The following is a 43,726-nucleotide window of genomic DNA, read 5'->3' as shown; positions in this document are numbered from 1 at the left end:
CCTCCGTCCGGTGAAGATTCGACACCTCCACCACACACGGGGGCCTTCGCCACGATCAAGACCGCGCCGCGTTAACAACGCTCGTGATCAATACACCTAGCACCCGCCTCTGACAATTCGGCCTGTCGAAGAGCTTCTTTCGGGCGTCCCGCCGTTCACCACATCTGAGGGTGCCCGGGCGTCGCATGGGACCGAGCGGGCCCCACCCCCTCTCGCACGGCATGTGAGCTTTCAAGGAATTGGCCGGAAAACGTGGCTGGTGTCCTCTTCCGGACACACTGATGAGCACGATTCCCGGCAGGCACGCACAGGCATGCCGGTTCAGCGAGGGGGGAACGGCCATCACACCGATGAGGGACAGCGGATCAGGGGCGGGGTTCGGGGACGCGATCACCGCCCTGACACGCCGGCGGATCGAGATTTTCGACGGAGCGGGAGAAGACTGGCGCTTCGCCGAGAGCCTGAAGTCCGTCAGCGAGGACACAGCCCAGGAGTACGAGGGCCGCACGATCCTGGAGCTCATCCAGAACGGACACGATGCCCTGGCCGCGGGGGGCACCGGCAGGATCGCAGTGCTGGCAACGCGCCACGAGGACGGCGGCGGTGTCCTGTACGTCGCCAACGAAGGCACCGGATTCACCGTGGAGAACTTCAAGGCCATCACCGAACTGGCCCTCTCCAGCAAGGAAGCCGGTGAGGGCATCGGTAACAAGGGGCTCGGCTTCCGCAGTGTGCTCCAGCTGACCGACTGGCCGGAGATCTACTCCAAGGCGTCGCCCGCCTCCGACTCGTTCGACGGCTACTGCTTCCGTTTCGCCCGACCGGACGACATCCACGCCGTCGTTGACGACCCGGCCCTCGCCGCCCGGGTGATCAAGGACGTCTCCCCGCTGGCACTGCCGGTGCCCGCCGAGGCCGCTGACCCCGTGCTCAAGGAACTCGCCGCGGACGGCTACGCGACCGTCGTACGACTGCCGCTGCGCAACGACCACGCCTGGAGCCTCGTCGTGGCGCAGGCCGAGAACGTGGTGGACGACGAGGCGCCCCTGCTGCTCTTCCTCGACCGCGTACGGGAACTGGTCGTGGAGATCCGCGACGGGGCCGAGGACGGCACACGACATGTGCTGTCACGTGCCCAACGCCCCTGCGACCTGGTCGCGTCCCGGACCGCGGACTGGATCAGCGAGGTCGACCTCGGTGACGCCGGGCGGTATCTGCTGGCACGGCGGACCCTGGACGCCGAGGCGCTGCGCGTGGCGATCGAGCGCAGCGTCGACGTCCATGGGATCGACGCGAAATGGCTGGACTGGCAGGGCGAGGCGTGGGTAGGTGTTGCGCTCCGACTGGACCGGCCGCTGTCGCGGAACGGCCGGACGTACACCTTCATCCCGATGTCGGAGGCGTCCTCCGCGCCGTTCCCGGGCCACGCCCACGCGCCGTTCTTCACCAAGCTCGCCCGGCTCGACATCAGCGAGGCGGTGGCCCTCAACGATCTGCTGCTCGACCAACTGGCAGTTCTCTGCGTGGAATCGGCCAGACGCCTGCGTACCGAGACCCCGCACGCCCGTGCCGGGGACCTCGTCCTCGACCTCATGTGCTGGGACGCCCCGGCCCGCCTCGGCAAGGCGGTGGACGGGCGGCTCGCCGTCGAGCCGTTCCTCCCTCTGGAGGGCAGGGAGTCCTGGGGCACCCTGCGGGACACCTACGCCTGGCCGGACGGCCGACGCCCCTGGCGCGTCCTCACCGCCGGGGCGCTCGCCCGGGCCGGAGCCCATCTGCTGGCCGCCTCCGCAGGCCAGGTCCGGCACGCCCGTGCCGACCGGCTGGCCAAGGCGGTCGTCTCCCGGGCCCTCCGTCCTCCGCTGGTCAGGACCGCTGACTGGGCCGAGGCGGTGGCCGAGGAGATCCGGGCAGAAGGTAGCGAGACGCCGAGCCCGCGCTGGGCGGACTTTTACAACGACCTGGCCCAGGCCTTCACCGGCCAGCACACCGCGCTGCGGGGGCGGCGGATCGTCCTCGACCAGGACGGCGGCCTGCGGCCTGCGCTCGGCGGTGCGGCGGAGCAGGGAAAGAAGGGGCAGAAGGAAGGCACCGTCTTCTTCCACCCCGGGGACGAGCACGACGACGTCGGCACCCGCGTCCCCGGCGACCTCAAGGCGCTGCGCCGCCGTATCGCCTTCACCCACCCCGACATCACCTGGGAGAGCCCCGGACGGGACTTCCTGCTGCGGGGCGGGCTGGTCCGCTCCTACCAGCTGGACCAGGTCCTCGACGCGCTGCACGACCTGCTCGGGGCACGGCCCTCGGAGGCCCTCAGCCGCGACGCCCTCACCTTCGCCCTGCGGCAGTTCCCGGCGCTCACGCCGGGGCAGCGCGACCGGCTGTCGCGGATCGCCTTCCGGGTGCCGCTCGCCGACGGCGGCTGGGCGAGGGCGGCACGCTGCTCCTACTCACCGGGCTGGGGCACCGAAGGCGCGCAGCGGCTGGAGAGATTCCTCAAAGCGGGCGGTTCCCGGATCCCCGAGCTGGCGGACCAGCGGCGCCACTGGATCAGCGGCCCCGACGACTGGCCCGCGCCGGTCCGGGACCGGCAGGCGTACCTCGAATTCCTCACGGCCATCGGCGTGGTCGACGGACTGCGACTGTCCGTTGTCGGGGACCGCCTGGGAGCCCAGCAGGGGAACGATCTGGCACCCCGTGGCCTGGCCCAGCGGTTCGGCCTCGGCGACGCCCTGGGGCCTGTATGGACGGCGGATGTACGGTCCCGGTGGACCAAGTTCGCCCACCCGTGGACGCCCTACGCGTTCCAGCGGCCACTGGCCCATCTCCCGGGAGCGACCGAGGTGGCGGACCTCGGCCCCACCACACGGCGGGAGTTCGCCGAGCTACTCATCCTGGGGTTCCGCACCTGGGGCGACGAGGTCTTCGACGTCACCGTGTACAGGCCCGAGCACCCGCACAAGAGGGACGAGCATTCCTGGCCCACACCGTTCGCGTCCTTCCTCCGCAGCACGCCCTGGCTTCCGGTGGAGGACGCCGAGTCGGACGGCCCGGCTTTCGTCACCCCCGGCGAGGCGTGGTTTAGCACCGACGGGGAACTGCCCGGCTTCGTCCCCTCTTTGCCGCTGCAGACCCGGCGGCTGCTCGCCGACAAGGCCGCGGCCGCGAGGCTCCGCGGGTGCGGGCTGCGGAGCTGGGAGGACCCTCGGCACGCCGGAGCGGCCGTCAAGCACCTCGCCGAGATCCTCCACCGGGGAGACGTGCCGACGCACCTCAGCGTCCCCTTCAAGAAGCACTACGGGCGGGCGTGGTCGCACCTCGCGCAGAACACGCGCTGGCCGTGGCTCACCGGCGAGGAGGTACGGCTCGTGGTCAGTCGCGGCAACATCCTCGGGACCTTCGTTCCGACGGCCGAGGACGCGCTCGTGCACGTCTGCGACGAGCAGGCGCCGCTGAAGGAGGCACTCGTCGAACTGGCGGGCCATCCCGTCCTGGTCGCCGGACCGGAGAGCGGGGACGCCATCGTGGAGATGGCCGACGCGCACGGCATCCGCACCCTGCGCACGTCGGCGACCGATGTGCAGGTCCGCGACCGCGACGGCGGACCGATCACTCCGACCGGACACGCCGACACCCTCATCGACGGCAGGGAATGGCTCGTCACTGTGGTGGCTTTGGCCGTGGAACTGAAGTCCGGGTCGTTCCTGCGCCGCAGCGAGCGCGGTGTGCGGGCCCTGCTGGAGCGGCTGCGCACCGTGCGCGTCGTCCGGGCCGACGCTGTGGAGGTCGTCATCTCGGGCGTGCTCACCGAACCACCGCCCACCACCCGCGCGCTGCCGCTGCCGGACGCCAACCATCCCACGGTCGTCGTCTGGCGCAGCGAGGAGGGCTGGGACGAACTGCAGGCGTGCACGTCCGCGCTCGCCCAACTGCTGGGCAGGCCGGGGCTGCAGGACGCGCTGGAGCTGGTCCTGGTCAAGCTGGAACGGCAGCTCGACACCCATGATCCTGAAAGGATCGACGACCGCACCCTGGCGATGGCACTGGACACGACCGAGGCCAAGGTCGCCGAGATCAGACGCAATCTCACAGGAGACGTGCACGACACGGTACGGCTGCTGCGCCCGGCCCTGTGCTGTCTCCTCGGCCCCGCATGGGACGAGGAGAGCGCGCGGGCGCTCGACCGCGCGGCAGGCGAGGACGAACTCGTCCAGATCGTCGGCCGGTACACCGTCTCGCTGCCCGTGCCGGCCGCCGAACTCGTCGCCCTCGCCCGCTCCTGCACCACACCGGCCGAACTCCGCAACGAACTGGGCTTGGACTTCCAGCGGTTCAACGAGGCGCTCAACACGCTCGGCCCCGGCTACGCCCCCTACTCCCACCCCGATCTCCACGAGCAGGCCTTCGGCGACTTCGTACGCGGCCACGCCGGCACCCTGGTGGACCGGCTGCGGGAACGGTACGTGGTGGCGGCCCGCGACGGCGCGGACCTCTCCGCGTACGCCGGGGCCCGTCGACTCCACGACCTGCTGCCGGACCCCGACTGGCTGCCCCGGTTCGTCACCCCGCCCGAGAATGAGATGCGGGTCAGAGCACAGGCCTGGCTGCGCTCGCACGGCGCCGACGACGATCTCGGCCGAACCACCGATCTCCCGCCCGTCGACCGGCTCCGCGAACTCAACACCGCCGCACTGGACCCCCTGGTTCCGGCGCTGGCCCGGCTCGTGTCCGCCTGGTGCCGCCGACACGGAGCGCCCGTGCCGGCCGGCTGGCAGGGCGCGCCCCTGCTGGAGGCGCGGACCTTCCTCGACGGCTCCGGCCTGAGCGATCTCATCGAGCTGAGCGAGGAACAACTGCTCGACGTGGTGCGGCGCGGTGTGGGCTGGCCGACCGGCATGCCGCTCACCACCGACGCGGGGCTCCTCGGCCTCACCCCCGCCGACCTGGCGCCCCGGACCGGACCGGCGCAGGGCACCGCCGGATCACGCGGGGCGCGCCTGGCCACGATCATGATCGGCGAGAAGGAGGTCGCCGTCGGACGAGACCACTTCTCCGCCATCGCGGACCTAGCCTCCAGAACCGTCGACGAGGCCTTCCTCGCCCAGTCCGGCAAGGTACGCCTGGACACGGTCGCGCCGGTGCCCCAGCCCAGGCGGGGCGGGAGTTCCGGCACGTCGCGGGTGGTCGTGGCCCGTCTGCACCAGGTGAGTGAGGACCAGCGGTCGGCCATCGGTCTGGTAGGGGAGGTCGTGGCACGGGCCTGGCTCCAGCGCCATTACCCCGAGGTGCGCTGGCGGTCGGGGTACGCCGCCGTCATCAACGGCGACCGGGAGGCATCGGACAGCCTGGGGTACGACTTCGAGGTCGCGTGGCGTGACACCACACGGCTGTACGAGGTGAAGGCGCTGAGCGAACCTGTGGGCAGTCGAGTGGAGTTCGAGCTCGGGCCGTCCGAGGTGGATGCCGCGCGCACCCACGCGCGTGGCGGTCGGTACCGGATCCTGCTGATCACCGCTGCTCTGGACCCGGAGCACCGTAAGGTGTTCGAGCTGCCCAACCCGTTCTCGGCGGCCGGTCGCGAGCGGTTCCGGATCGTGGGCAAGGGGCTGCGCTATCAGTGCTCGCCGCTGCGGAACAGCCGACGGCCGTGAGCTGAAGCGCACGATGTCCCGAGTGCCGGGGAGCGGCCGGTCCCGCGGCGGGTTGTTGTGGCGTCAGCCCAAGCAGGGCGGGACGAGCCCGGTACGGAGGATCACTCCGGAAACCTACGGCACCGCTGGGCCCCTCGTCGCGGGCCCACTTTATTCGGTTGCCGCTCCCCGTGTCCGCCCTCACCATGGGCGAGACACCGGGAGCTGCCCGGTGCTTCACGAGAGGAGGCACGACCGTGACTACGACTGTCCTCGGCCTGCCCGCAGACCGACTCCCTCTCGCCTCATGGAGCACCTCCACCGATGTCTCGCGACGATCTCTCGCAGCACCCTCAGCACCCGGCATTTCCTGACGACTTCATCACCGACCCCTACCGCTACGTCCCGCAGCCGGACGACCTGGGCGACGTCGACGACCGGTTCGTCTTCGACTTCCGTTCCTACGACGACCTCGAGGACGGCCAGCGCTGGTCGACCTGGCTCAGCGTCGAACCCCTCTGCCGAGGCCCCGAGCCGCTACCGGACTGGGTGGTGACCTCGCAGGGCGCGATCGACACCGAGCTCGGCGTCCTCAAGACCGGCAAGGAGGCCGACGTCCACCTCGTCGAGCGCGCCGACCCGCTTGACCCCGCCGCCGGCGTGGTCATGGCGGCCAAGCGGTACCGCTCTCCCGAGCACCGGACCTTCCACCGCTCCGCGTCCTACACCGAGGGCCGCTCGATGAAGCGCTCACGTGACGAGCGGGCCCTCAAGCGGAAGAGCACCTTCGGCCGGCAGGTCGCGGCCGGCGAGTGGGCAGTGTCCGAGTGGGATGCGCTGGTGCGGCTCTGGAACCTCGGGCTGCCAGTTCCCTACCCCGTCCAGATCGACGGCACCGAGATCCTGATGGAGTGGATCACCGTCGTCGACGAGGACGGCGCCGACGCGACCGCGCCCCGGCTCGCCCAGACTCGGCCCTCCCCCGACCTGCTGGCGGCGTACTTCGAGCAGCTCACCGATGCGCTCGCGACGATGGTGCAGAGCGGCCTCGTGCACGGCGACCTCTCGGCGTACAACATCCCGGCGGCGGGCGAGCGGCTGGTCATCATCGACCTGCCACAGATCGTCGACCTGGTCGGCAACCTCAACGGGATGACCTTCCTCCAGCGGGACTGCGCCAACATCTGCGGCTGGTTCCGCTCGCGGGGCCTCGAGGTCGACGAGCACACGCTGTTCGCGGAGCTGATGGCGCACGCCTTCTGAACCGGGCGGGCTAGTGCTTTTGACCGATTAGGTTCACCGGCTTGGTCAGGCTGCGGCAGCGGAGAGGGCGTCCACCCCAACGGATGCCCTTCTCGCTCACGCCACGTTGCGTTGCAGGGGGCACCATTTCGCGCCCCTCCAGTGGCCGCCCGTGGGGGATACGCGAACCCGCCCGGCCGGTGTTTGCGCAGGTCAGCGAGTGCCCCTCCGAAAGCTCAAGATCTTCGGGGGAATTCGGGCGGGGAGAGAGCACCAACCACAGGGGTGTGGCGGTGCGTGAGGTGGCGATGCTGATTCGTTTGCCCGAAATATGTCGGGACCCAGCCCTACAATCGGCCGGGGTGTCGAGTCCGGTCGAGGGGGCTGCACGAAGTGTCGCTGAGCGATGAGTCCGAAGAGATCGTCGTCTGTGTGGCGGAGGATAGAGCCGTCGTGATCGGTGCCCCCTCTGAGACGAAGCGTTCACCTTGGGGGCGCTGGGTTGCTGACCTCACCTCCGGCGAATGGGCGGCTCTCGTGCGGACACTGGACCCTGGTGTCCGGTCCTTCATTGAGTCTCAGCGTCTGACCGCCCGTCTGGTCGAACTCGACCAGACCTCTCGCGAGGTGATGAGGGCCGGCAAGGTGATCACCGAGGGAGGGGGCTGGATCCAGAGCGCTATCCGTAACGACCGAGGCCGAGTGACGCGTCTGATGCGTATCCGTCCCGCCACGGGTGTCGCCGCCATGTCGGGTGGGGCCGCCGTTCTGGGTGCGATCGCGACTCAAGCTCAGACGGCCGAGATGGCCCGGGATATCAAGGCCATCCGGCAGGGGCTGGACGAGATCCACGAGCACTTGCGGACCGACCAGACCGGTGCTGTCGAGAATGTCGTCGAGCAGGTGGAGGATCTGGTCGCGCGGCTGCGTGCTCACGGCGAGCGTGGCGTCGAGGCGAGCGATTTCTCGGTCACGAGGAACAGCCTGGGTGATGCGAGGCACAAGTGCCTGCGCCATCTTCAGGATGCGGTCACGAGGTTGGAGAACGCCGAGCAGAAGTCCCCACGTAAGGCGGAGAAGAGCCTGAGTAAGGAGGCGGTGGAAGAGGCGATCCTGTACCTCGACCTGATGGCGAAGTGCTACGCGGCTACGGTCCAGTTCGGACTCGCCGAGATCGCCTTCGAATTTCATAAGAAGAAGCCCGATGTTGCCAGGACCCTGGCCGAGCGCATCACTCAGTCCACCGCCGAGCTCCGTGCTGAGGTCGAAGACGTCCATGGCCGGCTCGGCCAGCTTGACGAGAGCATCCGTGCCCAGTTCCGGCCCGCGTCGAAGAACGTGAGCTTGCCGTCTTCGGCGGTAGACACAGTAATCGCGGCAACTGCTTCGGCCACCGCGAAAGCGCTGGCAGGAAAGTCCGTGACCCTAGGTCGACTTCGTGGAACCTCGATCTCGCTCCCCGCGACTTCTATCGCCGTTGCTGCTGGCGCACTGCTCCTCGGCGACGCCGTGGCTCAGTCCCGTGCTGTGAAGAAGCTGGACGAACGCCTGGGACAGCTCGCGGAAGCCAGTGGCAGAAGCTCCCAAACCCTCCACCAGGCGGCACCGAGCCTTGAGGTGCTCCGAACCCTGACCGAAGAGCTTGCCGGACCCGACAGGTGAGTTCACTGGACTAGGCGGCTTCGGCCTGCAGCAAGAGGCGGAAGCACGGGCCTGTTCCACGGCTGCGCAACTCCGCGGTCCGCCTAATGCGGTTCGTGACGCGGCCTTGTAACTTCCGTACGTACTACAGGCAGTGCTAGCCCACTCAGGACAAGAAGGCACTCGGCGGTCCGAGACAGTACTGCGATGTCCCAACGCCACCAGGGCTGCCCCAGCCCTGGGGCAGCCCTCGGAAGCTCGCGGCGCACGGATCGTCAGCGGGTCGCCAGGCGGTTGGCGAGGTGCAGCGCGTCGGTGGCGACGGACAGCGCGGTGTGAAGCCCAATGACTTCGTGAAGGGTGGGGTGTACGACGGCGGTCCAGTCGCCGTGGAGGTCCGGCCAGCTGGCGAGGAGGACCTCCGCCGAGGCTAGACGGAGGTGAGCGGTCACATCCATTCCGTCTCCGAGGCTGGGCTCCCAGCTGAGCAGGATGGAGCCGGGATGGAGACGCTCGGGCCCCACGTCCTTTATCCACACCGTGCGGATCGGCTGGGTGGGATGAGGAGGCACGCAGCGCAGGAGTGCGCCGCGCACCGACGGCGGCATGGGGTGATGGACCAGGTCACTGAGGAGCAGGTGCTGCGAGGAGTCGGAGGGGTTGATCGGCGGAGCAGCGGGACGTGTACGCGAGCGGCACGTCATACGTCGGCCCAGTCCAGCTGGTTGCGGACGGCGGGAGGCAGTACGCCCTCCTGGCCGTTTTCAGCGATGTATACGGCTCCGTTCGATCCGGTGATCTCCACGATGCGGCCGATGCGGTGGGCGTAGGGCCAGTCGGGGTTGATGGCGAGGCACACGGGCAGGTCGGGGTCGAAGGTCTGGAGCTGATGAACCAGTTGGCCGACGGTGATCTCGTAGGGCAAGACAGTCTCCTGGGCGATGAGAGTGCGGAGCGGGTGTCACACGCAGGTGCAGTAACGGGTGGGGAGGGCGATCAGAGCGGCGAGGAATCCGGCGACGGCTTGTGCCGGGGTATCCGGTCCGAAGGTCTGGCGCCAGGCCCCAATGCCGTCGCTGTCCGTGACGTGGATGTGCCACAGCTCACCGCGTGCTGCCTCCCGGCTTTCGGGGAGGAAACCCACGTACACGCGTCGGTCGGGGCTGGAGCAGTGGACGTTGCAGTCCAGGTCGGTGACGACGTCCCATCCCTGGTCCTTGAGAAGGTCGGTCACGGGTCGGGCGCAGTGGCATTCGAGAAGCCACTCACGCTCGCCGAGGGCGGGCGGAGGAGGTTCTGCGAGAGGCCGGAGCGTGGTTGTGGCGGTGAGCGTCACGGACAGAGAACCCTTCGTTGACCTGGGGTTTTTCCGGGCTCCCGTACGTTGACATGGTCTTGGGCGGTGTCTCCAGTCGTCGCCCGCGGTGTGCGTCTGCCGTGGGCGAACTGGGCGCGGATGCGACGGGTGATGTCCGACTAGGGCGGAATGAATCGGCCATTCCGGCAGCTGTTGCAGGGGCGGCCGTTCGCCAGGCCGGGGCGGAAGCAAGGGAGGGCTGGCTTGGGCAGCGAGGAAGCTCACATGCGTGATGAGGCCGCCGACGATGTCGAGGCGGCGGCGTTGGGCCGATCCCGGATGGCTGACGGGCGGCGGATCGTGCTCAGCGTCGAGGAGTTGGCGCGGCTGGTGGACGCCGAGGCTGACGTATCGGTGTGAGGGGGTGGGTACGCGTGGCCTCTCGAGGAAGGGGCCGACGTCAGGGTGAGCCGCGGCCGCTGGACCGAAGCCTTATCGACTCCTCAATGCACGTTCCCACCGCCTCATCCGTGGTGTCGCGGCATGCTGCACAGTTATGGAACAGGTGGTCACGATGGCAGCGGCAGTTCTTGCAGCTGCAACTAGCGTGTACACAGCGGCCCTTCAACGGCGCTCCCTTCGTGAGAGTGTCGCCGCACAGTCCGAGGCCGCACGGCGCGAGAGAGCTCGCGAGATACGGCATGCGGCCTACGAGACATTCCTTCACGCAGTGGACGAGGTGGATGATGCGGCGGAGCACCTCTACGAGGAGGACGACGGGCAGGCCTTTCGCTCTGCCGTGCTCAAACTCAAGAAGGTGTCGGCGAGCATTGAGTTGGCCGGCCCTCCGGAAATGGTCCGCTATGCCGACGAGGTGAATGAGTCCTGCGGTGGCACATACGGAATGAGCGCTGCTGATGCTCCTCAGTAACGGGCCTGGCGACGCCTTCGCGAACTCCGCAACAGTGAGACGCACTTGGTAAACGGCTCGTCAGGCCATGCGACAACTGCTGAGGCCGCTCTTGTCGCCCTCATCCAGGCAGCAGAAGGTGACGACGACACCGTCACGCTCAACGCACGAACCAATGCAGCCGCCGCCCTCAACGAGTTGGATGGGTTGACCTTCGAGGACAAGGAGGAGTTGCTTCTCGATGCGATGAATCCCGATCGCCGGAACTTGATCCAAGACCGGGAACAACTGCGTGCGCGGCTTGCAATAGCTCGGTCCCGCTTCTACGAAGCCGCACGACCTTACCTCGGCACTCACGACGGCTGACGTCATACCGGAAGGAGAGCGTTAGCGCTGCCGTCGGGACCTGGTGCGTGCGGGGAGTGCATTCGGTGCGGCCGGGCCTGGTGGTACGGACATCGCCAGGCTGTTCGCGCTGCGGGCGAGTGCCGCTGTGGCCCGCGGGCAGGGATCGGCCGTCTCCACGCGGATAACTGAGACGAGTGAGCGGTGGCGGTCGGGGATGTGGTCCAGGGCGCGCGGTACGGGGGCGGGGTCCGTGAACGCGGCGGTGGAGGCCGCAATGAGGTGCTGCGGGGTGTATCGGCTGAAGAACGCCTGCCAGCTCGGTGAGTACACGGGGTCGGTGCCGGCGGACATGCGCCACGTCGACTTCTCGGGCGTGAGCAGCTCGTCGTACTCGTGGAGCCAGCCGACGCGCATCTGGTAGGCGGCGTGGCCGTCGGGGGAGATCGTGCGGAACGGTCGGGAGCCGTGCACCGGCTCCCATCGGTGCCGCGCGGTCAAGGAGGCGGGGCTGATGCCCGTGTAGTGCCGGCCGCCGCTGAGGTAGTCGGCGAAGTTGTTGTGCAGTCCGTCGACGAGGGTCTTGGTGAACGCGGCCACGATCTCGTGGGGCGTGTTGCGGTCGAACGTGGTGATCCAGTCGGGGACGCCGAGTGGGTCCTCGGCGTAGGAGATGGTCCACCCGCCGTAGAAGCTCTCCACGGCGTTGGCGACGCGAACGCGCTGGCACGGACTGGTGTAGTAGGTGTCGGTACCGAAGGCGATGGCCTTGGTCCAACCGGACGCGAGGTCGAGGATGTTGAAGATGCTGCGGCTGTCGCCAGGACCGGCGAGGTAGCCGGGGCTGACCAGGACATCCGAAATCGGGTCGGGGGCGAGGCGGTCGGGACTGGGCATGAGACGACCTTCGGGCGGCGGGGCACGGGCGGCTGAGCGGCTCGTGTTGGGGCATCTGGATGCGGGCACTTGAGTCACCTGGTTCGGGACGGGTGGGAGAGTGCGGTGACATACGCCGGGACGCGCGGCTGGGGGGCGGAGACGTGCGAGAACAGCTCGGAAGAAGCCGCAGAACTGCGGCGTACGGCCGCGCTCGCCCGTGCGGCCTGCTGAGCTGTCGCACCGTGCTGGTCCGGGTGAGCTGCTGCTGGGAGTGCCTTGCGGGCGAACTCGGCGAGTTCGGCGTACACGGGTGTGAGCCCGCGGGCTGCGGACGTCAGGGTGTACTCGGAGCCTCGGCCGGAGAAGGGGCTCGTGCGGGTGATGAGCCGGTCGGTCTGGAGCTGCGTGATGCGGTAGTGGAACGAGCCGGTGGCGAGCGTGGCTTCGTTTCGCAGTGCGCCGTTGGGAAGGGGGCCGTACTGCGCGAGGGCATGGAGGAGGGGGATCGCGCCTTTCCCACGCAACCGGCCGAGTGCGTCTTCTACGCGTTCCGCCTCCGCGAGCGACGCCGCGTCGTCAGCGAGGTGGGTACGGTGCCAGGCCGAGAGCGCACGGTGGACGGACCGCGCATCGTGACCGAGCGGTGTGAGGTCGTACACCCCGAACTGAGGCCGGTCCAGGAGACCGCTCGTCTGCATGCGGCGCACGATCTGGGCCATGGCATGGACACCTATCCACGGGAGCGCGGAGTTGATGTCGGCAAGGCGCATGGGGCCGTGGTGCTGGATGGTCTGCAGGGTCCAGGTGGTCCAACGGGGTGAGAGGCGGGCGACGGCCTGGTCGACGAGTTCGGTGTGACGGGTGGGTGAGGGGGAGAGGCTGGGCACGGTGGGGTTCTCCGAAGGGTGGTAGCGCCGTCAGCGGGACCGCGCGGTGCGTTCCGACGTGGTGCGGTTCGTGGCAGTGGGCGTTGCCGCGGGCTGCTGGGTACCGGTGACCGATCGCCCGCTGCGGTGGCCAGGAGAGCGGGCCGTAGCGGCTTGGGCGCGCCGGTCGTGCAGGGACGCGATCGTGGCCGCCCGCTCGTGCTCCAGCCGAAGGGCCGCGGCGCGGTAGGCGGCATGATCCTGGCGCTCACCGACCGCGAGCAGGTAGATCTCCCGTTTGTGCTGGGAGGAGGCGGGAGCGTCCCGGTACTGGATGACCAGGCGCCAGCGGGTTTCCGGGTCGACGTAGACCTTGTGGCAGCCGGCCAGTTCCCGCTGGAGGGCGGCGCCGCGTTCGTTGTCGTGGACCAGGTGCTGCAGTTCGAGCAGGGCCAGATCGCGGATGTTCTCCGGGACGGCGCGCAGATCGGCCAGAGCCTCGGGATGGGCGGCGAAGGCGTACCGTGCCCGGCTCATCGCGTGCTCCTGCGGGAGCGCGTCGGAGCAGGTTCCACTGATCGCGGTGGGGAGACGGGCGCAGGAGCCACGGCGAGGCCCTTGCCGCCGATCGTGGAGCGAGCGCGGGTGGCTGCCGCCCGGCGGTCGAAGGCGCCCGGTGAGGCAGATGCCAGGGGGAGCGGTGAGTCCCGCTCCACGACCCACGTGTCCGCTTCCTCGGCGCTGGCGAAGACACCCTCCCGCACGGTGTAGGTGTGCATGTCTTTGGTCGTCTCTTCGAGGAAGAGCCGATACGGCGCATCCGCCGAGTCGGGGTGGCTGTCGTAGACGAGGGTGCGGACCTCGACGCCGACGTCGAAGGAGCACGGGTTATCGGTGTAGTGGTCGAGGACCTCGTACCGGTTGCCGGGGTTGGTCCGGAGCAGGTCCTCAAGCCGGGCCGTGACCGCGTCGGCCGGGCGGGGCCCGTGGTGGGGGGATCCCTCGGCGGCTTCCTGCGGGCAGCCCCGGCCGATCAGCCAGTGCTGCGCCAGCGGAACGACGGGGTGGCGCTCGGACGCGAAGTCGAATGTGCGCTGCTCGATGTCGCGGGTGATGTGCAGGGTGACGTACTCCGCCGTCCCGGGGATGTCCCAGATCGCGGACCGGTCATATAGCAGCAGGAAGCTGTCGCGGCCGTCGGCGCTGTGGTGTTCGGAGAAGGAGACGAACAGGTCGTCCGAGAGCGTGACGGAGGAGAAGTCGTCCTCGATCTGCGCGGTTGCGGCTTGGAAGCCGTCGAGTCGGTAGTCCGGCGCAGGGGGTCCGTACTCGTGGGCCATCTCAGACTCCGGCGGGCTCGGGCGAGGCCAGCAGCCGGTGGTGGGGGCGGGCCGCACTGGTGGTGCAGGCGCCGAATGGGCCGTCTGGCGTGCGGAGTTGGAGCACGGCCGGGTCGAGGTGGTCGCGGTGCCAGGTGGAGGGACCGGTGAGGCCGGCCTGGACGTCGGTGAGTTGCTGCCAGGCGAGCCAGAGGGCGTGCAGCCGGGCCACGGCCTCGGGGTGCTCCTGCCACTGCCGGCACCACGGGCGGCCGGTGGTGATCTCCCGTCCGTAGACCGGCAGGAGCAGGTTGTGCACCCAGTTGGTCAGCGCGGCCAGTTCTTCGGCGTACGCCTTGGCGCCGAGCGCCAGGATGAAGACGGAGGCCGGACCGTCGTCGGCATTGCCTTCGGCCGGTGCGGAGGCCGATGCCAGGCTTTCAGGGTGAACGGGATCGGCCGGTTCGCTGTCGTCCTGGGACGGCTGGTCGTCGGTGAGCCGGGCGAGCGTCTCGCCCTGCTTGCGGCTCTCGGCGACGAGCCGGGTGACCGTGGCGACGAGGTCGTCCAGGTCGTGGTCCGGTATGCGCACCGGCTCGCTCTCGTGGGCGGATTCGGACATGGCTACCCCTGGTGCAGGTTCTGGTGGGTGGGGTGTCGAGGTTCCGGAGAAACGGGGGTTTGGCCCGGCCGGGAAACGGGTGTAGAAGGCGCAGGTCAGCGCGGCGCGCGATGGCGGCATACGGTCCTGGGCGGGGCCAGGATCTGCAGGGCGCGGGCGGCCTGCTGGGGAACAACTCCGTTGCCCAGAGCGGTCAGTTGGGCGGGACGCCCCAGTCCGGGTGTGCCGGTCACCCAGCCGGGAGGGAGGCCTTGCATCCACTCCACGAACCGCGCACTGAGGCGGCCGGCGTCGTCGGTTGGCCGCGGTGCGGGACGGGTGGCGCGTTCCCAGCGGGTGATCGCGGCGGCGTACGGCCCCCAGATCTCGGACCGTCCAGCTGGTGCGCCGGATCCCCGAACAGCGGCGTTGCGTGCGTGCGCGGGGTACTGCTCGCAGCGCCCTTCCGCTGCCCTGTCGTTCGTGTGGGCGTGGCATCCGGGGTGGGACGCATGCGTGCTGCTGCCGAGGGAAGGGTCAAGTCCCCGTTGCCGTGACGCCGGTTGGGTGAGCCCTTGATGCCGTCCGAGGCCTTCGGGGTGGGCAGGAGCCACTCGACCTCGTCCGCCAGGTTCGGGCCGTGGCCGCCCTGCTTGCGTTTCGCCGGGTGCTGGCTGCCCCCGTTGGCGCCCAGGTTGCTGGTCGGGGTCTTGAGCAGCGGTGATCCGTCCGGAGGGCCAGGCGACGGTGTTATCTGGACGGTTCCCTCTTCTCGGTGACTGTGCGTATGGGTAGTTGGGCATATGGTTCCGGCCGTGCGTGTCGTGAATGTGGTGGATTCGGGACCTGGCAAGCCGCAGGTACGTCTGGTCGACGCGTCCGGCGAGCCGGTCCGTGAGGTTGATGAGTTCCTGCGGCTGCTGGCTGTTCGTGCGTACTCGCCGCACACGGTGCGGGCCTACGCCTATGACCTGCAGAAGCTGTTCCTGTTCTTGAGCGAAGTGGGGCTGAATGCACAGGAGTTCACGCCGGCCCGGGCGATGGACTTCCTGCAGTGGCTGCGGCTGGTCTCCTCCGCGCGGCGGGCTCAGCGCCTGGAGCTGGGCGTCGCCAATGCCGAGGGCCGGGTGCTGTCGGCGAAGACGTGCAACCGGGTCATGGCAGCGGTGTCCTCGTTCTACGAGTTCCTGATCGCCAGCGAGTGCTACTCCGGGCGGGACAACCCGATCGTCAAGGTCGTCGATCAGGCGGCTGCCCGGGTACCGGGACGGCATCGGCCTGCGCTGGACAACGCCGCTCGGCAGCAACCGGTCCGCCGGGTGCTGCGGGTCAAGACCGTCGAGGCAATGCCGCGACCCATGTCGGCCGAGGTCTATGCCGCGCTGCTGGGTGAGCTGCGTACCAGCCGTGACCGGGCCTTGCTGGAGGTGATGTGGGAAGGAGGTCTTCGCCCCGGCGAGGTGCTGGGGCTGCAGTTGGAGGACATCTCCTACGGCCGACGCCGACTTACGGTGCGCAAGCGTCCCGATCACCCGCGGGGAGTGCAGCAGAAGTCCCGGCGGGACCGGGTCGTCGACCTGCTGGAAGGACGGGCTCTGCCGGCGTTGAACGCGTACGTGATGCACGAGCGTCCCACGGACGTCGACAGCCCGTGGGTCTTTTTGGTGGGCGGGCGGGGCAAGCGCCGCGGCGAACCGCTCAGCTATGACGGGCTGGTGCGGATGTTCGCCCGGGCAGCGACGCGGGCCGATGTCCGTGACGCCTGGCTGACTCCGCACAGCCTGCGCCACACCCATGCCACCCGGATGTTCGAGGGCGGGATGCGCGAGCTGACGCTGATGACACGGCTGGGCCATGCGACGCCGGACTCCATGAAGATCTACACCCGGGTCAGCGACCCCGAGGTCATCAAGGACTACCGCCAGGTGATCGGAGAGGTGACGCAGTGAGCTCGATCGTCCCGCTGCGGGCCTCATCACCGGCCCCCGACCCGTGCACGCCGCATCACTGCCCGATGCGGGAGTACGCCGCGTTCATCGCCGGACTCGACGTCAGCGAACCCCGAAGGCGTCGGCACGCCTCCTCCCACCAGCGGTTCGTGCACACCTTTCCTGACTTGACGACCTGGTTCGCCCAGCCGCTGCGGCAGCGTCTGGGCTGGCGCAACGGGGAGGACCAAAGTCGCCGCACCCGCCCGGACGCCGACTTCGATGCGACCACCGGATGGATCAACTTCCAGGCCCGCCACTACGTGATCTACCTGGGCTTGACCGGCCGCCTGCGGCTGGACTGGGGATGGCTGCTGGGCATCGGTGTGCTCAAGCCGTTCCAGGTCGCCGATCAGATGGGACTGCCCTTTCGGAAACACGTCAACGACCTGCAGGAACGGTTGATCGCTCTGGGGCACGCCGACTCCCGAGAAGACTGGCGCCTGCCTTGGGCCCTGATCCGGCTGGTCCTGCACCGCGGCGATCCCGACATCTGCGCGATCACCGCCGACGACATCGAGGAGATGCGCCATGCCGTCCGGCACCTTCAGCGCGTCCCGGGCATGGACCAGGTCATCGCTCCCGACCGGTTGCTCACCGTTCAGGCCGCATGGGGCACCAACGCCTACCGAGCCGGGCTGGCGCTGTTCCACACAGGCGTCATCGGGCATCCGCCCCCACGGATGCCCGCCGCTCCGCGTCTGCTGCTGAGTTGCAAGCCGCGTATCAACGCGGTGATGGAACGCTTCCTGGCCGAACGGGCCCTGGTGCTGCGGCCGGAGAGCATGAGCAGCGCCCGCGGCGGTCTGCGGCGCTTCGGGCTGTGGCTCGACACCGAGCGACCGCACATCGACCGTCTCGACCAGCTGAACCGGGCCGACGCGGTCGCCTTCATGGAGAAGGTCAACCGGCTGCGGAAGATGAAGCACCCGGACGAGCCGCTGAGCCCGGCCTACCGGGCCGGCATCATCTCTACCCTCGCGGTGTTCTTCCGCCATGCCGCACTTGGCGAATGGGACGACGTCCCGACCCGACCGCTGATCACCGCTGCGGACATGCCTCGCCGCATCGAGAAAGTTCCCCGCTTCATCCCCGAGCACCAACTCGAACCGGTCATGGAACGCATCCGAGCCCTGCCCTGCCCGCTGCAGCGATGCGCGTTGCTGGTGGCCCGCTGGAGCGGCGCCCGCCGCACCGAGATCCGCAAGCTGCATCTGGACTGTCTGGATGCCTACCCCGACGGCTCTCCCCGGCTGCGGCTTGCGGCCGGCAAGGCCCTCAAGGAGCGCACCGTCCCCGTCCACGAGGAGGCGGCAGAAGCCATCCGCGCCCTTGCCCAGCTGCGGCACAGCCAGCACGACCGGGGTATCTACGATCCTGACCTCGGACAGCCAGTGCGCTACCTGTTCCTGCGCAACGGCTGCCTCGCCCACCCCGACTACCTGTTCGCCGACCCCCTTGGCCAGATCTGCACAGGGCTGGGGATCCTCAACGGTGAAGGCAAACCCGCGATCCACGCGCACCGCTTCCGGCACACCCTGGGCACCCAGCTCGCCGAGAAGGGCGCCCGCATGCAGACCATCATGAAGGTCCTCGGGCACAAAAGCCCTGGCATGTCGATGACCTACACCCACATCTCGGACCCCAGCGTCCTGGCCGACTACCAGTCCGTCCTTCAACCCGGCGCCGTCATCGCCGGGCCGCTCGCCGAAACCCTGCGCGCCGGCCAGATCGATCAAGACGCGCTGGACTGGCTGAAGACCAACTTCTACAAGACCGAACTTGAGCTGGGCCGTTGCCTGCGCCTGCCGCAGGAAGGTCCCTGCGAGTGCGACCTCTACCTGACCTGCGCGAAGTTCGTCACCACACCTCAGTACGCTCCTCGCCTGCGCGAACGTCTCTGCACCGAACGGGAATTGATCGCGGACGCCGAGGCCCGCGGCTGGGCACGCGAGATCGAACGACACCAGCGGATCGCCGACCGCATCTCCGGACTTCTCGACGACCTCGGTGAGCCATCGGGTGATGCCTACGAGAATCCGTGACCTGGGAACCCACTGGACCGGCCCGTCCGCCGCAGCCAGGATGCGTCCATGCCCTTCCCTGAGCCGATGCCCGACCCGGGAACCGACACCCTCCGCCGCTACGTGATGGCCGCTCCGAGCCCCAAGACCGGCCGCTACCTGGACCTGCTCCACGGCAACTTCGTCAGGCTGCCCGCCGAGGAACGCACGCAGTTCCTCCAGGCCCTCGGCCTCGACTCGCGGAGCGTCACTGACGCCCAACTCGAATTTATGCTCCAGCCCAACTGGCGATCCCGCATCACCGCGGCATGGATGATCGGGCTGGACCGCCGTGAGCAATTCCGCGAGCGCATTGGTGACCTCCTGCTCGCCAGCGAACTCACCTACGCAGGCCAGGGCTACTGCATCGCACTCGCCCTGCTCGGCGCCACCGAGGACGCGGCCCTGCTTACCAACTACCTGGACCACTACCTCCGACGGCCCGAGTGCCGATACGACCAACACTGGGCGCTGGGCGCGCTCCTGCACCTCGACGGAACACTCGGCACCAAGCACGCCGCCGGGTTCCTGGAACCGGGCGGACTCTGGAGCCAATGGGCCAACGACCGCAACACGCCCCCGGAAAAGTTGAGGCAGTACATCGGGGAAATGTGCGCCCTCGCCAACGAGTACGCGCAGCCTCCCGGGCACCCCTGACCGAGCGCACTCGATCGGGCGAACTTGCCAGGCTCCTGAGGCGAAACTGTCCAGATAAGCGAGGAAGATCCGCTCTCGGCGGTGCGGGGCTCCGACGTCAGAGGCGCGAAGCACACACCAGCGCGCATCGAACCGGATGTCGGCCAGGGAGCCGAGTACGGCACCGAGTGCGCGCACAGCAGGCTGGCCTGCGGTGTCTCCCAGACACCACGGGCAGAGTTCCACGTCGCCAGGGGAACCGGCCGGCGAGGTGAGGAGCCCTCGGACATTCTCGATCACCACCAGGCAGGGGTTGAGGGCTTCGATGGCACGGACGACGTGGTGCCACAGACCGGACCGGGTGCCATCAGCCAGTCCGGCGCGGCGGCCGGCGACGGAGACGTCTTTGACAGGGGAAGCCAGCCGTCACGACGCACACCTCCGGGACAGCGGCCCAGTTCACGGCCGTGATGTCGCCGAGATTGGGCACGGTGGGCCAGTGGCGGGCCAGGATCCGGGCGGCACCTGGATCGATCTCGGCGTGCCAGGCGAGTGTGCCTCCGAGGGCGGCCTGGACGCCGAGGTCCAGGCCGCCGTAGCCGGAGCACAGGCTCCCGATCAACGGTGGCGTCCCCACCGAGACTAGGTCAGCGGCCATGGCGGGGTGCCGGAGTGTAGGCGAGCCGGACCGGACCAGGGGCCGGCGGCTCCGTGGGCAGGCGGTAGATCGAATTCGTCGGCCGTGCCGATCGGCTCAGCGCTGCAAGCACGCGCGGTGGCGTGCCGTCCAGGCGGTCCGCCGCGCCCCGCAAGGTGTCGCTCACCTCTTGGAGATCGTCGCGTACGAGCTCCATCCGCTCCTGGACGACACGGAACGCCGCCGCACGCGCGTCGCGCAGATCCGCCGAGTCGGGGGCCTCGGCGAAGCGGCGCAGGAAGCCGAACTGGGCATACGCCTCGGTGTAGTTCTCCACCGCACGCCCTGCGGGCACCGCCGCCGAGGTGTACGCGGCGATGACTGGCCCGAGGTCGAGTCCGGGGTCCTCGTCGACGGCCCGGAACAGGACCTCGTCCGACAGGTCCTTGACCAGCCCTGTCAGCGAGGCTAGTTGCCGGGACGCGGTGACGAGATCAAGGAGATCGCTCGGGGCTTGGGGGATAGTGATCTGAATGCGCAGCTGGTCGAACTCCCAGGCAACGGCGTACAGAGCGTCCTTCTCCAGGCCGGCGCGGCCAGTGTGGTCTGTCATGACTGGCTCCGACGGGTGGCACGGTCGGGAGCAGCGGCATGCGGGGCCGCGGTGGCCGTCGCAGCCGAGGCGGCGGTGGCGCGGGGGCGGCTGCGGGAACGGGCCGCGTCGATGCGGGCCTCAGGCGGCGCAACGGCCAGCACACTGACCGTGGGCGGTGGTGCGGGCCCGGTGCCGGACGCGGCCCGTAGGCGGCGCCGGACCTCGTCGAGCGGGCCCAGGGCGTGCAGGGCGTACCCGATCAGCCGTCCGGGAGCCAAGGACTCGTCGTCGGCCAGCGCCCGCACCTGCCGGGCGGAGGCCGCAGCCGTGCGGACGAGCGAGGCCTGGACGACCTGCTCGCCGAAGTACTCGGCCACCCCGGAGAGGGACAACGGATCGCAGATCCGCAGAACGCGTTCGGCGTCGAGCGTCCCGTCGGACAGAGCCCCCCGGCGCTGCGTTTCCCACAGCACGGTCAGCTGATCGATGGGCTCGCCGCGGTGATGCAGGGCGCCCAGAGCGCGGTAGATCTGCTGATGGCCGATGTCCGCGAAGTCGCCGGGATGCAACCAGCCGACGACGTCGAGCAGTTGCTCGGGCCGGGCGCTGATACAGCCGAGGAGAAACTCCTCATCGGCGAGAACCTGTTCGTCGACGGGCTGTGCCGGCGGGGAGGGGGAGGTGTTCGGCGATGGCGGCTGCACTGGCCGTGGCTCGGTGCCCCACCCGTGAGCGAGATCGGCGAGCACGTCGGCCAGGACCTGGGCGTGGTGGACCGTCTCCTCGACTCCGCCGCGGACGGCGTCGGCACGCGCGGCCTGGTGGAGGCGGATGGCGTGCTGGGTGACGCTGCGATGGATGGCGCCCTCCAGGACCATCCGCCCGTAGACGGGGGCATGGGTGGCGTGCGGGCATGCGGAGATCAAGGAATGGGCGTACGACGCGGTGAGCCCACGGGTCCGGGTGCTGGCCTCCTGCACGGTGTCCGTCACCCAGGACAGCGGGATCGGGTCTCCGCTCTTGCCCGTTGCGGCCGGGTGGCCGTCGGCCCGGAGCTTGATCATCGCGGCGTAGAGGGCGGCGTGCACCGGACGGTAGAAGTGTTCGGGCCGCAGCCAGGACGAGAGATGCTCGAGCTGGCCGGGGTCGAGGAGGACCGAGCCCAGGACGGCCTGCTCGGCTTGGATGAGCGGCGTCACCGCTGGTCCTCACCTGCGGCCGTGCGCTCGGTGCGCGGGTTCGCGACGGCGCGGTCGGCGGCGGCCATGTCGGCGGCGAAGCGGTCCAATTCGCCGGTGAAGGCCGGGTCCGAGGCGGGCACGGTGCCCGTCGGCACGACCAGCCACCAGTGGCCGTCGTGGTGTACGGCGGGAGTGCCGGCAAGCCGCTCGGTCGGGCGGATGGAAGCCCAGGTTGGTACGGGGTGGGACACAGGAGCACCTCAAGAAGAACAAGGGGAGGGCGAGCCGCGGCTCAGGGACGCGATGGGCCGTACGTCCGCGTCTCGTGCGCTCGTCGTGCCGGGCCGGGGCGGTCATGCCGCCGGGCCGAAGTCGTCGCGGTGCAATTGCTTGGCCAGCGCGCGCTCGGTGATCGCCGCGGTCGCCTGGGCGGAGGCGGCGCCGAGCCGGTCCGCGTCCGGTTCGCGGTACCAGGGCTTGAGGTCGAGGAGGGCGGGGCGGACCCCGGTGGCCAGCAGCAGTGCGGAGCCCTTGGGCAGGGCCCGGATCGCGTCGGCCGGCAGCACCCGCTCCTGACGCATCGACACCGACGTGGACTTGCCCGACTCGCTGGTGGACACGGAGACGGTGCGTACGTCGTGGTCGCCGACGAGGCGGGAGAGTTTGTCCGCGAAGTCGGCGTCGTCGATGCCGGAGCCGACCAGCTTGATCGTCGCGGCGGACCACAGGGCGTCCATGCCGGCCTCGCCCCAGACCCGTACGCCCTGGCGGTAGGACTGAAGGATCGTGATCGGGATGACGCCCCGGGACCCGAGGTGGGAGTAGAGGTCCGGGAGATCCGCGATCTTGCAGACGTTGGCGGCCTCGTCGAGGATCGCGAGCAGCGGGGCGTCGAGGCGTCCACCGTCGCGTTCGGCCTGGATGACGGCCGCGCGCATCACCGCGTCGGCGGCTGCCGCGATGATCGCCGAGGCGGAGCCGCCGCCGTCCTTCGACAGCAGGAACAGGGTGTCCTTGCTGGTCGCGAACACCTCCGGCTTGAACTCCCGTACCTTTTCCAGGCCGCTGGGAGGGGTGACCCAGGCGGCTATGCCCGGGTCGAGGAGGCAGCTGGCGTACTGCCGGGCGGTCTCGAAGATGCCGTCGCGGGTCTCGACGGCTCCGGCCACGGTGCCCTGGAGCTGTGCGGCGACGGAGTCGAGTCCGGCGTCCTGCAGGAGGTCGATGGGGGTGCGGTCGGCGGGGGAGGCGAGCCAGGCCAGCACGTCGGTGATCGGCCGACGGTCGCGGGCCGCCGCGAGGAACAGCGCGGTGAGGGTGTTGGCGGCGGCGGTGGACCAGAAGTCGCCCGCGCTGGACTCGTCCACCGAGGCGGTCACGAAGTGCCCGGCCAGCCGCCGGGCCCCGGCGAGATCGTGAGCGTCGGCGAGGATGTCCCACCACATGGTCTGCGGGGCGTGGGCGATCTGCTGCGGGTCCAGCGTCCACACCGTGCCCACGCGGGAGCGCTCGTCGAGGGTCGCGGTGAAGGCGTCGCGGGCCGCCTTGTTCGAGGTCAGCAGCACCGGGCCGGGGGCGCGGAGAATGGCGGGGATCGCCAGGCCCGAGGTCTTCCCGGAGCGGGGCGCCATGATCGCGAGGAGCACGTCCTCCCAGGAGGAGCGGACCTCGGTGGCTCCCGGCTTCAGCGTGCCCAGTAGTACGCCGCGGTCGTCCGGGGCTACGGCCTTGGGCTTGGTGCCCTTCAGGCTGGGCCGCAGGTCGATGGCCTTCGCGGCGATCTTCCTGGGCAGGAGGTCGGCCAGGTCCCGCTGATCGGCCAGCCCGTTGGGGTTCCGGCGGAAGCGCAGCCACAGCCGGCCGCCGAGGACAGCTGCCGTGATGAGCGTGGCGGCGGGCATCAGGTAGCAGCCGGTGAGGACGGCGGGCTGGGCGAGATGCGGCCAGGCGCGTTCGGGGTGCAGGAGCGCGTCGGTTGGCTGGAAGGCGGCCCACGGATCGGAGCCGACCACGGCGTTGGCGAGATTGCCGAACAGCCAGGCCAGCGAGCCTCCCGCCATGCCGAGACCGGCGATGCCGATCAGGAGGTAGAGGAGGAAGTCGGTGCCGGTGGCGGTCGAGGGCGTGCTGGTACGCGGAGATGGCAAGGCGGGATCCAGAGGGGTGCGGGCCTACGGGTGGCGGTGGGGCGGCGAGTTGCTCTGGCGATCACGAGCGGGCTCCTGGTGGTTGTGGCGGTGAGCAGGGGAGGTGGAGGGAACGGCGGGGAGCGGTCAGCGGCCCCGGCCCGGCCGGGGCGTTGTGGGTGGCGTGGCGGAGGACTCTTCGACAGCGGGTGTGGCTCCGGTGCGCGGGCTCGGGGCCGTCGCGTAGTAGCTGGCGACGCCTTCCTGCCAGCTCCGCTTCCGGGGCGGCTCGAGCCGCTGCATCTGGTGGCCGGCGCCGCGCACGTCCTCGGCGAGAGAAGTGAGCGTGGCAGCGGCGTCCTCGCAGAGGTGGGACAGGACCCAGCCGTCATCGGTGTCGGCGACGTTGGCCTGCACGGCCGCGGCCTCAAAGAACTGACCGAGGCGGACGAGGACGCCGTCGTCCGGGTCCACGACGTGCTCGATGAGGTCGGCCGCCCCCGCGTACGTCTCGGCTCCGTTGAGCTGATCGGTCAGGGACAGGATCTGCTGCCCGTAGGCGCGCGTGCCCAGGGGATCGGTGGGCGTGGTGATCCGGGTGACGTCCAGGCCGGGATCGAGTTCGACCTGGTAGCCGACCGCGGTGAGCATCCGGGCGGCATGGCTGGCCATCTGGTTCTCGCGCTCCTCGCCCATGTCCCAGGGCAGCCGGTACCAGAAGGAGCGCGGCGTGGTCTCGATGACGAACCCGGCACGCTTGAGAAGGGTGACGGCCAGCTCGTCTCCGCCCTCGGCGATGACGTTGCCGTCCGGCTCGCGGGTGATGACGACTTTGGGCGTGGTGGACATGGAGGCCTCCGCGGGCGGGTCAGAAGTGAGGGTTCTCGGTGGGCCGGTCGCCCGCAGTGGCGGCTGCCAGCAGCTCGGGCAGGTCGGCGGGGTCGGCGTCGCGTTGGTCCAGCCACCACCCGGCACGTGTCAGGGGCCGCGCGGTGTCCTCGATGGCGGCCCACTCCGCCTCGCTGGTGGTGCCTTCGAGGACGAGGGCGGTGTATGCGGCGGCCATGAGCTGGTGGCGGCAGCGGGTGCCCCAGGCGATGGCGCGGTCGGTGCCCTCCAGAGGAGGCATCCGGTACCGCGTCGACCATTCCTCGGCCTCGGCCTGCTCAGCGGCTCGCTTCTTCGCCAGCCACTCGGCCTTGGACTCGGTGTCCCCGCCTTGGGTGGCGCGCCAGCAGTCGGTGCAGTCGCGCTCGGCGAGCCAGCGGGCGTAGCCGGCACGCCGGTCGGCCGGACGGTCGGAGAGATCGACCTGAGTGGTGTCCCCACAGGCGTGGTTGATGGTCCAGATCTTCTTGACGGCCATGAGCCGGACTCCTTGTGCGATCGAGAGAAAGGTCAGCGCGTACGACGGGGGCTGGACGGGGGAGCCGGTGAACGGGCTGCTTCGTCCGGGGAAGGGGACTGGGCGGCCGGGCGGTTCGGGGAGGACGCGAGAGCGGCGCGGGCGCGGGCGGTGTGCGTGACGGACGGGACCTCGTGCCGGGGGAGCAGCGGTACGTCGGCCAGGGGCGGGGCGTCGTCCGGCGTCACGTCCGGCATGACCGCCAGGTCGAGCTGGGCGGTGACGAGTTGGTCGCCGAGGAAAGCGACGTGGTGGGCGATGGTGCGCAGGTGCTGGCCCAGCTCGCGGCCGTTGGCGGTGTCGAGTCGATCGCACCAGGCGGCGGCCGTGTCGATGAACTCCTCCAGGTCGCCGACGACGCCGTGGTGTTCGTCGAGGATCTGTTCAAGGACGTCGGCGACATCGGCCGAGCGGCGCAGCTCGTGCAGTTCTCCGGTCAGGGCGGTCAGTGACTGTCCGGGCAGTGCCTGGCGTCCGGGCGCCCCGTCCGGCGTGGGGATCGGGGGCGGCAGCATGATGCCTGGGTCGGCGGCGACCGAGAGGCCGGCGTCCTGGAACTCGCGGCTAGCGCGGGCCACGGCTCGCACCGCCGTGTTGTGCGGGGTGTCGGCGGGCAGGAAGTAGAGATCGAGGGTGTTGTTGTAGCGGAAGTGGTGCTTGCGCAGCACTTCGTCGAGGAACGGGTGGTCGTCCGCCACGGCAGCGGCCACACCGAGGTCCGGGTGGACACCGAAGGCGACGTCGGGCTCGAGTTGCAGTTTCATGCTGAGGACTCCTTTGGGTGCGGATGACCTAGCGGGCGCGGACCGGCTGCCGAGCGGCCGGGTCCGGGCGGTAGGTGACTGTGACGTCGGGCCGCTGCGGCACCGAAGTGCTCGCGCGAGCCGGGGAGATGGCGGTGGCGGCTTGGGCCCGGCGCTGCCAGGTCGCGGGAGTCGGGTCGGGACGTCCGTTGCCGCGGATGTAGGAGAACGCGTCGAACGCGAGGGCCGTGCTGTCCAGCCGCGTCTCGACGTACCGCAGATCGCCTTCGCCGTGCAGCAACACGCCCTCACCTGTGCGCATGTCGGTTCCGACCGCGCGCAGCGTGCCCTCGGGATCACGAACCTGGTCGTGCACGACGATCCGGGCGGCCCGGATGTCGGCAGCGAGCGCGTGGGAAGCGGTGACGACCGCCTCCTCACCGCCGAGGCCCTCGGGGACGGGGTCGCTCGACGGCTCGTCGAAGAGGCCTCGGCCGGGGGTGGGCCGGGCGGCGGGCTGGAGGTCGTACGCGGCGTCGGAGGTGACGCTGTACCGCGCGGCGCGCAGCGACTGGACGGCCTGCTGTCCGCGCCGCGTCAGGTCGCGGTCCGGCTCGGTCAGGGCGTACATGCGGCTGCCGGGCAGCCGCTCGAAGCCGACCCGCCGCAGCAGGTGATCGGCGACGTGGTTGTCGTGCGACAGCGCGGCCACGACGCCGTACTGGTTGTGGTGGGCGATGGTGATGTGCGGGGGTATTTCCGCCACGAAAGGTGCACCTCGCAGAGGTCGGGGCCGTGCGGAGGACGAGGATGTGGCCCGAAGACGGATTTGGCGGGGCCGGGGAATCTGCGCTAGCGCGATCGGCGTAGGCGGCCGTGTGGGAGGAGGCCGGGTGGCGCCGCAGCGGTGGACACCGCCGGCGTCGCGACGCTCTGGCGGATCGCGTGCGGGGACCGGGCGCGGGCGGCCTGGACCTGCGTGGACTGCTGTGACCTGTGCGGACGGCCGTGCAGGGCCCGCTCGGCTCGTGCCATCTCGACGAGCGCGCCGCCGTTCTCCATCCAGGTCAGGGAGTAGTGCCAGCCCTCGGCATTGCGCTCGACGACGGCGTTCCCGAACGCGGCCTCGGCGCGAGGTTGATCCGGCAGCAGCGCACCGGTGACGGCTTCGAAGTCGGCCTGAACACGTGCACCGCCCTCCAGGGCCTCGCGCAGCACCCGAAGCCGGTACGGCCACCGCCCCTCCGCACGATCCTCCGGATCCAGGAACGGGAGCATCTCCTCGGCGTGGGCGACCAGGGCAGGGCCGTGGTCGAGGAAGGGAGCGAACAGAGCCCACATCTCCGCGTCCCGTTGTTGCTGGCGCAGGCCGTAGTGCTCGTCGAGGGGCCAGTGGTCGGCGTCGCACAGGCTGTCGGAGATCGCGTCCCACTCGGCAAGGACCCGCTCGCCGGCAGCCACCGCCGTGGCGACCTGTTCAACCCCCGCCTCATGTACGGCCCGCTCGTAGCGGGGAAGTAGCCGGTTGGCCACCGCCGAAGCCGCGCGCACCGGGTCCGCGTCGACGACGATGCCGTTGGGCGCGTTCACCCGGTCCGCGACATCGCTGCCGCTCGGCTGCAAGGCGGCGATCAGGAACTCACGTTTGCGCCGTGGGCGGTCGACGACGACCAACTCGCAACCGTTGTCGCTGGTGAGCACGGCGTCCCGAGACAGCACGAACTGGTCGAAGGCCCATTGCACATGCCCGAGGTCCCAGACCCGCTGCGCGAGCGGGAACTGATCGGCGTACGCGGCGTGCTCATGGGCGACGACGATCCATGAGCCGGGCAGCCGAGCGGCGAGTCCTTCGGCGAACGCCGCGAGGTCCGCACGGCCGGGCTTGCGGGCTGTGGAGGCGACCTGGCGCTCTGACACCGACGCGGCGAAACGAGACACAGGGAGGTTGCCGCCACGCGTGGTCGGTGCCCGGTCAGCCATGACGGAGGCCCGTTTCGTTGGACGGCGGAGCCTGGCGGGCGTCGAGCCGTCGGGATTGGTCAAGGACCCCGAACGGGCCCGTGGCCAAGGGGATATGGCTGTGAGAGGCGTTGGCCGCGGTGGCGCGGAGGTAGTGCTGGACGAGCCGATGCGCCAAGCGGCGGATCGTGTACTGCTGAGACATGAAGGCGGACTTCCTGGGAACGCTCGGGGCGGGAAGACTTGGGGGCCGGGACGTGGCACCGGCCCCGCGAACGGTGGGATTGATCAAGGACGAGTGATCGCGGCCATCCGGGCGTCCGTGTCAAACAGCTCGCGCTCCTGCGGATGCAAAAGATGTTGAGTAATGAACGAACGGCCTGCCGCCTTCCACAGGCCGCGCCCCTTGGTGAGAGCGGAGACGGCCTGGGTCTCGACCCCGGTCAGCCCCAACAGCGAAGCTGCGGAGGCGAGTTGGTCGGCTTCCTGGCGGTAGATGATCCGGGTGGAGCAGTCGGTGAGCAGGCCCTCGGCCAGGGCCCGGCCCCGGGAGCCGGCATCACCCGCGGCCAGCAGGTCGCTGAGACGGTGGATGACCATCAGGTTCGCGATGCCCAATCCGCGTGAGAGCTTCCACTGGCTCTGCATCCGCTCCAGCAGCGCGACGTGGCGCATGACGCGCCAGGCCTCGTCGTAGATCACCCAGCGCCGTCCTCCGGCGGGGTCGGCGAGAGCGGACTCCATCCAGGCGGAGGCGCAGGTCATCGCCAGGACCAGCGCGGTGTCATCGCCCGCGCCGCCGAGGCGGGAGAGGTCGATGGACAGCATCGGCGCGCTCGGGTCGAACGCCACGGTGCTCGGCGCGTCGAACATCCCGGCCAGATCGCCGTGCACGAGTCGGCGCAGGGCGTGGGCGAGGTCCTCGGCGGCATGACCGAGACGGCCGGACAACTCGCCGAGCGCGGCATCGAGGCGCTCGCGGGAGCCGAGGACGTAGGCGACCTCCCCCAGCAGCGGCGTGGTGCCGTTGGCCTCGGCGTGGGCGACGACCTGGTCGAGCGCCACATCAAGGGCGGTGTGCTCCATGGGATGCATCTCGCGCCCCAGGACCGTCTTCGCGAGTGAGCCGAGCAGTAGCAGCCGTCGTTTGCGGACCTCGCCCCGCCAGTCCTCCTCGCCGACGCCGTACGGCCGGGCGGGTGCGTCCAGGGGGTTCAGGCGCCCGGGAAGACCGGGGCCGAGCGCGATGGTCTGCCCACCCAACTCCTGGGCGACGACGGTCCACTCGCCCTTCGGGTCGCAGGGCACATAGATCCGGTAGCCGAAGGCAACGGCGCGCACCGCGAGGGACTTGGCCAGGGCGGACTTGCCCATGCCGATGATCCCGGCCAGCAGGATGTTCGGATTGGTGAAGCCGTCGAGGCGCCCGTAGAGGGCGAACGGGTCGTAGGTGAAGGCCGCCTCCGCGTGGACGTCACGGCCGATGTAGATCCCCTGCGCACCCAGGCCGCCCTCCGCGAGGAAGGGGTAGGCCCCGGAGGCGGTGGCCGTGGTCATCCGGTGGGCGGGGAGCTTGAGACGGCCGCCGCGGGCGGAGGCCGGGCCTGGACGGCCGGCGGCCGGGTAGGTGGCCCGCAACTCGGGGTCGAAGCCGGGTGCGGTCGGGCGGGCTTCGGGGCGGGCGGCGTGCCGGGCCTGCTCCCGGGCTTCGGCGAACTGATTGCGGGCGGCGCGCGCCGTGCGGCGGTCGCTCTTGCGGGGGACGAACAGCGGGCTGGCGCTGGCGCGCGTACGAGACGGCATGGGGGTGGTGCTCCTGGCGGTCAGTGGCGGGTGAGGCCGGTGAAGGGGTCGCGCAGATCGGTCGGGGTGTGGTCACGGCGGACGCGGGCAGCGGTGGCCAGGTGGCGCTGGCACACGGTGAGTTCGGGCGCTCCCTCGGGCAGCCGGGCCCGGCACGCCTGCCGGGTGGGGAGGCGGCCGGAGCCGGGGTGCGGGGCGGCGTGGAAGGCTGCGTGCAGGTGCTCGGCTGCCTGCCACAGCCGGATCCGGCACGCCCGCAGATGGTCGCCCTCCGCCCTGGCCACCGGGGTGGTGCGGACGGTGTGGGCGTCGAGCAGCGCGTACAACGCGACGACGTGGGCGTGCAGGGAGTCGAGTTCGGCACGGCCGGCGGCGACCGGGGCGACCGGCATGTTGATCGCCTGATGGAAGTCGAGCGCGGCGGTGGCGAACGGGACGAAGTCCGGAGCCAGTTCGGGCAGGGGCTCGGTTGGCATGGGGGTGCCCTTCGGTAGAGCGCGAGATGGTGGTGCGGGTGCGTGCGCTACGGGCGGGCGAGGGGCAGGGCGGCGTTGGTGAAGGCCTCGGCCTGCTGCCAGGTCAGAAGGCGCAGGTCGACGAGGGCGGCGACGGCGGCCGTCTCGATCGCGGCGCAGGCGGCGTTGAGCTGCTCGTCGGTGTCGGCGCTCACGGTGAGCAGGCCGGTGAGGGCGACGTCGGCGTGCCCGGCGATCAGCTGCCGCTCGCGCTGCTTGATGTCGGCGTACTCGACCGAGTCCTCCTCGGAGTCGACCTGGCCCTTCCGCTGCCGCTCGGCGGCGTCGGCGATCACGGTGGCCTTGCGGCGCTGTACGTCCTTGAGGGCCGAGTCCAGGCCCTTGGGCTCGTAGGTCAGCGAGAGCGTGCGGCGCACACCGGAGGTGAACAGGAGCTGGTGCAGGAAGCCGGGTGAGGTCTCGATGCGGGGCCAGTTCTCGATCCAGAACGTGGCGTGGTGGGCCGAGTCGGTCTGGATCCGGTCGGCCTTCTCGACCAAGACGACAGGGCCGGCGGCAGCGGGCTCGGCCTGCGGGCGGCCCGAGGCCGACCACTGGTCCAAGGCTGCCGACGCCTTAGGGTCGTACGCGGTACGGATCACGGCGGCGATCTCGGCTGCGTCCAGCCAGCCGTTGGGCGTGAGCCCGGAGTTGCGCGCGGCCTGGTCGAAGATGGCGGTGAGCTGGGCCAAGACGGCGAAGCCGCCGGTGAGTCCGCCTCCGGCCTGGTTGATCAGGCGGCGGGCGGCCTTGAGGTCGAGGGCGAGCGCGACGTACGCCTCGTGCGGTGCGGCGGCGGGGCCGGCGGCGGCCAGCAGGTCGCCGTAGATGGGGCCGGCCACGGGAGTCGCCGCGCTGCCGTGCTCGTGCCAGTAGCGGTTGAGCGCGTCGCCGGAATCAGGCACCGTGCGCTCCAAGACCTGGACCCGGGCGATGTGCCCGGTACGCGCCAGAGCCGCCAGCGTCCGCCCCCAGCCTGCGACGTTGCTGGACTGAGTGGCCGGATCGAGCAGCGCGAACGCACGCGAGGAGACCTTCACCACCGCGGTGAGCGTGTCGTGGTGCGGATCGTGCACCGCGCCGAAACGACCGTGCGGGGCGGTGACCACCCGCAAGGACGCCGCCGTGCCCGGGAGATGCAGCAGGCCCTCGCGACGCGGCCGAGTGGAGGGCCGGGCGAGCCAGACCAACTGGCCCCGGAAACGACGCAGCGCGTACCGAGCGGCGATGGGCGCCCAGTCGGCGAGGGACCGTCCGCGATGGCGAACGAATACCGCCGCCAGGATCACCGCCCACAGCGGTATGAGCCTGAGCGCCCCGGTGACGCCGGAGGTGAGCAGCACCGCGAGCAGCAGCAGCCCGGTGACGGTGACGACGATCAGCTGAGGGGCCGATAGGCCGAGCAGGACACCGCGCCGCGAGCGATGCGGGAACTTCACGGTGGCCGGGCCGTCAGGCTGAGAGGTGTCGGAAAGCATGGCGAAGCCGTCCTTGGAACGTGGCGAGCAAGAAAGAAGAGAGGAGAGACGGGGCGGGCGGCGCCGGAGGCGACCGTGGCCGCCCGCCCCGTCAGGCGAGGGCTACGAGCCCGATCCAGCCGGCGGCTCGGGATAGACCCACCGTTGCGGCGTGGCACCGCCCTGTGCAGACGGCCCGCCCACCGGCCCGGGACGCCGGGGTGCCGACGGATCCAGGTGCGTGACCCGCGGCTGGGTCACCGCCGCGCCCTCGGGCGTCGGCCCGGAGGAGACCGGTGCCGCGTCGGCCGCCGTGCTCTGGCCGGGACGCTGGATCAGCGGCTGCCCGCGGTCACCGTCGGTGGGAGGCCGGCGGATCAGTGCCCGGCCCTTGTCGCCGGTGGCGTTCGGGTCCTCGCCGAAGCGGAAGTGGGTCTGCTTCGGCTTGTCGCCGTCGGCGGATCCGCCGGTCGGGTCGATGCCGGAGGCGACGCCGCCCCAGCCCTGGCCCGGAACCTTCGACGGGCCCTGCGGAGCGCGCATGCCGGTGCTGGCCGGCATCGCGAGCTGGCCCGCGGTCTTCGCCGCACCGGCTGCCACCGCCACCCCGGCGACGCCCGTACGGTGAAGGTCGTCATGGCCGGAGCCGTCGGCCGCCCAGTGCACGAACTTGTACGTCGCGTACGGACACAGCATCACCAGGACCATGACGACGACGCCCGCCAGAACGTCCGACAGCGCGCTGATCCCGTCCGAGGCGTCACTCTTGCCCATGGCCGAGACGCCCAGCAGGAACACGATCGTCATCAGCAGCTTCGAGACGATGAGAGCCGCGGTGGCCTCGATCCAGCCGCGACGCCAGCGCCGGGCCACTTCCCAGCCGCCCCCGGCCCCGGCGAACACGGCGAGCGTGACCAGGACCAGGATGCCGACTTTCCGAGCGACCATCACGGCCCAGTACAAGAAGGCACCCATCGCGCTGCCGAGCGCGGCGATGGCTGGGAGAGTCCAGCCCAGGGCGTACATGGGCCCCAGGTTGTTGACCGCAATGATGCGGCGAACGGCGTCGTCGATGGAGGTGTTGGCCGCCTTGAACAGACCGGCGCTGAGGGCGTCGACGACGGTGATCGCCACGGTGGTGCAGGCGATGGCGGCGAACGCGAACAGGACACCGGTCACCGTGCCGCTGACCGCTTGAGCCAGGGCACGTTCGTCCCGGCGCCAGGCGGCGCGGGCGAGCTGCAGACAGAACGTGCCGACGGTCAGAATGAGGCCGATCGGCAGCAGCAACTCGTAGTTGCTCCTGAACCACTCGGCATTCAGGTCGATGGCCGTCGTCCTGTCGACCGCCTTCGACGCCAGCTCGGCGGCGGCCTGGGCCATCTCGCCCATCGACTTGGCGATCCAGGCGCCGATGCCATCGGTGACAGCCTCACCGGTCGAACCGACGACGCCGCCGATGGTGTTGCACATCGTCTGCATCAGAGGCAGGTCACAAGCCCCCATAAGGGCACCTCCTTTCGGGAGCGGCGGCGGTCACGGCGCGACGCTCGGCAGCACGCCGACGAGGGCGCAGTCGTGGTGGGGACGGCACTGGACGGCGAGCGTCGTGGAGCGCGATTCGGCTCCGGCGCCCGAGCCCTTCCAGGCGATGGCCTGCTTGCCGGTGACCGTGACGGCGTAGACGTACGCCTCGGTGATCGCGCCGGGGTCCTGGGCCAGGGCGGTCTTGAACGCCTGCGGGTAGTGGCCCTCGCCGACCGTGGCCCTGGCGTGCTGGCGGTTGTCGTGCATCCGCGACCACAGCACCGGGCTGGGGATCTGGTTGGTGACGGACGCCCAGTCGGCGTACTTCTTCTCGGCGGTCATCCACCGCTTGAGCCCGGCCACATGCTCGGCCCGGGAGATGGAGCGGGTGTCGTACGACCAAAGGACCTTGGTGGCCGCCTTGCCGAAGGCGATCGGATCGCTCGTCCGGGGCGGCGCAGCGACGGCCTCACGCTTGCCGTTGGTCGTCTCCGGCGAAGCCGATTCCGGGGCGGACGTCCTCGCCGGAGTGGGGGCCGCGGAGGCTGCGGGCTCCGGGCGAGTCAGGTACGCGAGCAGTCCGGAGATCGCCAGCAGCACCGCGAGCACGATGCTGCCGAGAGCGATACGCCGTAGGACCGAGGAGGGCGCCCCGTAGGTGCGCTCCTGAGCAGTGCGGGAACGTTTCCTGGACATCAGTGGACCTGCGTCCCCATCGCCGAGAAGAACGCGACGATGCCGTTGGCGGCCCCGAGCAGCAGGGCGCAGCCGGCGGCGACGACGGTGCCCTTCTTGCCGTTCGCCTCCGCCTGGTGGCCGCCGCTGTGGTGGCCCCAAGCCCAGACGAGGGCGGATATGGCCAGCGCGCCGACCACCGCGATGATGCTGTAGAGGTTGATCGAGGAGACGACGTTCTTCAGCACGCTGAGGCCGGGAAGCCCGCCCTCCTTCGGTGTGATGCCGGGGTTGTACGCCAGATACTGGGCGTGCTGCATGAGCTTCACTTGGAACTCCAGTGCGATTTTGGGCGCGCGAGGGCCCGAGAGGTGATGGAGCGAGGGGAGGGGGAGAAGAAGCCGGTCAGACGACCCGGCGGGCGGCGACGATGTCCGCACGCCATTCGGCGAGGGTCGAGATCTTGACCACGTCGCCGGTCTTCGGGGCCTGCAGGATCAGCCCCTGGCCAATGAACATCCCGACGTGTTCGGGCGCTGCGGCCGTGCCCCGGGTGAACAGGAGGTCACCCGGCTTGAGGGCATCGACGCTGACCGCCTTGCCCTCCTTGACCTGCGTGTACGTGGTCCGGGAGATCGAGACACCGCCGGCCTTGTACGACGCCTGCATCAGGGACGAGCAGTCGCACCGGCCCATCGGGTCCTGACCGTGGGGATCCGAGCAGTTGCCGCCCCACTGATACGGCGTACCGAGCTGACCAAGGCCCCAACGGATCGCCGTACGCACCGACTTGGGCGCACGAGCCGGGATCTTGTAGCCCTCGGGGACGGACCCCTCGGGAATCGGGCCGAACGAGGACCCGTCCCCGTCAGTGCCGCACGCGGTAGCCGCCGAGGAGGCCGTCTGCTCGTCCTCACCACCGGTGTGGCTGTCCTTGCCAGAACTTGCGTTCTGGCCGAGCGACTTGGCGATGGCCCTCTGGAGCGCTGTGGCCAGCGGCTCCCACTTCGCGTACGCGTCGGGAAAGCCGCTCTTCTGAACCGCCTGTGCGGCCTGGGCGACGGTCATCGACTGCCAGCCCGAGACCTTGAGCAGGCCCTCGTAGAACTTCGTCGAGGAGTGCACCGGATCACGAACCTCGGCAGCCGTACCCCAACCCTGGCTGGGTCGCTGCTGAAAGAGACCGAGCGAATCCCGATCCCCGTAATCCAGATTCCGCAGCCCCGACTCCTGCAGAGTCGTGGCCAGGGCAACGACCTGCCCCCGCGCCGGTACCTTCATCGCGATGCCAGTGGCCTGGATCGTCTCGGCGTTCGGGATCTGCTCCTCGGGGTCATCCAGTCCCGAAACGGACACGGCCCCCTTGCCGTCGCCCTTGAGGATGGACTCCACCTGCTTCGCGACCGCCGCGCTGTCCACAACCTGTGCACCGTCCGTGGAACAGGCGGCCTGAGCACTGCTGGAACCAGCGAGAGCGACAGCGACGGGCGTTATCAACAACGTCGGGCCGAGCGCCACGGCCCCTGCTATGGCGATGGCCTTCTTCACGGACGCGTGCCGAACGCCGAACGGCAGGACAGGGAATCTGGCCCCGGGGAGGGGCGCTCCTGGGCATGCTGCATCGGCAGCTCCTTACTCGTAGGCAGCGCGGCGCAGGCGTTCTCGTCGAAAAGGCCACCGGCACCGCCGGGTTATGAATTCGCAATCCCTGGGGAGACAGGGAAACCAGGGCCGGGAGCTGCTAACTCCCGGCCGCTGGCCCTTGTTGGAAAGCGGCAGCCAGCCGCGCTCGTAATCTCACTCGCCACATGGGGAGTCCCCTTCGCCGATTAGGAAGCCAGTCGGTGAGGTGTCAGACATGCTGTCCATTGGACGGAACGGCACGCCTCGACACAGCTCAGCAGGGGCGGAACCAGGTCCTGTCCTGCGAACACGACGAGACTGTAGGGACGAAGTACGGCCGCACCAAACGGCCGGAGCTTGAGGCGGCTTTGGGGCGTTGAGCTGGGATCTGCTTCATTGGGTGCGGCCGGAATTCGGGGTTAACCTCCAGCGCATTGCTCGCCACGGCGGCTGCTTTCGCAGTTCCGCCGATCGCCCCATGCCGACGTGCGCTTCCCTCCGCGAGCGGAGAAATGGGCGCACGACCGCCCCCCTGAAAGAGAGAACCGCGCAATGCCGTACACCTTGCACCGAGGCGACGCGCTGACCGCCCTCGCCGGCATTCCCGACAACAGCGTCGACGCCGTGATCACCGACCCGCCCTACAACAGCGGCGGCCGAACGAGCAGCGAGCGCACCGGTCGCTCCGCGCGCGCGAAGTACACCTCGGCTGATGCCGAGCACGACCTCGCCAACTTCCCCGGCGAGAACCGAGACCAGCGCTCGTACGGCTTCTGGCTCACCCTTCTGCTCACCGAGTCCTATCGCGCGACCGTCGAGTCCGGCACCGCGCTCGTCTTCACCGACTGGCGGCAGCTGCCGACGACGACGGACGCGCTCCAGGCCGCCGGCTGGACCTGGCGCGGGATCGCCTCTTGGCACAAGCCGGTCTCCCGGCCGCAGAAGGGCCGACTCAAGCAGTCGTGCGAATACATCGTGTGGGGAACCAAGGGACCCGTCGACGCCAACCGCAATCCCGTCTACCTGCCCGGCCTCTACACAGCGAGCCAGCCGAGGAAGGGCCGCGTGCACATCACTCAGAAGCCCGTGGAAGTGATGCAGGAGCTGGTGAAGATCTGCCCGCCGGGCGGAACGGTCCTCGACCCGTTCGCTGGCTCCGGGACGACCGGGGTCGCCGCCTTGCGCGAAGGCCGCCAGTTCATAGGCGTCGAGCTGTCCGAGCATTACGCCGACATCGCCGAAGCTCGTCTGCGCAATGCACTCACCCAGGACGATTTCGAACTCGCCGGTCCTGAGAAGTGAGAGCGGACGCCCCAAGATCGGGGGCCCGAACGCAGACAAGGGCGGCTGCGCCACGGAAACCCGCGGTGCAGCCGCCCTTGAGCGATTGGTGGACCAACTCGGTCTGCCAGCAGTGGGCGCACTCCCACGCGATCTCGACCCTTCAACGCTTGGGAGCCCAAGCGGGCCGAGACGACAGGAGTTCGGAGGTGAGCGGCAGTAGTTCAGTTCGATTCCGGTCGGTTTTCGTTCTCGATCGCCTCACGAACGGCCATCGTGAGGTGCGCGGCTCCCTCGACAAGGCCGTTGATGAGGACCGGCCTGCCGTGTGCGAGCTTCAGCTGAAGACTCACGTTCCCGCCAAACGCGCGGCCGAGCGCAGTGTCCTTGCTGTGGTCGGTGAGGTTGGTGACGTCCTCCCACCTCACGACACGGCGCTTGTCCCGGTAGGTGTGGACCAGACCGTCCACGTACAGCTCGAACGCCTCACCGGCGCGTGTCAGGGACAGCCAACCCAGCCTGCACCCCACGAGTACTGCCCCGAGGCCGCAGCCGAGTACGACGCTCGGCACGAAATCGTCGCCGCTGTTCGAGTTCGGGTACGTGGCCATCGCAGACACCACGCCAAGCAGGAGGCCGACAGGACCCAGCAGGAGCAGCACCAACGAATGGCGACGGCGACGACGGTTGTCGATCTCATAGCGCATCACCAATGCGCCCAGCTCGTCTCCCATACGAGGAAGCTATGGGCCATCGTTCGGGACCGGTCCCGCCACAGGCCCCCGGGGTCCCTTTCCTGTGTGCCCTTCATTTTGTGGGGCATCGCATAATTCCCCAGCCGGAACATCACCGACTGGGCCAGAGACATCGCGGCGTCGACGCCTTCGCCCTCATACAGACGCCGAAGTTGCTCCTCGTTCCCCACGATCGCCAGGGCTCCCGGGCCGTTGGGGCCCCTCACATTGAGCATCGGCTGCGGATTGAACGTGGTCCTGCCTCCTGGAAGGGGACGGTGGACGGTCGTTCGAGCCCGGTGCCGCAGGAGTAGGGAAGAGGCCAGCAACGAAGTAGCGGCGCACGCCCCGGGCTCCCTCGGCCCGGGTTGTCAGTGTCGTCGCCTACCGTCACGGGTATGACTTCTCCTTCCCGTACGTCTTCGACCCGGTGGCTGCTGGAGGCCACCTGCCAAGCCGCGCACTGCGACAATCCCGCCTGGGAACAGCAGCGGCAACTCCTACGCTCCGTCGCGTTCTTCGATACAGCGCGGGAGGTGTGGGTGGTGCGAATCGGCGCTCTCGATGTCCATGCGCTCGGTGCGCTACAGACGCTGTACGAGGCCGCTCGACGGTTCGGTACGCACGTACAGGTTGCGGCCGCTGTCGCCCCGGACAACTGGCAGGGCCCGGCGTTCGACGACGACAGCGAGCTTGCCCGGTTGGCATCAGCCCGCACCGATCAAGGACGGAGGCTGGGGCAGCTTCCGTCTGCCTGAGGACGCCCCGGTGTGCCCGGATCCGGCCTGAAGGGCCAAGTAGGGCCACTTCAAGCTGCCTTCGCAGGGGGAGATCTCCACCGACGGGGGCCGAGCTGAGGCCCTTTCACTGGTCCTAAATGTCGCCGCCGTGGCCAGTTCACCTGTATTGCGAGGAATGCGAAGTTTTGGAATAAGCACCCTCTGCCAGCAGAACAGTCACTGTTGCAGGCGATGCCCCGCAGATCACGGAGTGGGTGGCTGGTAGTCATGAGACTCGTACCAGCCCCCTCTCGGTGAACGACGACTGGAACCAGGCCTTCTGGTGATGTGACGGTACGTGCCGCGGTCACGGACGGAGCTCCGTAAGCTGCCGCCATGAACACCGTGAGCGCCAGGATCTGGAAGTTCAAAATCGTTCCTGGGGCGGGTGGCGATCCTAGCGTTCACGCCAAGAATCTGGGGAGGACGGACCTACCCGTCACCCTTGCCCGCTTGGTGCACATCAATGCCTTGGCCTGCGACTTCCGGCGAGTCGTCGACTACCGCGTTCGCCTGCATGAAGCCCGGCTGTTGACCAGCTATCTCGCTGCCCCAAGCGGGCTTGCCTTTCAGGTCGACTACCCGTCACTGCTGGCCACATCGCTACACGTCCGACGGTTCATCAGTGAGTGTGCTGGGCTGGGTGTGATGACAGCTGGGAGCGAGACGCTGTTCTCGTGGAAGCCAGGCCGCAACGCCCTTCACAGCTTCGACGTCCTTCCGCCCGGTCCCTTGCAGGCCAAGTACGGGACCTTCGGCGTCAGGCCGGATCTTTTGTTCCACCTGCCTCAAGGGGCCGTTGCCGGAGAAGCGCGCGGTCGCCATCGAGAGGCGAAAACGCTGTTCCCGAAGGGGCCGGATGCGAACCAGAGGGCCCGGCTCCTTCAGCTTGCCGCCTGGTCGGCTGCCTTGGAGGACCACCCGTACTTCATGAGCTGGGTCTGGATCGGTGCCATGGGGGTGGGAGTTGACATCTTCATCCCCGACGCTGGTTGGTGGAGCAGTGACGGCGTGCAGCTCGGACCGATCCCGGAGGAGGACGAACCGTATTGGTGGATCGACCCGCCGAGTCGGCAGCGGCCGCGTGGGTTGGATGACGGCATGGACAGGCGGCCTCCACTCCTCCGGCCCGGACGACCGCGCACCGACGTAGGGGCCATCCGAGACCGCGCGGACGCGAGAGTGAACAGCGTCCTCGACACCCTTTACAAGACGGCGGACTCGGATGTGGGCAGCTTCGCGGGCGTACCTGTGCGAGGTTCCTGGGCGATGGCCGACGAACTTGACAGCACTCCCCGGTACGAGGTCCTGATCGGTGTCCTCTCCAAGTACCCGTCGGCGTTGCGCTCTGCACGTCGGCGTCGAGAGGGTATCGAACTGGCAGGGAAGCGGGCGGATGTCCACTTGGAGGGCCGCCTTCTCACCGTCGTCCGTGAGACCGGCGGCACTCAGCCGAGCTGGGCGCAGCTCGAAGAAGAGCTCCTTGAAAGGTAAGGACGCCAGAGCCCCGCAGCCGAGGTCGTCTCCGCTCTCGGTCAGGCTGCTACGAACGCTCGTTGGATGAGCGGCGCCGCCTTCTCCAAGTCTGCCGCAGAGGCGATCCGGACTTCCAGGTCACCTGTGCCGAGATGGCCGATGCCACGCATGTCGCGCGAAAAGCCTTCCTCCAGAGTCACGGTGTCCGGGTCGATCTTCAGGTAGACCATGATCGCCTCGTGCTTGGGGCGGAAGATGACGGAGGCGATGTTCACCATCCGCCGATAGGCGATGTAGTGCTGCTTTGTGTCGACCTCTACCTCGCCCGAGGCGGTCAGCATCTCGTCCAGCTCGCCGTACAACGCGCGCAAGCAAGCGGGAGCCACGTCGAGAGTCGCGCGGACCGACTGCGCGCCATCTTCCTTGTGAGAGACCACCTCCCGCTCTCGAGGCTGCCGTCGAGTGGGTGCCGGACTGGTGCTGCCGGCGGCCGACTCGACCAGCAACAGACTCAGCAGGCCGCCGTTGAAGACGCGGTAGCGCACGAGGTCGATCCGCTTGTTTAGGTCATGCACGGCGACCCTGTCGTGATGGGAGAACCCGGCAGCGATGCAGACCATTCGCGGGTTGCGCCAGTCGATCGTCGCGGCTGCATCCGTGCCCAGCTTCTCCTTGACCAGCGCCTCGAATTCGTGGCGCGCGGAACGCAGCCAGGACAGGTACGAGACAGCCTGCGACAGGACACCGTTGTCGGAGCCCTTCTTGTACTCGATCACCACCGGGCTGTTGTTTTCGTCCAGCCCGAGCGAGTCGATCCGGCCTCGGTGCCATGGACCCGTGGGGTACTCCGACGCCAGGAAACGAATGCCGAGCATCGCCTCCATGCCAGCTTCGATCCGACGCTGCAGCTCCACCTCCAGAGCCACCGAGGAGCCACGCAACTCGACGTCCTGGCCATCGGCATCCAGCTGGAACAGCTTCAGGTCGGTCACCAGCGTCCCCTCCTACGATCACTACAGGTGAGGCAATCGAGAGACGCCTGCGGGTATTCCCGGACTTGATCTTTAAGTGTGCCAAGCACGGAGAGAGCGGTTGATGCAGGCAGATCCAGTCGATGCGGTGCTGTGCAGATGATGAGGGTTTGCGACACTGCGGGGCCCGAGGCGACGTCAAGTACCACCATCGACCTTGCCATTGAGTGGGCAGGCTCGTCTCCATGACCAAGGCGTGAAGTACGGGAACCTCAGGGCACTTCGCTCGATAGGGTCTCGTTCGTCAGGAGTGTGACGGGAGTGGGGCATGAGCAAACTGCACGTCGGGTATGTCCGCAAGGCGATCGAGGAGCGCTTCACCGGCCTCATCGACATGACGGACCAAGCACGGTTATCCGAAGAGAAGCGTCATCAAGCCTTCCTTAGCCGCGGGCTGGCCGCACTCGCCGTGCAGATCGAGCACCCATGCAGTGACCGTGCCGCAGCGATCAGTGTCTTCGATGGTCAGGATGACCGCGGCCTGGACTCCATTGCCGTGGAGGTCAGGTCCGCCCAGCCGCGAATCTGCCTGGTGCAGGCTAAGTGGAGCGACCAGGGCAAGGGCGGATTCGGCGAGGCCGAGGTTCATAAGATGATCCAGGGCCTGAATCTGATGCTCGACCGTCACTTCACTAAGTTCAACAGCCGGTTCCAGCCGTTCGTCCCCGACATCGAGCGGGCGTACGAGGTCGGCACGCCGAAGATCACGCTCGTTCTCGCGTTGATGCGGACCGCTCCGATCAGCCAGGACGTCCGCGAGCTCCTGGAGGAGAAGGTCGCGGAGCTGAACCAGGTCGAGGAGATGGTCGAGTACAAGATCCTCGACCTTCGTGACTTCCACCGTGCCATCCTCGGCGACGCCGCGGCGCCGCGGATCGACACCAAGGTCCGACTGGACGGCTTCGTGCAGGAGTCGACTCCGTACAAGGCCCTGTACGGCACCATGACCGTTCCCGACCTCGCGGACCTCTATGGCGAGCACCGGCGCGGCCTCTTCGCGCGGAACATCCGTGACTCCCTAGATCTGACCGACGTCAACATCAAGATCAGGAACACGCTGCTCGAGCAGCCGGAGCACTTCTGGTACTTCAGCAACGGCATCACCATGCTCTGCGAGACGATCAAGCCGGCCGGCAAGGCGGTGCCCGGCAAGGTCGGGGACTTCCAGCTCACTGGGGTCAGTGTGGTCAATGGTGCCCAGACGGTGAGTGCCATCCACCGGGCGTACACCGCCGACCCGGACACCGCACAGTACGGCCGGGTGATGGTGCGTCTGATCTCCCTGGAGGACTGCCCTCCCGGTTTCGGCGATCACGTGACCACGACTACAAATACGCAGAACCCGATCGAGGAACGCGACTTCAAGTCCCTCGACAGCGGACAGGTCCAGCTTCGCGACGACTTCGCCCTCCTGTTGCACCTCAGCTACGTGATCAAGCGGGGTGAGACGACGCCGGAGCCGGAGCACGGTTGCTCGATGGCGGAGGCCGCTGAGGCTCTGGCCGCCACGAGCCCCAACGCCCAACTCGCTGCCGTGGCCAAGCGCGATCAGAACCTCGCTGGCCTGTGGGAGGACGAGACCTACCAAGAGATCTTCGGGCCGGCGCCGAGCGCATTCCGCGTCTGGCGCTGCGTCCAGCTCCTCCGCGAGGTCCGCACCCAGCTGCAAACACTGCGGGACGGACTGCTCTGGCGCGCCGATGCCGCCGCTTTCTACGGAGATCTCCTGGTCACCCACATCGTCTTCCGCCGTCTGAACACCCGCTCAATCGAGGACCCGGAATACGACTGGTCGGCAGAACTTGCGAAGGTCCCAGACCTGGTACGGGCCACCCTCGCCTGGGCGCTGACCGCCATCGACGAGGAGTATGGCAAGACCAGCCACATCATCGCCGCAGTGCGGAACACTGAGCGGATCGAGCGGGTCGTACGGGCAGCCCTGCGCGGCCTGGACTCTGGTCGCAGTGCGCCTGCGCTGGAAGAGAATTACCAGGTCACGGAGGTTGAGACCCGCGGACGTCAGGTCAACGCCGTCACCACTCTGATCGCCAAGGGACGTATCCCGGACGGCACGGTCCTCGAGTACCGGCCATACAGCAAGCCCGAGCGCCGCGACATGACAGAGTGGCTGGCGGAGGACCCGAAGCGTTCGCGTGCGACTTGGAGCAACGACGGTGGTCGCTACCCACTGCAATGGCATGCGAACGAGGAGTGGTACTCGCCCAGCGGCCTCGCTCGGGAGATGCGTCGACTCGCCTCTGGGGTGAGCTCCTCGGTGCAGGGCACCCTCCGGTGGTTCGTGCCCGGTGAGGGGTCACTCGATGAGCTGGCGCTGGCTGTGCGCCTGGAGGAAGGGCTGGACACGGGGGACCAGTCGGCCGGCGCCTGACCCCGGGGCGGGCGATGGCTGCCCGAGCCCAAGCGGCGGGGTTCCCAGGCTGCGATGGGCCTGTTGTCCGGGAGCGGACATAGGGAGCATTGTCGGTGGTCCGCTGTAGGCTCGCGCCGCACCGCATGGCAGAACACCCGCGGCCTGATAGGAAGCGCCGTAACTGATGGCTCAGCGGCCGTAGAATCGCAGGTTGCGGATGCGATGGGTGTGGACCAACCAGGTCCCAGAGGCACCGCCGGGACCACCGAGCACAGGAAAGAAGCAGCACGCTGATGGAGGAACTGACCTTGGACCTGGCCATCCCGCAGCAGCCCGGGGATGGGGCCGATCCAGCGACGGAGGACACTCAGCCTCGGGTCACCGCCCTGGA

General features: G+C 69.1%; 41 protein-coding genes and 1 pseudogene (1 of these 42 running past the window's edge). 14 read left to right on the top strand and 28 right to left on the bottom strand.

Annotation, left to right across the window (positions count from 1 at the left end; translation table 11 throughout):
* Positions 1 to 350: 350 nt before the first annotated feature.
* From ACWGDB_RS13740 to ACWGDB_RS13730, 3 genes are all read left to right on the top strand, one after another.
* Positions 351 to 5,651 carry a sacsin N-terminal ATP-binding-like domain-containing protein gene (locus ACWGDB_RS13740; RefSeq protein ID WP_453822600.1) on the top strand — a complete coding sequence of 1,767 codons (5,301 nt, stop codon included), beginning with the start codon at positions 351 to 353 and terminating at the stop codon, positions 5,649 to 5,651.
* Between the two features lie 303 nt (positions 5,652 to 5,954).
* Positions 5,955 to 6,893, top strand: a complete 939-nt coding sequence (locus tag ACWGDB_RS13735) for a serine protein kinase RIO (protein WP_453822599.1) — start codon at positions 5,955 to 5,957, stop codon at positions 6,891 to 6,893.
* Positions 6,894 to 7,265: 372 nt separating this feature from the next.
* Positions 7,266 to 8,534: a hypothetical protein gene (locus ACWGDB_RS13730; RefSeq protein ID WP_453822598.1), complete on the top strand. Its 1,269-nt coding sequence runs from the start codon at positions 7,266 to 7,268 to the stop codon at positions 8,532 to 8,534.
* 254 nt (positions 8,535 to 8,788) lie between these two features.
* On the opposite strand, the gene ACWGDB_RS13725 is transcribed toward ACWGDB_RS13730, so the two are convergent.
* The 3 genes from ACWGDB_RS13725 to ACWGDB_RS13715 are packed head-to-tail and all read right to left on the bottom strand — an operon-like array spanning position 8,789 to position 9,747.
* The gene (locus tag ACWGDB_RS13725; RefSeq protein ID WP_453822597.1) at positions 8,789 to 9,217 is read right to left on the bottom strand and encodes an esterase; all 429 of its coding nucleotides are present in this window, start codon (positions 9,215 to 9,217) and stop codon (positions 8,789 to 8,791) included.
* Positions 9,214 to 9,438 (bottom strand): hypothetical protein, encoded by a 225-nt coding sequence (locus tag ACWGDB_RS13720; protein ID WP_453822596.1) that lies wholly within the window; start codon positions 9,436 to 9,438, stop codon positions 9,214 to 9,216. Before ACWGDB_RS13720 ends, ACWGDB_RS13725 begins: the two co-directional genes overlap by 4 nt.
* A gap of 36 nt (positions 9,439 to 9,474) precedes the next feature.
* Complete coding sequence (locus ACWGDB_RS13715) at positions 9,475 to 9,747, bottom strand: DUF317 domain-containing protein (RefSeq protein WP_453822595.1); 273 nt, start codon at positions 9,745 to 9,747, stop codon at positions 9,475 to 9,477.
* Positions 9,748 to 10,095: 348 nt separating this feature from the next.
* Here ACWGDB_RS13715 and ACWGDB_RS13710 point away from each other — a divergent pair, with 348 nt between their 5' ends.
* The 3 genes from ACWGDB_RS13710 (at position 10,096) to ACWGDB_RS13700 (ending at position 11,086) form a co-directional block, all read left to right on the top strand.
* Entirely contained in the window at positions 10,096 to 10,230 is a 135-nt protein-coding gene (locus tag ACWGDB_RS13710; RefSeq protein ID WP_453822594.1) for a hypothetical protein, read from the top strand.
* A gap of 136 nt (positions 10,231 to 10,366) precedes the next feature.
* The gene (locus ACWGDB_RS13705; RefSeq protein WP_453822593.1) at positions 10,367 to 10,741 is read left to right on the top strand and encodes a hypothetical protein; all 375 of its coding nucleotides are present in this window, start codon (positions 10,367 to 10,369) and stop codon (positions 10,739 to 10,741) included.
* Positions 10,742 to 10,786: 45 nt separating this feature from the next.
* Positions 10,787 to 11,086 carry a hypothetical protein gene (locus ACWGDB_RS13700; protein WP_453822592.1) on the top strand — a complete coding sequence of 100 codons (300 nt, stop codon included), beginning with the start codon at positions 10,787 to 10,789 and terminating at the stop codon, positions 11,084 to 11,086.
* A 21-nt stretch (positions 11,087 to 11,107) separates the two neighbouring features.
* On the opposite strand, the gene ACWGDB_RS13695 is transcribed toward ACWGDB_RS13700, so the two are convergent.
* The 5 genes from ACWGDB_RS13695 to ACWGDB_RS13675 all read right to left on the bottom strand — a co-directional run bounded on the left by ACWGDB_RS13695 (position 11,108) and on the right by ACWGDB_RS13675 (position 14,751).
* Positions 11,108 to 11,962: a DUF317 domain-containing protein gene (locus ACWGDB_RS13695; RefSeq protein ID WP_453822591.1), complete on the bottom strand. Its 855-nt coding sequence runs from the start codon at positions 11,960 to 11,962 to the stop codon at positions 11,108 to 11,110.
* 74 nt (positions 11,963 to 12,036) lie between these two features.
* Positions 12,037 to 12,831 (bottom strand): winged helix-turn-helix transcriptional regulator, encoded by a 795-nt coding sequence (locus ACWGDB_RS13690; protein ID WP_453822590.1) that lies wholly within the window; start codon positions 12,829 to 12,831, stop codon positions 12,037 to 12,039.
* Between the two features lie 30 nt (positions 12,832 to 12,861).
* On the bottom strand, positions 12,862 to 13,347 hold the full coding sequence (locus tag ACWGDB_RS13685; protein WP_453822589.1) for a type II toxin-antitoxin system RelE family toxin: 486 nt from the start codon (positions 13,345 to 13,347) through the stop codon (positions 12,862 to 12,864).
* Complete coding sequence (locus ACWGDB_RS13680) at positions 13,344 to 14,150, bottom strand: hypothetical protein (protein WP_453822588.1); 807 nt, start codon at positions 14,148 to 14,150, stop codon at positions 13,344 to 13,346. Before ACWGDB_RS13680 ends, ACWGDB_RS13685 begins: the two co-directional genes overlap by 4 nt.
* A 1-nt stretch (position 14,151) precedes the next feature.
* Positions 14,152 to 14,751 carry a DUF4913 domain-containing protein gene (locus ACWGDB_RS13675; protein ID WP_453822587.1) on the bottom strand — a complete coding sequence of 200 codons (600 nt, stop codon included), beginning with the start codon at positions 14,749 to 14,751 and terminating at the stop codon, positions 14,152 to 14,154.
* 794 nt (positions 14,752 to 15,545) lie between these two features.
* Between ACWGDB_RS13675 and ACWGDB_RS13670 the strand changes: the two genes are divergently transcribed.
* Genes ACWGDB_RS13670 through ACWGDB_RS13660 form a run of 3 tightly spaced genes read left to right on the top strand, consistent with a single transcriptional unit; the run spans position 15,546 to position 19,438 of the window.
* Positions 15,546 to 16,679, top strand: a complete 1,134-nt coding sequence (locus tag ACWGDB_RS13670) for a tyrosine-type recombinase/integrase (RefSeq protein ID WP_453822586.1) — start codon at positions 15,546 to 15,548, stop codon at positions 16,677 to 16,679.
* Entirely contained in the window at positions 16,676 to 18,763 is a 2,088-nt protein-coding gene (locus tag ACWGDB_RS13665; RefSeq protein WP_453822585.1) for a tyrosine-type recombinase/integrase, read from the top strand. The genes ACWGDB_RS13670 and ACWGDB_RS13665 overlap by 4 nt, the downstream gene beginning before the upstream one ends.
* A gap of 48 nt (positions 18,764 to 18,811) precedes the next feature.
* Positions 18,812 to 19,438 (top strand): DUF6000 family protein, encoded by a 627-nt coding sequence (locus tag ACWGDB_RS13660; protein WP_453822584.1) that lies wholly within the window; start codon positions 18,812 to 18,814, stop codon positions 19,436 to 19,438.
* 120 nt (positions 19,439 to 19,558) lie between these two features.
* Here ACWGDB_RS13660 and ACWGDB_RS13655 read toward each other — a convergent pair.
* The 18 genes and pseudogenes from ACWGDB_RS13655 to ACWGDB_RS13570 form a co-directional block, all read right to left on the bottom strand.
* A pseudogene (locus ACWGDB_RS13655) lies at positions 19,559 to 19,792 on the bottom strand (DNA cytosine methyltransferase); the annotation flags it as partial.
* Entirely contained in the window at positions 19,785 to 20,075 is a 291-nt protein-coding gene (locus ACWGDB_RS13650; RefSeq protein WP_453822583.1) for a DNA cytosine methyltransferase, read from the bottom strand. The pseudogene ACWGDB_RS13655 and the gene ACWGDB_RS13650, both read right to left, overlap by 8 nt.
* Positions 20,065 to 20,667, bottom strand: a complete 603-nt coding sequence (locus ACWGDB_RS13645; RefSeq protein WP_453822582.1) for a hypothetical protein — start codon at positions 20,665 to 20,667, stop codon at positions 20,065 to 20,067. The genes ACWGDB_RS13650 and ACWGDB_RS13645 overlap by 11 nt, the downstream gene beginning before the upstream one ends.
* Complete coding sequence (locus ACWGDB_RS13640; protein ID WP_453822581.1) at positions 20,664 to 21,848, bottom strand: DnaB-like helicase N-terminal domain-containing protein; 1,185 nt, start codon at positions 21,846 to 21,848, stop codon at positions 20,664 to 20,666. The genes ACWGDB_RS13645 and ACWGDB_RS13640 overlap by 4 nt, the downstream gene beginning before the upstream one ends.
* Positions 21,845 to 22,081, bottom strand: a complete 237-nt coding sequence (locus tag ACWGDB_RS13635; RefSeq protein ID WP_453822580.1) for a hypothetical protein — start codon at positions 22,079 to 22,081, stop codon at positions 21,845 to 21,847. The genes ACWGDB_RS13640 and ACWGDB_RS13635 overlap by 4 nt, the downstream gene beginning before the upstream one ends.
* Positions 22,082 to 22,183: 102 nt before the next feature.
* On the bottom strand, positions 22,184 to 23,977 hold the full coding sequence (locus ACWGDB_RS13630) for a type IV secretory system conjugative DNA transfer family protein (protein ID WP_453822579.1): 1,794 nt from the start codon (positions 23,975 to 23,977) through the stop codon (positions 22,184 to 22,186).
* Between the two features lie 126 nt (positions 23,978 to 24,103).
* Positions 24,104 to 24,805 carry a hypothetical protein gene (locus ACWGDB_RS13625; RefSeq protein WP_453822578.1) on the bottom strand — a complete coding sequence of 234 codons (702 nt, stop codon included), beginning with the start codon at positions 24,803 to 24,805 and terminating at the stop codon, positions 24,104 to 24,106.
* Between the two features lie 19 nt (positions 24,806 to 24,824).
* Positions 24,825 to 25,322 (bottom strand): hypothetical protein, encoded by a 498-nt coding sequence (locus ACWGDB_RS13620; RefSeq protein WP_453822577.1) that lies wholly within the window; start codon positions 25,320 to 25,322, stop codon positions 24,825 to 24,827.
* 32 nt (positions 25,323 to 25,354) lie between these two features.
* Positions 25,355 to 26,125 carry a hypothetical protein gene (locus tag ACWGDB_RS13615; RefSeq protein ID WP_453822576.1) on the bottom strand — a complete coding sequence of 257 codons (771 nt, stop codon included), beginning with the start codon at positions 26,123 to 26,125 and terminating at the stop codon, positions 25,355 to 25,357.
* Positions 26,126 to 26,153: 28 nt separating this feature from the next.
* Complete coding sequence (locus tag ACWGDB_RS13610) at positions 26,154 to 26,870, bottom strand: hypothetical protein (protein WP_453822575.1); 717 nt, start codon at positions 26,868 to 26,870, stop codon at positions 26,154 to 26,156.
* Between the two features lie 86 nt (positions 26,871 to 26,956).
* A complete protein-coding gene (locus ACWGDB_RS13605; RefSeq protein WP_453822574.1) occupies positions 26,957 to 28,021 on the bottom strand; it encodes a hypothetical protein in 1,065 nt (354 codons plus the stop codon).
* Positions 28,022 to 28,351: 330 nt separating this feature from the next.
* Positions 28,352 to 29,866, bottom strand: coding sequence for an ATP-binding protein (locus ACWGDB_RS13600; RefSeq protein WP_453822573.1), 1,515 nt, complete (start codon positions 29,864 to 29,866; stop codon positions 28,352 to 28,354).
* A 20-nt stretch (positions 29,867 to 29,886) separates the two neighbouring features.
* Positions 29,887 to 30,342, bottom strand: a complete 456-nt coding sequence (locus ACWGDB_RS13595; RefSeq protein WP_453822572.1) for a DUF6238 family protein — start codon at positions 30,340 to 30,342, stop codon at positions 29,887 to 29,889.
* Between the two features lie 47 nt (positions 30,343 to 30,389).
* Positions 30,390 to 31,859, bottom strand: coding sequence for an SCO6880 family protein (locus tag ACWGDB_RS13590; protein WP_453822571.1), 1,470 nt, complete (start codon positions 31,857 to 31,859; stop codon positions 30,390 to 30,392).
* Positions 31,860 to 31,961: 102 nt separating this feature from the next.
* Entirely contained in the window at positions 31,962 to 33,344 is a 1,383-nt protein-coding gene (locus ACWGDB_RS13585) for an SCO6881 family protein (protein ID WP_453822570.1), read from the bottom strand.
* 30 nt (positions 33,345 to 33,374) lie between these two features.
* Positions 33,375 to 34,061 (bottom strand): hypothetical protein, encoded by a 687-nt coding sequence (locus ACWGDB_RS13580; RefSeq protein ID WP_453822569.1) that lies wholly within the window; start codon positions 34,059 to 34,061, stop codon positions 33,375 to 33,377.
* On the bottom strand, positions 34,061 to 34,360 hold the full coding sequence (locus ACWGDB_RS13575; protein WP_053215032.1) for a DUF6112 family protein: 300 nt from the start codon (positions 34,358 to 34,360) through the stop codon (positions 34,061 to 34,063). The genes ACWGDB_RS13580 and ACWGDB_RS13575 overlap by 1 nt, the downstream gene beginning before the upstream one ends.
* 85 nt (positions 34,361 to 34,445) lie before the next feature.
* On the bottom strand, positions 34,446 to 35,588 hold the full coding sequence (locus tag ACWGDB_RS13570; protein ID WP_453822568.1) for a C40 family peptidase: 1,143 nt from the start codon (positions 35,586 to 35,588) through the stop codon (positions 34,446 to 34,448).
* A 627-nt stretch (positions 35,589 to 36,215) separates the two neighbouring features.
* On the opposite strand from ACWGDB_RS13570, the gene ACWGDB_RS13565 reads away from it, so the two are divergent.
* Positions 36,216 to 36,965: a DNA-methyltransferase gene (locus ACWGDB_RS13565; protein WP_453822567.1), complete on the top strand. Its 750-nt coding sequence runs from the start codon at positions 36,216 to 36,218 to the stop codon at positions 36,963 to 36,965.
* A gap of 203 nt (positions 36,966 to 37,168) precedes the next feature.
* Here ACWGDB_RS13565 and ACWGDB_RS13560 read toward each other — a convergent pair whose 3' ends face one another.
* The gene (locus tag ACWGDB_RS13560) at positions 37,169 to 37,678 is read right to left on the bottom strand and encodes a hypothetical protein (protein ID WP_453822566.1); all 510 of its coding nucleotides are present in this window, start codon (positions 37,676 to 37,678) and stop codon (positions 37,169 to 37,171) included.
* A 398-nt stretch (positions 37,679 to 38,076) separates the two neighbouring features.
* On the opposite strand from ACWGDB_RS13560, the gene ACWGDB_RS13555 reads away from it, so the two are divergent.
* Together ACWGDB_RS13555 and ACWGDB_RS13550 are read left to right on the top strand one after the other, a co-directional pair.
* On the top strand, positions 38,077 to 38,436 hold the full coding sequence (locus ACWGDB_RS13555) for a hypothetical protein (RefSeq protein ID WP_453822565.1): 360 nt from the start codon (positions 38,077 to 38,079) through the stop codon (positions 38,434 to 38,436).
* Positions 38,437 to 38,793: 357 nt separating this feature from the next.
* Complete coding sequence (locus ACWGDB_RS13550; protein WP_453822564.1) at positions 38,794 to 39,951, top strand: hypothetical protein; 1,158 nt, start codon at positions 38,794 to 38,796, stop codon at positions 39,949 to 39,951.
* 41 nt (positions 39,952 to 39,992) lie between these two features.
* On the opposite strand, the gene ACWGDB_RS13545 is transcribed toward ACWGDB_RS13550, so the two are convergent.
* A complete protein-coding gene (locus ACWGDB_RS13545; protein ID WP_453822563.1) occupies positions 39,993 to 40,925 on the bottom strand; it encodes a DUF5655 domain-containing protein in 933 nt (310 codons plus the stop codon).
* A 307-nt stretch (positions 40,926 to 41,232) separates the two neighbouring features.
* Here ACWGDB_RS13545 and ACWGDB_RS13540 point away from each other — a divergent pair, with 307 nt between their 5' ends.
* Positions 41,233 to 43,353: an AIPR family protein gene (locus ACWGDB_RS13540; protein ID WP_453822562.1), complete on the top strand. Its 2,121-nt coding sequence runs from the start codon at positions 41,233 to 41,235 to the stop codon at positions 43,351 to 43,353.
* Between the two features lie 275 nt (positions 43,354 to 43,628).
* Positions 43,629 to 43,726 carry the 5' end (the start) of a methylation-associated defense system DNA methyltransferase MAD2 gene (gene mads2, locus ACWGDB_RS13535; RefSeq protein ID WP_453822561.1) on the top strand. It continues 2,041 nt past the right edge of the window, so 98 of the gene's 2,139 nt are visible here — the first part of the coding sequence; the start codon lies at positions 43,629 to 43,631; the stop codon falls past the right edge of the window.

Source organism: Streptomyces sp. NPDC055013 (assembly GCF_053608645.1).
This window is presented reverse-complemented; position numbering and strand designations above follow the sequence as displayed.

Bases quoted from the DNA above. Each gene is read 5' to 3' on its own strand.
- ACWGDB_RS13680 (WP_453822588.1), bottom strand. From the start codon at position 14,150: ATGGCCCACGAGTACGGACCCCCTGCGCCGGACTACCGACTCGACGGC.
- ACWGDB_RS13560 (WP_453822566.1), bottom strand. From the start codon at position 37,678: ATGGGAGACGAGCTGGGCGCATTGGTGATGCGCTATGAGATCGACAAC.
- ACWGDB_RS13650 (WP_453822583.1), bottom strand. From the start codon at position 20,075: ATGGCCGCTGACCTAGTCTCGGTGGGGACGCCACCGTTGATCGGGAGC.
- ACWGDB_RS13615 (WP_453822576.1), bottom strand. From the start codon at position 26,125: ATGAAACTGCAACTCGAGCCCGACGTCGCCTTCGGTGTCCACCCGGAC.
- ACWGDB_RS13735 (WP_453822599.1), top strand. From the start codon at position 5,955: ATGTCTCGCGACGATCTCTCGCAGCACCCTCAGCACCCGGCATTTCCT.
- ACWGDB_RS13540 (WP_453822562.1), top strand. From the start codon at position 41,233: ATGAGCAAACTGCACGTCGGGTATGTCCGCAAGGCGATCGAGGAGCGC.
- ACWGDB_RS13625 (WP_453822578.1), bottom strand. From the start codon at position 24,805: ATGTCCACCACGCCCAAAGTCGTCATCACCCGCGAGCCGGACGGCAAC.
- ACWGDB_RS13675 (WP_453822587.1), bottom strand. From the start codon at position 14,751: ATGTCCGAATCCGCCCACGAGAGCGAGCCGGTGCGCATACCGGACCAC.
- ACWGDB_RS13740 (WP_453822600.1), top strand. From the start codon at position 351: ATGAGGGACAGCGGATCAGGGGCGGGGTTCGGGGACGCGATCACCGCC.
- ACWGDB_RS13590 (WP_453822571.1), bottom strand. From the start codon at position 31,859: ATGCTTTCCGACACCTCTCAGCCTGACGGCCCGGCCACCGTGAAGTTC.
- ACWGDB_RS13555 (WP_453822565.1), top strand. From the start codon at position 38,077: ATGACTTCTCCTTCCCGTACGTCTTCGACCCGGTGGCTGCTGGAGGCC.
- ACWGDB_RS13580 (WP_453822569.1), bottom strand. From the start codon at position 34,061: ATGTCCAGGAAACGTTCCCGCACTGCTCAGGAGCGCACCTACGGGGCG.
- ACWGDB_RS13710 (WP_453822594.1), top strand. From the start codon at position 10,096: ATGCGTGATGAGGCCGCCGACGATGTCGAGGCGGCGGCGTTGGGCCGA.
- ACWGDB_RS13600 (WP_453822573.1), bottom strand. From the start codon at position 29,866: ATGCCGTCTCGTACGCGCGCCAGCGCCAGCCCGCTGTTCGTCCCCCGC.
- ACWGDB_RS13620 (WP_453822577.1), bottom strand. From the start codon at position 25,322: ATGGCCGTCAAGAAGATCTGGACCATCAACCACGCCTGTGGGGACACC.
- ACWGDB_RS13660 (WP_453822584.1), top strand. From the start codon at position 18,812: ATGCCCTTCCCTGAGCCGATGCCCGACCCGGGAACCGACACCCTCCGC.
- ACWGDB_RS13645 (WP_453822582.1), bottom strand. From the start codon at position 20,667: ATGACAGACCACACTGGCCGCGCCGGCCTGGAGAAGGACGCTCTGTAC.
- ACWGDB_RS13550 (WP_453822564.1), top strand. From the start codon at position 38,794: ATGAACACCGTGAGCGCCAGGATCTGGAAGTTCAAAATCGTTCCTGGG.
- ACWGDB_RS13575 (WP_053215032.1), bottom strand. From the start codon at position 34,360: ATGCAGCACGCCCAGTATCTGGCGTACAACCCCGGCATCACACCGAAG.
- ACWGDB_RS13725 (WP_453822597.1), bottom strand. From the start codon at position 9,217: ATGACGTGCCGCTCGCGTACACGTCCCGCTGCTCCGCCGATCAACCCC.
- ACWGDB_RS13695 (WP_453822591.1), bottom strand. From the start codon at position 11,962: ATGCCCAGTCCCGACCGCCTCGCCCCCGACCCGATTTCGGATGTCCTG.
- ACWGDB_RS13585 (WP_453822570.1), bottom strand. From the start codon at position 33,344: ATGGGGGCTTGTGACCTGCCTCTGATGCAGACGATGTGCAACACCATC.
- ACWGDB_RS13685 (WP_453822589.1), bottom strand. From the start codon at position 13,347: ATGAGCCGGGCACGGTACGCCTTCGCCGCCCATCCCGAGGCTCTGGCC.
- ACWGDB_RS13565 (WP_453822567.1), top strand. From the start codon at position 36,216: ATGCCGTACACCTTGCACCGAGGCGACGCGCTGACCGCCCTCGCCGGC.
- ACWGDB_RS13595 (WP_453822572.1), bottom strand. From the start codon at position 30,342: ATGCCAACCGAGCCCCTGCCCGAACTGGCTCCGGACTTCGTCCCGTTC.
- ACWGDB_RS13705 (WP_453822593.1), top strand. From the start codon at position 10,367: ATGGAACAGGTGGTCACGATGGCAGCGGCAGTTCTTGCAGCTGCAACT.